The 57,671-nt window shown below is 56.6% G+C and carries 49 protein-coding genes and 2 tRNA genes (1 of these 51 cut by a window edge); 14 read left to right on the top strand and 37 right to left on the bottom strand.

All coding sequences use genetic code 11. The features are described from left to right. Positions 1–836: 836 nt before the first annotated feature. The 3 genes from LC093_RS17885 to fabV all read right to left on the bottom strand — a co-directional run bounded on the left by LC093_RS17885 (position 837) and on the right by fabV (position 3,850). A complete protein-coding gene (locus LC093_RS17885) occupies positions 837–1,142 on the bottom strand; it encodes a hypothetical protein (RefSeq protein ID WP_226668046.1) in 306 nt (101 codons plus the stop codon). A gap of 682 nt (positions 1,143–1,824) precedes the next feature. After that, entirely contained in the window at positions 1,825–2,166 is a 342-nt protein-coding gene (locus LC093_RS17880; RefSeq protein WP_226668044.1) for a hypothetical protein, read from the bottom strand. A gap of 505 nt (positions 2,167–2,671) precedes the next feature. After that, a complete protein-coding gene (gene fabV, locus LC093_RS17875; RefSeq protein WP_226668042.1) occupies positions 2,672–3,850 on the bottom strand; it encodes an enoyl-ACP reductase FabV in 1,179 nt (392 codons plus the stop codon). A gap of 391 nt (positions 3,851–4,241) precedes the next feature. Between fabV and LC093_RS17870 the strand changes: the two genes are divergently transcribed. Continuing rightward, entirely contained in the window at positions 4,242–4,655 is a 414-nt protein-coding gene (locus LC093_RS17870) for an acyl-CoA thioesterase (RefSeq protein WP_226668040.1), read from the top strand. A gap of 115 nt (positions 4,656–4,770) precedes the next feature. Here the strand turns inward: LC093_RS17870 and LC093_RS17865 are convergent, their stop codons facing one another. Together LC093_RS17865 and LC093_RS17860 are read right to left on the bottom strand one after the other, a co-directional pair. Then, a complete protein-coding gene (locus LC093_RS17865) occupies positions 4,771–5,628 on the bottom strand; it encodes a universal stress protein (RefSeq protein ID WP_226668038.1) in 858 nt (285 codons plus the stop codon). Between the two features lie 159 nt (positions 5,629–5,787). Then, positions 5,788–7,296: a SulP family inorganic anion transporter gene (locus LC093_RS17860; protein WP_413231514.1), complete on the bottom strand. Its 1,509-nt coding sequence runs from the start codon at positions 7,294–7,296 to the stop codon at positions 5,788–5,790. A gap of 492 nt (positions 7,297–7,788) precedes the next feature. On the opposite strand from LC093_RS17860, the gene LC093_RS17855 reads away from it, so the two are divergent. The 7 genes from LC093_RS17855 to LC093_RS17825 all read left to right on the top strand — a co-directional run bounded on the left by LC093_RS17855 (position 7,789) and on the right by LC093_RS17825 (position 18,030). Beyond that, positions 7,789–9,069, top strand: a complete 1,281-nt coding sequence (locus tag LC093_RS17855) for an efflux RND transporter periplasmic adaptor subunit (protein WP_226668036.1) — start codon at positions 7,789–7,791, stop codon at positions 9,067–9,069. Positions 9,070–9,280: 211 nt separating this feature from the next. Then, positions 9,281–9,982 (top strand): ABC transporter ATP-binding protein, encoded by a 702-nt coding sequence (locus tag LC093_RS17850; RefSeq protein WP_226668034.1) that lies wholly within the window; start codon positions 9,281–9,283, stop codon positions 9,980–9,982. Between the two features lie 24 nt (positions 9,983–10,006). Next, positions 10,007–11,335, top strand: a complete 1,329-nt coding sequence (locus LC093_RS17845) for an ABC transporter permease (protein ID WP_226668032.1) — start codon at positions 10,007–10,009, stop codon at positions 11,333–11,335. 18 nt (positions 11,336–11,353) lie between these two features. Continuing rightward, a complete protein-coding gene (locus tag LC093_RS17840) occupies positions 11,354–12,562 on the top strand; it encodes an ABC transporter permease (RefSeq protein ID WP_226668030.1) in 1,209 nt (402 codons plus the stop codon). Positions 12,563–12,737: 175 nt separating this feature from the next. Next, the gene (locus LC093_RS17835; protein WP_226668028.1) at positions 12,738–14,084 is read left to right on the top strand and encodes a sigma-54-dependent transcriptional regulator; all 1,347 of its coding nucleotides are present in this window, start codon (positions 12,738–12,740) and stop codon (positions 14,082–14,084) included. Further along, positions 14,084–15,400 (top strand): sensor histidine kinase, encoded by a 1,317-nt coding sequence (locus LC093_RS17830; protein ID WP_226668026.1) that lies wholly within the window; start codon positions 14,084–14,086, stop codon positions 15,398–15,400. The genes LC093_RS17835 and LC093_RS17830 overlap by 1 nt, the downstream gene beginning before the upstream one ends. A gap of 311 nt (positions 15,401–15,711) precedes the next feature. After that, entirely contained in the window at positions 15,712–18,030 is a 2,319-nt protein-coding gene (locus LC093_RS17825; protein ID WP_226668023.1) for an immune inhibitor A domain-containing protein, read from the top strand. A 90-nt stretch (positions 18,031–18,120) separates the two neighbouring features. On the opposite strand, the gene LC093_RS17820 is transcribed toward LC093_RS17825, so the two are convergent. The 10 genes from LC093_RS17820 to LC093_RS17775 all read right to left on the bottom strand — a co-directional run bounded on the left by LC093_RS17820 (position 18,121) and on the right by LC093_RS17775 (position 31,560). Further along, complete coding sequence (locus LC093_RS17820; RefSeq protein ID WP_226668020.1) at positions 18,121–18,471, bottom strand: hypothetical protein; 351 nt, start codon at positions 18,469–18,471, stop codon at positions 18,121–18,123. 18 nt (positions 18,472–18,489) lie between these two features. Continuing rightward, positions 18,490–18,867: a hypothetical protein gene (locus LC093_RS17815; protein ID WP_226668018.1), complete on the bottom strand. Its 378-nt coding sequence runs from the start codon at positions 18,865–18,867 to the stop codon at positions 18,490–18,492. Positions 18,868–18,961: 94 nt separating this feature from the next. Beyond that, the gene (locus LC093_RS17810; protein WP_226668017.1) at positions 18,962–19,219 is read right to left on the bottom strand and encodes a hypothetical protein; all 258 of its coding nucleotides are present in this window, start codon (positions 19,217–19,219) and stop codon (positions 18,962–18,964) included. 123 nt (positions 19,220–19,342) lie between these two features. Continuing rightward, positions 19,343–19,612, bottom strand: coding sequence for a hypothetical protein (locus LC093_RS17805; RefSeq protein ID WP_226668015.1), 270 nt, complete (start codon positions 19,610–19,612; stop codon positions 19,343–19,345). Between the two features lie 290 nt (positions 19,613–19,902). Continuing rightward, a complete protein-coding gene (gene aceF, locus LC093_RS17800; RefSeq protein ID WP_226668013.1) occupies positions 19,903–21,540 on the bottom strand; it encodes a dihydrolipoyllysine-residue acetyltransferase in 1,638 nt (545 codons plus the stop codon). 30 nt (positions 21,541–21,570) lie between these two features. Continuing rightward, positions 21,571–24,240 (bottom strand): pyruvate dehydrogenase (acetyl-transferring), homodimeric type, encoded by a 2,670-nt coding sequence (gene aceE, locus LC093_RS17795; RefSeq protein WP_226668011.1) that lies wholly within the window; start codon positions 24,238–24,240, stop codon positions 21,571–21,573. A gap of 605 nt (positions 24,241–24,845) precedes the next feature. Then, on the bottom strand, positions 24,846–26,189 hold the full coding sequence (locus LC093_RS17790; protein WP_226668009.1) for an MFS transporter: 1,344 nt from the start codon (positions 26,187–26,189) through the stop codon (positions 24,846–24,848). An 84-nt stretch (positions 26,190–26,273) separates the two neighbouring features. Further along, positions 26,274–28,424, bottom strand: a complete 2,151-nt coding sequence (locus LC093_RS17785) for a TonB-dependent receptor (protein WP_226668008.1) — start codon at positions 28,422–28,424, stop codon at positions 26,274–26,276. 203 nt (positions 28,425–28,627) lie between these two features. Beyond that, a complete protein-coding gene (locus tag LC093_RS17780) occupies positions 28,628–29,224 on the bottom strand; it encodes a class GN sortase (RefSeq protein ID WP_226668005.1) in 597 nt (198 codons plus the stop codon). After that, entirely contained in the window at positions 29,221–31,560 is a 2,340-nt protein-coding gene (locus tag LC093_RS17775) for a marine proteobacterial sortase target protein (RefSeq protein WP_226668003.1), read from the bottom strand. The genes LC093_RS17780 and LC093_RS17775 overlap by 4 nt, the downstream gene beginning before the upstream one ends. Before the next feature lie 220 nt (positions 31,561–31,780). Between LC093_RS17775 and LC093_RS17770 the strand changes: the two genes are divergently transcribed. Continuing rightward, positions 31,781–33,232, top strand: a complete 1,452-nt coding sequence (locus tag LC093_RS17770) for a DUF1254 domain-containing protein (RefSeq protein ID WP_226668001.1) — start codon at positions 31,781–31,783, stop codon at positions 33,230–33,232. A gap of 61 nt (positions 33,233–33,293) precedes the next feature. Here LC093_RS17770 and LC093_RS17765 read toward each other — a convergent pair whose 3' ends face one another. The 4 genes from LC093_RS17765 to LC093_RS17750 form a co-directional block, all read right to left on the bottom strand. Beyond that, a complete protein-coding gene (locus LC093_RS17765) occupies positions 33,294–34,397 on the bottom strand; it encodes a phosphoribosylaminoimidazolesuccinocarboxamide synthase (protein ID WP_226668000.1) in 1,104 nt (367 codons plus the stop codon). A 129-nt stretch (positions 34,398–34,526) separates the two neighbouring features. Then, on the bottom strand, positions 34,527–35,636 hold the full coding sequence (locus tag LC093_RS17760) for an AI-2E family transporter (protein WP_226667998.1): 1,110 nt from the start codon (positions 35,634–35,636) through the stop codon (positions 34,527–34,529). Positions 35,637–35,864: 228 nt separating this feature from the next. Then, a complete protein-coding gene (gene adhP / locus LC093_RS17755; protein WP_226667996.1) occupies positions 35,865–36,884 on the bottom strand; it encodes an alcohol dehydrogenase AdhP in 1,020 nt (339 codons plus the stop codon). Positions 36,885–37,092: 208 nt separating this feature from the next. After that, positions 37,093–37,365 (bottom strand): sulfurtransferase TusA family protein, encoded by a 273-nt coding sequence (locus LC093_RS17750; protein WP_226667993.1) that lies wholly within the window; start codon positions 37,363–37,365, stop codon positions 37,093–37,095. Between the two features lie 178 nt (positions 37,366–37,543). Between LC093_RS17750 and LC093_RS17745 the strand changes: the two genes are divergently transcribed. Beyond that, a complete protein-coding gene (locus LC093_RS17745) occupies positions 37,544–39,052 on the top strand; it encodes a M48 family metalloprotease (protein WP_226667991.1) in 1,509 nt (502 codons plus the stop codon). A 195-nt stretch (positions 39,053–39,247) separates the two neighbouring features. Here LC093_RS17745 and nadA read toward each other — a convergent pair whose 3' ends face one another. From nadA to LC093_RS17655, 18 genes are all read right to left on the bottom strand, one after another. Then, the gene (nadA, locus tag LC093_RS17740; RefSeq protein ID WP_226667989.1) at positions 39,248–40,324 is read right to left on the bottom strand and encodes a quinolinate synthase NadA; all 1,077 of its coding nucleotides are present in this window, start codon (positions 40,322–40,324) and stop codon (positions 39,248–39,250) included. Between the two features lie 146 nt (positions 40,325–40,470). Further along, positions 40,471–40,546 (bottom strand) — tRNA-Lys (locus LC093_RS17735). A 121-nt stretch (positions 40,547–40,667) separates the two neighbouring features. Further along, positions 40,668–40,743, bottom strand: a tRNA-Lys gene (locus LC093_RS17730). A gap of 113 nt (positions 40,744–40,856) precedes the next feature. Further along, positions 40,857–41,531, bottom strand: a complete 675-nt coding sequence (queC, locus tag LC093_RS17725; RefSeq protein ID WP_226667987.1) for a 7-cyano-7-deazaguanine synthase QueC — start codon at positions 41,529–41,531, stop codon at positions 40,857–40,859. A 29-nt stretch (positions 41,532–41,560) separates the two neighbouring features. Next, positions 41,561–42,220, bottom strand: coding sequence for a 7-carboxy-7-deazaguanine synthase QueE (gene queE, locus LC093_RS17720; protein WP_226667984.1), 660 nt, complete (start codon positions 42,218–42,220; stop codon positions 41,561–41,563). Positions 42,221–42,358: 138 nt separating this feature from the next. After that, positions 42,359–43,189: a tol-pal system protein YbgF gene (gene ybgF, locus LC093_RS17715; RefSeq protein ID WP_226667982.1), complete on the bottom strand. Its 831-nt coding sequence runs from the start codon at positions 43,187–43,189 to the stop codon at positions 42,359–42,361. A 15-nt stretch (positions 43,190–43,204) separates the two neighbouring features. Then, a complete protein-coding gene (locus LC093_RS17710; protein ID WP_226667980.1) occupies positions 43,205–43,684 on the bottom strand; it encodes an OmpA family protein in 480 nt (159 codons plus the stop codon). Positions 43,685–43,794: 110 nt separating this feature from the next. After that, positions 43,795–45,090 (bottom strand): Tol-Pal system beta propeller repeat protein TolB, encoded by a 1,296-nt coding sequence (gene tolB / locus LC093_RS17705; RefSeq protein WP_413231515.1) that lies wholly within the window; start codon positions 45,088–45,090, stop codon positions 43,795–43,797. After that, on the bottom strand, positions 45,090–45,863 hold the full coding sequence (gene tolA, locus LC093_RS17700) for a cell envelope integrity protein TolA (RefSeq protein ID WP_226667976.1): 774 nt from the start codon (positions 45,861–45,863) through the stop codon (positions 45,090–45,092). The genes tolB and tolA overlap by 1 nt, the downstream gene beginning before the upstream one ends. Before the next feature lie 19 nt (positions 45,864–45,882). Then, complete coding sequence (gene tolR / locus LC093_RS17695) at positions 45,883–46,314, bottom strand: protein TolR (RefSeq protein WP_226667974.1); 432 nt, start codon at positions 46,312–46,314, stop codon at positions 45,883–45,885. Positions 46,315–46,337: 23 nt separating this feature from the next. Beyond that, positions 46,338–47,027 carry a protein TolQ gene (tolQ, locus tag LC093_RS17690; RefSeq protein WP_226667971.1) on the bottom strand — a complete coding sequence of 230 codons (690 nt, stop codon included), beginning with the start codon at positions 47,025–47,027 and terminating at the stop codon, positions 46,338–46,340. Beyond that, positions 47,014–47,436, bottom strand: a complete 423-nt coding sequence (ybgC, locus tag LC093_RS17685; RefSeq protein ID WP_226667969.1) for a tol-pal system-associated acyl-CoA thioesterase — start codon at positions 47,434–47,436, stop codon at positions 47,014–47,016. Before ybgC ends, tolQ begins: the two co-directional genes overlap by 14 nt. A 109-nt stretch (positions 47,437–47,545) precedes the next feature. Continuing rightward, on the bottom strand, positions 47,546–48,565 hold the full coding sequence (gene ruvB, locus LC093_RS17680) for a Holliday junction branch migration DNA helicase RuvB (protein ID WP_226667967.1): 1,020 nt from the start codon (positions 48,563–48,565) through the stop codon (positions 47,546–47,548). An 18-nt stretch (positions 48,566–48,583) separates the two neighbouring features. After that, positions 48,584–49,195: a Holliday junction branch migration protein RuvA gene (gene ruvA / locus LC093_RS17675; protein WP_226667965.1), complete on the bottom strand. Its 612-nt coding sequence runs from the start codon at positions 49,193–49,195 to the stop codon at positions 48,584–48,586. A gap of 431 nt (positions 49,196–49,626) precedes the next feature. Further along, entirely contained in the window at positions 49,627–50,157 is a 531-nt protein-coding gene (ruvC, locus tag LC093_RS17670) for a crossover junction endodeoxyribonuclease RuvC (protein ID WP_226667963.1), read from the bottom strand. A 150-nt stretch (positions 50,158–50,307) separates the two neighbouring features. After that, a complete protein-coding gene (locus tag LC093_RS17665; RefSeq protein ID WP_226667961.1) occupies positions 50,308–51,051 on the bottom strand; it encodes a YebC/PmpR family DNA-binding transcriptional regulator in 744 nt (247 codons plus the stop codon). Between the two features lie 104 nt (positions 51,052–51,155). Continuing rightward, positions 51,156–52,934: an aspartate--tRNA ligase gene (gene aspS, locus LC093_RS17660; protein ID WP_226667958.1), complete on the bottom strand. Its 1,779-nt coding sequence runs from the start codon at positions 52,932–52,934 to the stop codon at positions 51,156–51,158. 32 nt (positions 52,935–52,966) lie between these two features. Next, positions 52,967–53,230: an FmdB family zinc ribbon protein gene (locus tag LC093_RS17655; RefSeq protein ID WP_226667956.1), complete on the bottom strand. Its 264-nt coding sequence runs from the start codon at positions 53,228–53,230 to the stop codon at positions 52,967–52,969. A 307-nt stretch (positions 53,231–53,537) separates the two neighbouring features. Between LC093_RS17655 and LC093_RS17650 the strand changes: the two genes are divergently transcribed. From LC093_RS17650 to LC093_RS17635, 4 genes are all read left to right on the top strand, one after another. Beyond that, positions 53,538–53,981, top strand: a complete 444-nt coding sequence (locus LC093_RS17650) for an HU family DNA-binding protein (protein WP_226667954.1) — start codon at positions 53,538–53,540, stop codon at positions 53,979–53,981. 200 nt (positions 53,982–54,181) lie between these two features. Beyond that, positions 54,182–55,912: a proline--tRNA ligase gene (locus LC093_RS17645; RefSeq protein WP_226667952.1), complete on the top strand. Its 1,731-nt coding sequence runs from the start codon at positions 54,182–54,184 to the stop codon at positions 55,910–55,912. Positions 55,913–56,318: 406 nt separating this feature from the next. After that, positions 56,319–56,879: a lytic transglycosylase domain-containing protein gene (locus LC093_RS17640; protein ID WP_226667950.1), complete on the top strand. Its 561-nt coding sequence runs from the start codon at positions 56,319–56,321 to the stop codon at positions 56,877–56,879. Between the two features lie 48 nt (positions 56,880–56,927). Beyond that, on the top strand, positions 56,928–57,671 hold the 5' portion of the coding sequence (locus LC093_RS17635; protein WP_226667946.1) for a helix-turn-helix transcriptional regulator. Its footprint extends 294 nt past the window's final position; only the first 744 of its 1,038 coding nucleotides appear in the window; its start codon is at positions 56,928–56,930; its stop codon lies beyond the right edge, outside the window.

The raw sequence follows: 57,671 nt of genomic DNA, 5'->3' as shown, positions 1-57,671 counted from the left end.
ACAAATAGGCCCGCCGCACATACCAACCACCAAAATACTAAGAAGAATGCCAGAAAAAAAGACGCACTGCTGTAAGGGCTACCTGGAGCAATTGCTAGTTTTGGCGATAACACCGGAAAGCCACTTTGTAGCAACCATAACGGCGGACCAATAAAGATGTCTCTGACATTGTGCCAACTCCCCCCAGCCCCATCCGTGAGAAAACCTATTGCTGCGAATAGCAATGCTAGGGCCAGCCCTAGTAAGAATGAAAAGCTTACTCGCCTCATGAGCTATTGCCACCTAACGCCGCGAGCAGCGGCAGCTTGCTTTGGGCGCTTTATGCGCGAAAAAGAGAGCGAAGCGACCTGCGCATAAAGTGCGCAAAGTAAGCTGTCCGGTGGAGGCCCGCAGGGCCGGAACGAAATGCCTCGCCTTGTTATAACTTGCGCTATGCATCGCGGATTGGTGCCGTGAGGTAGGATAATATTATGAACAAAGTCAACCCTAAAATAAACGAGAGTAATATAGCCTTAAGGCTAAAACCTCCCATAAATTTTCCCAGGAGATAACCGCCAGTCGATCCAATGGCTATAGACGGCCACATGCTGGCTCCGCCTCTTTTGGATATAACCGATGTACAGCTTGAGCAGACTAATGCTTTTGATGCAGAAAAAGTGAGCCGTTGCTTTATCAGATTGAAGAAAGGCAATGTATTTGTGCAATAAGGACAAGTTTTTATGGCTCACTCCCTCGAGTTATAACGCCCCGCACACGGGCAGACAAATAAGCGTAGCGTTTTGGCTGTCCCAGCGACCAACGGGAGCGATTGCTGCGGCTTGTTATGTGTCATGTTGCTAAGTGGCATTTAGAAATGCCCCACCATTAACGCCTGCCATAATAAAGCAAACAAAAAACAATAAAATGCTAACAAGTGAGCTTAGTGACTTTAGCCATTGCTTTTTGAACAGCCACACAGCCGCAGCCAAAAATAGAGCCAAGCTGCTTAGTAGCCCAAATATTACTACAGGCAACTCCCGGTTAAGCATGGTCCCGACTTCAATTGAGCCAGATTGAAACTGACTTAGATTGAAGAAAACCAAAGACACCAAGACAAAGCCCGATACTGCTGGAGCCGGAATTACAATATGAGATCTATCCATGTGATGACACATAACGCCGCGCTCAGCCGCAGCTTGCTTTGTGCGCATTTTGCGCGAAAATGGGAGCGTAGCGACCGCGCAAAAGGTGCGCAAAGTAAGCTGTCGGCCTGCAGCGCATTGTTAAGGTCTCTTTGCTTTTTTCTAGCTGAAATACACGAACAACCATCATGCGATGGGCCCAATTTTTCCATTTCAAAAAATTGCTAATTAATATTCTAGGATATTATCCACTCACGGCAGTGCCCAGCCTTGTCAGCGCATGCCTCGACGACCGCCACCGCAGAAAAAAGTAGAAGTATTGAAAACAAAGCAGTAAAAAAAACTATCACCCGAAAACTAACCTTACCAGATCGGTATACGCTGAAAGTTCCAAATAAACCTAGAGCAAATAAGGCAAGAGAAGCATATGTCATGAGGCCTTTAATAATAAGTTCTAAAAAACCACCCGGGCCATCACCACGAATTATGGTTCCATTCCTAAGAACTAGCGCAAAGAGCAAAAAATTGACAACGTTGTAAACGGAACATGCAATCGCTATACATACCCTATTCTTAATACTGGAGTCACTCATAGTTATCTACGATCTAGTACTGACCTTAACGCCCACAGCACGGGCGGCCTGAGCGAAGCGTAGGCCGTCCCGCGGAGGCCCGAAGGGCCGTAGCAACGTGCCTGTGATTGTTAGCTGTTTTTACGTAGTTGCTCATTATATATTTCCTGCACCTCAGCATGACCAACTACTCTTGGACCCTCTAGAATCTCTATATTGGCACCTACCTCTAGGCAATTTGGATATGCCTCCGGTGTGATGAATTTGACAAACGCTAGAGTAGGTCTTTTGGGTTCGGCAAACCCTTCATCAATAAACCAGTGAAGTGTAGTTGTGAGGTAGTCGTCTTTTACCTTGTAATGAGGACGATATCCATTCTTGACGCTGATATCTTTGCTAGAAAAACATACCCGCACAAGGGCATCTGGCTCCCAGTCTGGATTTTCATTTCTATCAAATTTATTAGATTTCACGTCCATCTCTTACAGCAGCTAACAGTTATATCGTGGGCGAAGCGCACTATTTTGTCCGCCCACTATCTTTCGTGTTTTTCTGCTTCAAGAATGGGCCCCAAAGCCCCACGACGTCAAGGTTTCCGGCCGTTCGCCAACCATACTTGCTGGAACATAATGTGTCACTTTGCCCACTATCACACCCTGAACACTACCTTTTAATCCATTGATTAAATTAGTATTTTTTCAGGTTTAGCCCTTTTAATGGCAGATAGTGGGCACTGTGACCGTTTTTCTGCAGTTTGATCCGCTCCATTGGAGCATTCGGCACCTCTAGTAGTAGTGGACCTTTGCGCCAGTGGGCCTCGCACTATGCAGCGCTACTGCGAATATCGACCGCCGGTAACGGAAGCAAGTAACCAAACGCTTTACCTGAGGCATAAAAAAAGCGAGCCTCACAAGAGGCTCGCTTTTTCGCTGATTAGCCTAGACGCTAACGCAGGCTTGTTCTGTTCACGAACAGTGATTACTGAAACTTGGCTTCTACCAGCGGGCTGGTATCTGCTTCGTAATCAACACCCGCTACACCAAAGCCGAACAGCTTGAGGAAGTCGTCGCTGTAGCCTTTGTAGTCGGTCAGCTCGAACAGGTTGGCTTCGGTTACTTCCGGCCAGAGTTTTTCAATCTTGGCCTGGGTTTCCGGGCGCAGTTCCTTGTCGTCCATGCGGAAGCGGTTGACGCCGTCCAGGCGCGGGGTGTCGGTGTACAGACCTTCGGTGTAGAGGCGGTACAGCTGTTCGATACAGCCTTCGTGGGTGCCCTCTTCCTTCATCACTTTGTAGACAAGGGAGATATACAGGGGCATGACCGGGATCGCAGAGCTGGACTGGGTAACCAGTGCTTTCAGCACGGCCACGTTGGCGTCGGCGTTGCCGCTGTCGCTGATCGCCTTGGCGGCGCGGTCCAGGTCTTCCTTGGCTTTGCCGATGGTGGCATGTCCGTAGATCGGCCAGGTGAGTTTTTCACCGATATAGGTGTAGGCAACGGTTTTGCAGTTGTCGGCCAGTACACCCGCTTCGCCCAGGGCCTGCATCCACAGTTCCCAGTCTTCGCCACCCATGACCTTCACGGTTGCGGCGATCTCTTCTTCATTGGCCGGATCAACACTGATATCGGAGATTTCCAGCTTGTCGGTATTCAGGTTTTTCGCGGTGTAGGACTCGCCGATGGGCTTGAGTACAGAAGAGTACAGTTCACCGGTTTTCGGATCGGTACGGCGCGGAGAAGCGAGGCTGTAAATCACCAGGTCGATTTTGCCGAGGTCCTGCTTGATGGCTTCCACAGCCTTGGCTTTCACTTCATCGGAGAAGGCGTCGCCATTGATGCTCTTGGCATAGAGGCCGGCTTTCGCGGCTTCTTCTTCAAACGCAGCGGCGTTGTAGTAACCGGCGGATGCGGTGCGCTTCTCTGTCGGCGGCTTTTCGAAAAATACGCCCAGGGTATTGGCGCCACAGCCAAAAGCAGCGGTGATGCGGGAGGCGAGTCCATAACCGGTAGAGGCACCCACTACGAGAACGTTTTTGGGGCCACCCTCAATCGCAGGCTGGGATTTGATGTAGTCGATCTGTTCGCGCACGTTGGCCGCACAGCCCTGTGGGTGGGCGTTGGTACAGATAAATCCGCGTACTTTCGGCTGGATGATCATGCCGGACACTCTCCGTTAAATGATTCTTCTTACCGGACCGGCCGACTGGCCAGCCACTAAAGCGCCACATTCTACTGGCAGTTTCCGGCAAGTCCCAGAGTTGCAGTTCACGGCAAGGGAATTTAACGGCCAGAATATCCCGCATTGCGGCCAAATTAGCCAAACTTCGACCGTAACGACCGATCCATTCAGGTGCGCATTGCACAAATAGAGACCACCCGTGACCAGAGGGCGGCCAGCAGTTCTGCGTATCCCTAATCAACCGGCGATTTTCGCGATGCCCACCACGAAATTTTCATTGGCACGCTTAATGCAGAACCCCTGTTGGGGCCGCAACGGAAAGCGGCGTAATTTGAACCCGATCCAGGGGTAACCAGCGAGGTAAACACTCATGAAGTACTACTCACGTCATTTTGTAAAACCCGGCGACCTGAATCCAGCCCAACGTCTGTTCGGCGGCCAGGCACTGGCGTGGATAGATGAGGAAGCAGCAATTTTCGCGGGATGCCAGATGGGCACCGCCAACATCGTGACCAAGCTGATGTCAGAAATCGACTTTGTCAGTTCGGCCGTTTGCGGAGATATTGTGGAGTTCGGGTTTGAATTGGTGGAGATCGGCCGTACATCACTCACCGTACACTGTGAAATGCGCAACAAGCAGACCCGCGAGCTGATTGTGCGGGTGGAACGCATCGTGTTTGTGGCATTGGATGCCGATGGCAAGCCGACTCCACACAAGAAAGCGGGCATGACGCTGGAAGAAGCCGCCAATACGCCGGCGGCAGAGAGCAGACTGGCCAGCTGACGTATTCACGCAACGATTAAGCTTCGAGCAACCAAGTTTATTTGGTTGCTCGGGATATTGCGCCGACGGTACCCTGCCGCCGGCGCATTTTTTTACGCCCCAAGCGGTATTGTGCTTAACGCAACAGCAATAGCGGCTGGTTGGTAGCCAATAGCATTTTCGCGGTAATGCTGCCCAGCAGCAGGTCCCGCAGGCGGCTGTGGCTGAACGCGCCCATTACCGTCAGGTCGATGCTGTGTTCCTGCTGGTACGCAATCAATGCCTCCACAGTTTTGCCCTCCAGGTTAGCGCTGGTGACCGTAAGACCGGCCTGCTGCAGCGCTTCGACGCCCTCCGCAAGCACAGCATCCGCTCTATCTCCCACGTGTACCAAGTGACAATTGATACCTTTGAAGACCGGGCTGGTGGCCACCATATCCAGCGCCTTACGCGCCGCTTCGCTACCGTCATAGGCCAGCATGATCGCCTGCGGCGCCTTGAACTCGCGATTGACCACCAGGATCGGCTTGTGCAGCGCGCGCACGACACTCTCCAACTGGGCTCCCAGTCCGCGATTCGACTCACCATGTTCCTCACCGCGAATTCCCAGCACCAGTACCCGAATGTGGTCTTCCAGTTCGATCAGCGATTCCGCCAGGCTGCCATGGCGCTGGCAGGTCACTACCCTGCCAGCGCCCGCGTTCTCTGCGCGAGTACGGGCTTCGTCCAGCATCAGGCGCCCCTGCTCCAGTTGCAGCTTGGAGCGCTGCTGCTCAAGTAACGTCAGTTCTTCCAGAAGTTCTTCCTGGCTGCCGAGACCAATACTGCCGGAGAGGTCGGCCACCGCGGGCGTCGATGCCCGTTCGATGTTGTGCAGGAGTTTGATGGGGGCACCGGTACGGTGGGCAATCCAGGCGGCGTAATCACAAACCGCGCCACTGTAGCGGGAGCCGTCGATGCAGGAGAGGACAATAGGATCTTTTTGTTCGGTCATTATTATTTTCTCTTCATCACATGCTAAACACTTCGAGTCCCGTACCCAATGGTAGCTGGGCCCAGGACTCAAAATAGAAAGCCGGGTGACGGGGCCGGAAGCTCACAAATGATGTCCCCCCGGCCGCGGCGCACTGGCGCTGCGAAAATTTGACGCCCGTCAGTGCCCGCCCAGCACCTTCTCAATTTCTTCCGGCTTATCGTGGATACCAAAGCGATCAACAATGGTCGCGCTGGCCTCATTCAGGCCGATCAATTCCACTTCTGCACCTTCACGGCGGAATTTCACCACCACCTTGTCCAGCGAGTACACCGCGGAAACGTCCCAGAAGTGCGCGCGGCTCAGGTCGATTACCACCTTGTCCAGCGCCTCTTTGAAATCGAACTCTGCCACAAACTTGTCAGCAGAATTGAAGAACACCTGGCCCACCACCTTGTAGGTACGGCAATTGTTCTCCTCATCCAGCTCTTTGCTTACGTACATGAAGTGGCTCACCTTGTTGGCAAAGAACAACGAAGCCAACAGCACTCCCACAAACACGCCGAACGCGAGGTTATGGGTAAACACTACCACAATCACAGTAGACAGCATCACCAGATTCGTCGACAGCGGCAGATGCTTGAGATCGCGGATGGAACCCCAGTTAAAGGTACCGATGGATACCATGATCATTACCGCCACCAGTGCCGCCATCGGGATCACTGCCACCCAATCGCTCAGGAACACCACCAGGGTCAACAGGCCCACACCGGCCACCAGCGTGGACAGACGACCGCGGCCGCCGGATTTCACGTTGATCACAGACTGGCCGATCATCGCACAGCCCGCCATACCACCGAGCAGGCCGGCACCGATATTGGCAATGCCCTGGCCCTTGCATTCGCGGTTCTTGTCACTGCTGGTATCGGTCAGGTCGTCGACGATGGTCGCCGTCATCAGGGACTCCAACAGGCCCACCACCGCGAGACCCGCAGAATACGGGAAGATGATCTTCAGGGTTTCCAGGTTCAGGGGCACTTCCGGCCACAGGAATACCGGCAAGGTATCCGGCAGGTCACCCATATCGCCGACAGTGCGGATATCCAGACCCAGGGCAACCGCGACTGCGGTCAGGGTGAGAATGCACACCAGCGGCGACGGCAGAATCTTGCCCACCACCGGCACATAGGGGAACAGGTAAATGATGCCCAGGCCCGCCGCGGTCATCGCGTACACGTGCCAGGTCACATCGATCAGCTCCGGCAGCTGCGCCATAAAGATCAGGATGGCCAGGGCGTTCACAAACCCCGTCACCACGGCCCGCGAGACAAAGCTCATCAGGCTGCCGAGCTTGAGATATCCGGCGATGATCTGCAGCACCCCCGTGAGCAGCGTGGCCGCCAACAGATATTGCAGCCCGTGCTCTTTTACCAGCGTCACCATCAACAGGGCCATCGCGCCGGTAGCGGCCGAGATCATGCCGGGGCGGCCACCGACAAAGGCGATAACGACGGCAATACAGAAGGAGGCGTAAAGGCCTACCCGGGGATCAACGCCGGCGATAATAGAGAAAGCAATGGCCTCAGGGATGAGGGCCAGGGCCACTACAAGGCCGGCAAGCACGTCGCGGCGGATGTTGCCAAACCAGTCGTTTCTGGTGGATGACAACAAGGTGTTGGAGAACTGCATAATCAGAGGAGCCTGTCTGGGGAGTCTTTTTCTAAGCCCTGAATCGGGGGCGCGGATTCTAGCACCTTGGGGGGGCTGGCTAAAGAACAGCCAGGATTCCCGGAGTCTCTCCCCTTGCACTTTGCAATACATCACCCGCGACTTTACGGGTTTGGTAGGAGCCTGCTTGCAGGCGAATGAATGGAGCACCAGGGGTTCGCCTGCAAGCAGGCTCCTACAAACCCGCACGCCGCTGGCGCCAAATCGCACTCCTGTCCGGCATTGCGGACACCACTTGTCCGGACACTTTTTCCGGACACCCTACGGACTCTCCCAAAACTTTTCGATAAAACAATTTCCTTAATTTTCAACAACTTAACCCCAATATCCGGCTTGGCACGGCAATTGCGATAAGCCCGCTGCATCCGAAAAAAACGCACTGCATCCGGGCACCAAATCACCCGCGTCACAGTGGCAGAACAAGACAAACTGAATTGAAGCACTGGGAACAACATGATCAGAGATACCTCCGGGCAGGACGTCCAACTTACCTCGCAGAGCCCGTGGAAAAACCCGCGTGTGCTGAAACGCGCAGGCCTAGGCCTTGGCGCGGCGGCGTTTGTGGTTTGGGGACTGATGAGCTGGCAGAGCACCAACGCGGTGGATGCGAGCCTGTCGCTGTCGCGGATCAATATTGCCGAAGTCGAACGCGGCGACCTGATTCGGGATCTGGTGGTTCAGGGCAAGGTGGTTGCGGCCAACAGCCCAACTCTGTTCAGTCCGGCTCAGGGCATTGTCAAATTTGCAGTCAAAGCCGGTGACACTGTTGCCCAGGGCCAACTCCTGGCGGAAGTAGACAGTCCCCAGCTGCAAAACCAGCTCGCTCAGGAGAGTGCGCTCTACAACAAGCTGAGCGTGGAGCTCGCACGCCAGAAAATCCAGGCCAAGCGCCAGCGTTTAGAAAACACCCAGAAAGCCGATCTCGCCAAAGTCGACCTCTCCGCAGCACAGCGGGAGCTGAAGCGCGCGGAGCTGTCCATGGAGAAACAGATCATTTCCCAGCTGGATTTCGAAAAAGCCAGCGATGACCTCGCGCGCGCAGAACTGGAATACAAACAGGCCGTACAGAATTCCCAGCTGGAAAATGAAGCCCTTACCTTCGAAACCCAGACTCTGCAATTGCAGGTAGACCAACAGCAGCTTCAAGTAGAAGAACTGCAGCGTAAGGTCAACGAACTGCAAATCGTCTCCCCCGTCGACGGCACCATCGGCAGCCTCGCAGCTACCCAGCGCTCCGCTGTGGCGGCGAATGCGCCCCTGCTCACGGTCGTCGACCTCACCAGCTTCGAACTGGAAGCCGCGGTGCCGGAAAACTATGCCGATGACTTGGGCCTCGCCATGGACGTGGTGATCAATATGGGGGGAAACAAGCTCCCCGGCGAGATCACCGCCATCGCTCCGGAAGTCATCGACAACCAGGTCGTTGCCCGCGTGCGCTTTACCGAAGGTCAGCCGACTAACCTGCGCCAGAACCTGCGACTCACCGCGCGCATCCTGCTGGAAAACCGCGCGGACGTGATGCTGGTGAAACGCGGCGCGTTCCTGGATCAGACCGGGGGTCGTTTTGCCTGGAAGCTGAACGACCAGCAGCAGGCCGTCAAAGTACCGATCACCATTGGCGCACTGGGATTGAATCAGGTGGAAATTGTTTCTGGCCTGAATGAAGGCGACCGGATTATTACTTCTTCCGCGGAAGAGCTAAACAAGGCGCAGCTGGTGGCGCTGAAAGACTAACCAAACATCCAGAAATTTGATGCGAAGGTGCTGATACCGATCATTGTTTGCGAGACCGTCTGCGGCCAGGACGGCCGTAGCCGAGCCCCCAGGGATGGGTTAACGGGGGGGGGCGCCTAGCTCGTTTCTCGCAAACAACGATCGGTATCAGCACCGCCACAAGACTTAACAGTACCAACGAACAAAAACTGCGAAGACAAGGAAATCCACCATGCTGAAAATGCAGAACATCCGTAAAAGCTACCGCACCGACACCATCGAAACCCACGCGCTTCGGGATTTCAGCCTTGAGGTGAACGAAGGAGAGTTCGTATCCGTCACCGGCCCCAGTGGTTCCGGTAAAACCACCTTCCTGAATATTGCTGGCCTGCTGGAAACCCCGACCGGAGGCGAGTATCTACTTGATGGGCAGGAAATCGGCGGCCTCTCTGACCGTGATCGCTCGCGCATGCGCAATGAAAAAATCGGCTTTATTTTCCAGGGCTTCAATCTGATTCCCGACCTCAACCTGTTCGACAATATCGACGTCCCCCTGCGCTATCGCGGCTTCAATACCAAGGAGCGCCGTCGTCGTATCGAAAAATCCCTCGAGCAGGTCGGCCTTTCCGCCCGCGCCAAACACCTGCCCGCGCAACTGTCCGGCGGTCAGCAACAGCGCGTCGCCATCGCCCGCGCCCTCGCCGGTGAACCCCGTTTCCTGCTCGCGGACGAACCCACTGGTAACCTCGACTCCCTCATGGCACGCCAGGTAATGGAACTGCTCGAATTTATCAACGAATGGGGCACCACCATCATCATGGTTACCCACGACCCGGACCTCGCGCGCCGCGCCCAGCGCAATATCCAGATTGTCGACGGCCAGGTGTCTGACCTGCGTCAGAGCATCGCACAAGAAGAAATCGCCACCGTATAAGCTGGAAAAGAAAAGGACACCGCAATGATCGGCTACTACATCAGCCTCGCCATGCGCAGCCTGCGGGGCACCCCAATACTGAGCGCTCTCATGATTGCCGCAATCGCCGTGGGCGTCGGCGCATCCATGACTGTACTCACGCTCAACTACATGATGTCCCAGAACGCACTGGCCCATAAGGACGACGTGCTCTACGCAGTACAGCTGGACAGCTGGGACCCGAACGGTGCATACAACCGCGGCGGCCGCGGAAATGAAATGCCCTGGCAGCTCACCTACCGGGATGCAGAAGCACTGCTGCGCTCGGATATTCCCACCCGACAGGTGGCCATGCACCGCTTCGGCTTCACCGTTACCCTGGAAGACTCCGAAGTACGGCCGTTTGTCGCCGAAACACGGGTCACCACCCGCGACTTCTTCTCCATGTTCGACGTGCCCATGCTGTACGGCAACATCTGGAACGAAGATGCAGATACCTCACCGGTACAAACCGTTGTCCTGAACAAGGCCCTCAACGAAAAACTGTTCGGTGGTGAAGACAGTGTCGGCAAAACCGTAGAGCTCAACGGCGAGCCCTTCACCGTCGCAGGCGTTATCGATTACTGGAACCCCTCTCCCAAGGTGTACGACCTGAACAACAACCCGTTCAGCGATTCGGAAGAGATTTACATTCCGTTCGGCCTGCACCGTAAATTCCAAATTTACAGCTGGGGTAACACCAACGGCTGGAACAGCCCGGATCCAGAGGTCGAAGGCTACGAAGGACACCTGCTCAGCGAAAGCGTGTGGATACAGTTCTGGGTAGAGCTCGACAACGATACGCGAAAAAAAGAATACGAAAATTTACTTACCGGCTATATCCAGCAACAGAAAGAACAGGGACGCTTCCAACGCCCACTCAAGTTCGGCCTCACCCGTCCCTCGGAATGGCTGGTACTAAATGAAGTACTGCACGACGACAACCGCGTGCTGGGGTGGGCGTCCCTCGCCTTCCTGCTGGTGTGTGTGGTAAACGCTGTGGCACTGCTGCTGGCCAAATTCCTGCGCAAAGCGCCCGAAGCCGGGGTTCGCCGTGCACTGGGCGCCAACCGCAATGCCATTTTTATTCAGCACCTGATCGAAAGTAGCTGTATCGGTGTGCTGGGCGGATTGATCGGCATCTGCTTCGCGCTGTTGGGCCTGTCCGGTATCCGCATGCTATCCATGGGCCAAATCGACCAGATCGCCTCCATGGACTGGCTGATGATGCTCGCCGCCATCGGCCTCGCCATTCTCGCCAGCCTGCTCGCCGGCCTGTATCCCGCCTGGCGTATCAGCCGTACCAACCCATCTATCTATCTGAAAACCCAGTGAGCCGGAGAGGAAACAACCATGTTTGAACTGAAACCCATGTTGTCTGCCCTCTGGCGCAACAAAGTCTCGGCAATGCTGATCGCACTGCAGCTGGCCCTCACCCTGGCCATCGTCAGCAATGCCACTGCTATCGTACAAGACCGCCTCACCAGTATGGCGCGCCCGACCGGCATGGATGTGGATAACATCATTGCCATCACCTTTATGCCCGTGCCCAAAGATTACGATATGGCGGGCGCCGTGCGCGCCGACCTGGACATGATGCGCTCGATGCCCGGAGTGGTCGATGCCTCGGTAACAAACCACATCCCGGTATCCGGCTCTGGTTCCGCCAGTAGTTTCTATCTGGAACCCAACGCCCAGATCGGCGACTTAGACGGCAACTACTACCAGACCGATCCGCACTTCATCAACACACTGGGATTGAACCTTATCGCCGGACGCAACTTCAGCGACGACGAAATGCATGTGATCGGATCCAACGAAAGCTTCATCGGCAGTGTCATTATTGTGACCCAGCAATTCGCCGATGCAGCCTTCCCAGAGGGTGACGCTCTGGGTAAATTCCTGTACCACGGCAGTAAAGACAATCCCATGGAAATCATCGGTATTGTCGAGCGCCACCTGGGCGCATGGCCCAGCTGGGCATTGGCTGGCAATGTGGTATTCCATCCATTGCTGGTAGAAGGCAATCACAAACGCTATCTGGTTCGCACGGAACCCGGCCAGCGCGATGCCATTTTCAAACAGCTGGAAGACAAGCTCGCGGAACGCGACCCTCAGCGCGTCATTCACCTGGAAACCCTGTCCGAAAAGCTTGCCTCGACTCATGTAAGCGACAACATTATGGTCAAGGTATTGTCCGCGGTAATGACCCTGCTGACGTTTATCGTTGCACTGGGCATCGTCGGTCTCACCATTTTCTGGATCAACCAGCGTGCCAAGCAGATCGGTATCCGCCGCGCACTGGGCGCGACCCGAGCCAATATCAGTCGTTACTTCCTGGTAGAAAACTCACTGATCGCGGGGACCGGGCTGGTATTGGGTACCGCCGGTGCACTGATCATCAACCAGCTGATGGTGAGCGAGTTTTCACAGCCCGTACTGTCACTAACGATACTTGCCGTGTGTGCGATACTATTGTTCGCAGTTAGCCTTGCGGCGGCCCTGATGCCCGCCATGCGCGCAGCGAATATTTCGCCGGCGATGGCAACACGAAGCATTTAAAGGCCGATTGCTCAAAGCGAAGGTCCTGCACCCGATAGGGGTTTGTGGGACTGTCGAAAAGAGGGACCTTTTCGACAGTCCCCCTTGGATGGGTTCACGGTGTGTCCCGCAAGCCCCTATCGGGTGCAGGACCGCCACAGAGCATGTTAAAGACAACCGCAACAGGAAACGCGAGTTGGACAAAGTACTGATCATCGACGACAACACCGGTATTATCTCAGCCCTCTCCCTGTTGTTGTCCCTGCACGATATACATACCCTGAGCGCTATCACGCCCCAGGCTGGCCTGCAGTTGCTACGCGAGAATCCCGATACCGGTCTCGTCATTCAGGATATGAACTTCACCGCCGACACCACCTCTGGAGAAGAGGGCCGCGCACTGTTTTTTGCCCTGCGCGAATTGCAGCCGGATATTCCCGTCATCCTGCTCACAGCCTGGACCCAGCTGGAAATGGCCGTAGAACTGGTCAAAGCGGGAGCCGCCGATTACGTCGGCAAGCCGTGGGACGACAACAAGCTCATCGCCACCATTAATAACCTGCTGGAACTGCACGACCTGCAGCAGCAACAGCGCCTGGCCAAAAGCCGCGAACAGCAGGCTCGCCACCAACTGCAAAAACAGTACGACCTGCAAGGTATCGTCTACCGTAGCAACAGCATGCAAAAACTGCTGGAAATGGCCACCCAGGTCGCGCACGCCGACGTACCGGTATTGATTACTGGTCCCAACGGTGCCGGTAAGGAAAAGATCGCGGATATTGTACAGGCCAACTCCAGCGTCAAAGATGGCCCCTTTATCAAGGTCAACGTCGGCGCCCTGCCGGAAGATCTGATGGAAGCGGAACTGTTCGGCGCCGAAGCTGGCGCCTATACCGGTGCCGGCAATAAAGCCCGTCAGGGTCGCTTCGAAGTGGCGGATGGCGGCACCCTGTTTCTCGACGAGATTGGCGAGCTCTCCGCCAGCGGCCAGGTCAAATTACTAAGGGTACTGCAGACCGGTGAATTCCAGCGACTAGGCAGCAGCCAGACCCGCAAGGTAAACGTACGCGTTATCAGTGCCACCAACAGCAACCTGCCGCAAATGATCAGCAATGGCAGTTTTCGCCAGGACCTGTTCTACCGCCTCAATGTCATTGAGCTGAAGCTGCCACCACTCAATGAGCGGCCGGAGGATATACTGCCCCTGGCACGCGCATTTCTCGCCAGCAGCGGCAAGCAGCTCGGTCCACAAACCCAGCAGCGTATGTTGCGCTACTCCTGGCCGGGCAACGTGCGTGAGCTGCAGAATGTCATGCAGCGGGCCGCGGTGCTGACCCGTGGCGACAGTATTAATGAAGAAACTCTGGCGTTGCCAGATGAACAGGTGCAGAAAACCCCGGAACACAGCTTCGAGCCAAGCAGGGAACTGCTCGAACAAACCCTCGCCAACTGCAATGGCATCATCGCCCAGGCCGCACGAGAACTCGGACTCAGCCGTCAGGCGCTGTACCGTCGGCTGGAAAAATTCGGAATCCCCTACTGATGCCGCGAACCTCCATTGAGGGAAAAATTTTTGCCACTACCCTGGCTTCCATTGCACTCGGTAGCGGGATACCGCTTCTACTTCAGCACACCGGCGTTTCTCCCCTACTTGCATGGAGCGGCGGCCTGCTGCTAGCTCTAGCGCTGGGTTTGCTGCTACTGAGACCCCTGACCCGAAACCTGAATCGAGCCCTCGAAAGCTTCCGCGGCGGTCTGCTGAACTTTCGCGACGGCGATTTTTCCATATCTCTGGCCCTCAACCGCAATGACCAGCTCGGAGAGCTCGCCGAGCTCTACAACGAAGTTGGGGAAATTCTGCGGCGCGAGCGCGCCCATATCCATCAGCGGGAATTGCTGCTCGATACGGTTATCCAAAGCTCGCCCCTGGCCCTGCTTTTGATAGACCAGCGCGAGCACATCATTTATGCCAATACCAGTGCCCGCCATATGCTTCATGGCGGCAGACCATTACAGGGGCATCCACTAAAGCAGATACTGCCCGAGTGTCCGCCAGAATTAGCGCAAGCCATTCAGTCCCGACAGGACGGTCTGATCTCCTATCTCGACGGGGAACACAGCCAAAGCCTGCATATCAGCAACAGTACCTTCGTACTCAATGCGCAGAAACACCGCTTGATACTACTGAGGGAAATGACCCGGGAATTAACCCGAGCAGAAGTACAGGTATGGAAAAAAGTCATACGGCTGATCAGCCACGAGCTCAATAACTCCCTCGCCCCGATTTCCTCCATGGCCCACAGCGGCAAAATGCTGTCGGAAAAAATCGAATCGCAGCAGCTCGCCGGTGTCTTCGATGTCATCGCCGAACGCTGCCACCATCTCACCGAATTTACCCAGGGTTATGCCCGCTTCGCCAAACTGCCGCCGCCGGCTTGCGAGGAAGTATCCTGGTCAGCACTCATTGCCAGAATAAAGCCTCTGCACTCCTTCCGGCAGCTGGGAACACTTCCCTCTCGACCAGGCTACTTTGATCCAACACAAATCGAACAGGCGCTGCTCAACCTGCTAAAAAATGCCGCCGAATCCGGCAGTACTCCAGAGGAAATCACTTTGGGAATCGAGACCGACGTCCACGGCCAGCTGTTGTCCGTCAGTGATCGCGGTGCGGGGATGAGTGACCGGGTTTTACAGCAGGCCTTGCTACCGTTTTACTCCACCAAACCCCAGGGCGTAGGGTTGGGACTGGCACTGTGTCGGGAAATCGCCGACGCTCACGGCGGCCAGATACAGTTGCACAACCGGGAAAACGGCGGTTTACAAGTACGGCTCTGGCTACCCTGGCCGCGGAAAGACTAACCTTGGTCTCCGGGGCTTTACTTCAAGCCTGATAGGTTTATTTACCTGGAAGGTAAATACCCCAGGAAGTGGTACGTTTATAACGCTTAGCTTCACCTTATAAAGCAAATCGCGCCAAACAAATAAATATCACGCCGAACCCTTCAATATAGGCACGTAATTCATTACACCTTTTTCCTTCTTACTCGTTATAACTAGCGGCAACTAAGCAAGTTGACCCATGCGGGCCAAGGATGGCTCACGGCTGCATTTCTTACCGTTGAGTCCGCTCTGCCTGATTTTGACCATCAGAAGAAATAACGAGGATAACAATGATAAATCCCTATCGGCTGTTAACAGCCGGCGCCCTTACACTCGGTATTGCGCTCTCAAACGCGCAGGCGGCAGACAGGCCGCAACAGGGGGGACCTCTGGACCTCGCCATTGCGAACGAAGACAAGCTTATTGAAATGCTGAAGCGTTCCGGACGCATTGCCGAAGACGCCACCATTCCTGAAGCAGAAGTTGCGCTGCGCAGTTTTTTGAAAGAGCGCGCAGTGCAAGCCGAACAGCGTGGCGGAAATCTGGCAAGTACCGATTCCCGACTGCTGGCCAATGCCAAGAGCAATAAGCTGCAAGGCTCCCTGCAGAATGGAAATGGTAACAAACTGGGACAAGGTAAAAGTCAGGTTCCGGCGCCTCTATCGCCGGAAAGCTACGCCGGAGTAAATAAAACTGCTCGGGTACTGGCAATCCTGATGGAGTTCCCCGATTTCCCTCACAACAGTATTGAGCCGGGTGAATCCGATATGTACTACCCGGATTACACCCCCGAGCACTATCAGGACCTCCTGTTTTCCTCAAGCGGCTTTGCCGGCCCCGGCGGGGATTCCCTGCTGTCCATGCAGCAGTTTTACTGGCAACAGTCCGGTAACAGTTACAACCTGGAAGGCGGTGTTGCCGGCTGGTACATGGCCAGCCAGCCGGCAGCCTTTTACGGCAACAATGCCGACGGTGACGCCCGCGCATTGGTGCGTGAGGCCCTGTTGGCCGCAGCCGCAGACCCCGAAGTGAACTTGTCGGACTATGACCTGGAAGACCGTTACGACCTCGATGGTGACGGTGACCTTTGGGAAGCGGACGGCCTGGTTGACCACATCATGATTTTTCACTCCTCCGTCGGTGAAGAGGCCGGTGGTGGCCAGCTCGGCGAGGATGCCATCTGGGCCCACCGCTGGAACCTGGGCAACCCGTTCCCCATTCCTGGTACCGAGGCCACAGTGGACTACTGGGGACCGGATATGCCAATGGCGGCCTATGACTACACCATTCAGCCTGCCGACGCTGCCGCTGGCGTAGTCAGCCATGAATTTGGCCACGATCTGGGGCTGCCCGACGAGTATGACACCCAGTACACCGGACGTGGAGAACCTGTTTCCTCCTGGTCTGTCATGTCGAACGGGAGCTGGGCTGGTGTTATCCCGGGCTCTGAACCCACAGGGTTTTCCGCCTGGGCCAAGGAGTTCCTTCAGTACAACATGGGAGGCAACTGGCTGCACGGTGCCACGATCGCGCTGGAAGACATTCCCGCAGAAGGTGTAGAGGCACTCCTCGACCAGGCTGTCAGCAAGGGCGCCAACAATGATGCGGTTCGCATCGACCTGCCGCAAAAGAAAAAGGTGGTTACCATCCCGACCAGCGGCGAATACGCCTACTTCAGTGGAAGTGGCGATGCCCTCAACAACGTTATGCTGACACCGGTTAATCTCACCGGCGCAAGCAGTGCGACGGTCAAATTCAAGGCCTGGTACGATATCGAAAAAGATTGGGATTACGCGTTTATTGCAGTGTACAACGCAGACGGCCTTACCCCGATCGCCGGCAATATAACCACCACCAGCAGCCCCTACGGGCAGAACCCCGGCCATGGCATTACCGGTACTTCAGGCGGCTGGGTTGACGCCGAGTTTGATCTGAGCGCCTATGCCGGTCAGCAGTTTTACCTGGTGTTCTATTACTGGACCGACGGCTATGTGTCCAACCCGGGTTTCTTTGCCGACGACATCGAAATTTCTGTCGACGATACGGTTGTGCTCACGGATAACGCAGAAACGGTAGGCAAATTCACCCTTGATGGCTTCAGCCTGAGCAAAGGCTTTTCTCTGCACGATCACTATTACCTGCTGGAGTGGCGTACACACCAGGGCGTCGACCTGGGCCTGTCCCACGTCAACGTGGCGGGTGAAATGCTCGAGTTCAATGAGGGACTGGTTATCTGGTATGCCGACACCAGCTATAGCGACAACTGGGTGGGCATACACCCAGGCAACGGCTTCCTCGGCGTAGTGGACGCAGACCAGCATGCCAACAAGTGGAATGACAATTCAGTTGCATCGACTCGCTACCAGGTGCACGACGCAGCATTCAGTATCGACAAAGCCAACAAGGCAACCCTGGACTTGCTCAACGGCTACAACCTGCTTCTGCGCGATAATTACACCAAGCGCAACCCGTTGTTCGATGACAGCAACGATTTCAGCAACGGTGCTATTCCCGACGCAGGCCGGGCGATTTCGACATACGGACTTAAAGTCCGGGTCGTATCCCAAAGCGATGACAAGTCCGTCGGCAAGGTATTGATTTACCGATAACCATCGGAGCTCTCACACAAAGTAAAGGGCGGCATTTTGCCGCCCTTTTTTGTATCAATGCGTAAAACAGAACCGGAAATCGACGCCCTATCATGACACCACGCGCGGAAAAATGAGTACGTAAACGCGCGTCAGTATCGAGAGTGGTATACAGCAGGTAAGGATTATGAGGCCGAGCAATCCCCGCATCAGATCACTGCCTTCCTGATGCTCTTCAAACTGGTCGGCAAGATAAGCTTTGAAACAGTGGTTGGGGCCATCAATGGGATAAAAAGTAAAGTCGATCACCTTCTCCATCAGCTGCCAATAGGGCTTGAACGGCGTATCGACAACTCGGGCGAAATACCCGGTGCGCGCTGAGATGGTCGCATCCGGATTACCGCCGGCAATCGCGTTTCCCAGTTGGTCAATAGCAACCAGGACGCCCCGCATCCAGTTCATCGGGAACGCTCACTCGGCCTATACCGAATAGCAGCGCAATCCTTCGCTATACATCCAGCACTTGCCGCCATCGGGGCAAGGAGCATCCGCGTCCAGAGGTGCGGCGCCTTCCGGGCACTGGGGCATACGACCCGCGGTGCACCAGCCGCCGGTATCCAGTTGGTAGCAGACAGCGTCGTCTACCAAGCAGGAAGTCGCGGTGGGTACCTCCATGTCTCCCTGGAAACAATCGCGCGGGTATGCCGGAGTGAGATACTCAGGTAGCGGTGGCCGCACGAAAGTGGCAGGAGTACCGGTAAGGTCACACCAGAATCCATCGAGATTCGACACAGTGGCCGTACTCGCACAGCCGAGGGAAAACATGATGGCAAAGAGCGGAAACCAGCGCAGTTTCATAGTATTTCTTCCATGAGTCTTAGGGTTGAAGATCCCTGTCCCCACACCTTCTGGCACTCAAACAGCCGGTAGTGACTGCACACGAACTACAAGATTATTTCTCGTAAACGATACAGCGACGACCACCGGAAATTTCATAGCACTGCGCAGTAGCAGGACAAATAGAGCCCGGCGCCAATTCTTCTGCGTCGCCAGGACAGCCATCGTAATTGGTTTTCTGCTCCGCGACAGGCTGGCGGGGAATCGGTGCACTGTTAGGGTAGACCACCTGATCGCGTACACTGCTGGTTCCGCAGGCAGAAAGGAATGTGGCGGCTGCCAGCAGGGATAAAAGTGTCACTCGTTTGCGCATGTGGCCTCCCTAATCTCTCAACGTGGGTATCTCAACCTGGGCATCTAACCCAGGTTTATGGCGTCGGCTTTCCGACGCCCAGACTCTTTCAGTAATGCATTGAAAAGGCATTTCGCACCTGAATCAATACATCCGCATGATCGGAAAAAACCAGCAAGGCGCATTCATCCCATTGCTGCCAGCGGCGCTCGAACAATGATTTTGCACCATAGGTGGTGCAGCTGCGCTGGGCAGGTAATTACCCACTTCAACAAACTCCGCGGCGCGAACCTGGTCATCCGGATTGAAGAAAAACGGGTCATTTCCATTTTCGTTTTCAAATGGTACGAAAATACAACCTTGTACACACAATGTGGCACCTACAGCCACCGCTACAATCCCTGAGCGATACATGACACGACTACCTCGCTACTTTGCGGACATCCCATCGAGAGATTCATCTGCCCGCTTTTTTCAGTTTAGCTCTCGCGAGGTGTTCGACGACGCTGTACACATTTTGTTCAGAAATATAAGCACTGAATTCAACCGGAACCCGCTTTTGGCGTGAGAGGGATTTAATTGGCGAGGAAAAGAGTACTGATTGGCCAAAGGTCAGGCAATTGCTGGAGATAGCGGTTAGAAGTTACGGGCATAAAAAAACGCCGGTGAGGTTACCCCCGCCGGCGTTTTTCCTGCCAGACCTGTTACAGCAACAGGCGGCGTACGTCGCTCAACATATTGACCAGATAAGTCATGAAGCGACCGGCATCACCACCGTTTACCGCACGGTGATCGTAGGACAGTGCCAGCGGCAGCATCTGCCGCGGTACAAACTCCTTGCCGTTCCACTCCGGGCGAACGGCAAGCTTGGACACGCCAAGAATACCGACTTCCGGCGAATTTACGATCGGGGTAAAGCCGGTACCACCGATGGCACCCAGACTGGAGATCGTGAAGCAGGCACCCTGCATATCGCGGGGCTTCAGTTTGCCGTCGCGAGCAGCAAGCGCCATGGTGGTAGCTTCTTCCGCCAGTTCGTACAGGCCCTTTTTATCCACATCGCGGATTACCGGTACCATCAGACCTTTCGGAGTATCCACCGCCATACCAATGTGCACGTAATCCTTGCGCACGATGTGCTCGCCATCGTTATGCAGGGAAACATTGAAGCTCGGCACTTCACGCAGCGCAGCCGCAGCCGCTTTCAGCAGGAAAGGTACCGGGGTGAGCTTCACGCCGCGCTTCTCGGCTTCGGCCTTCATTGACTTGCGGAAGTCTTCCAGCTCAGTGATATCCGCGTCGTCAAACTGGGTAACGTGCGGTACGTTCAGCCAGTTGCGGGACATATTGGCCGCGGTGATCTTGTGGATCTTGCTCATCGGCTCGACATTGACCGGGCCGAACTGGCTGAAATCGATCTCAGGCATCGGCGCGATACCGATACCGCCACTTACGCCAACCGCACCACTTTCAGCCTTCTTCACCTGCTCCTTGATGTAGGCGTGCAGGTCGTCTTTGGTCACACGGTTGCGCGGACCGGTCGCCTTCACCTTGTTCAGGGTCACACCCAGCTCGCGCGCCAGCTTGCGCACTGCGGGGCCGGCATACACTTCTGCTGACGGCGTGTGGTCCCGCTCCAGGTGAGGATCCCGTTTCGGCGCGGCGGCCGGCTCCGGGCTTGCCACTGCAGGTGCAGCTGCCGGGGCTGGTGCTGCCGCAGGCTCGGCTGCAACAGGAGCAGGCGCTGCACCAGCGGCAACGGATTTCATCACACCGATAACATCGCCGGTGGATACCTTGTCGCCTTCTTTCACGCTGATGGACACAATCGTGCCCGCAGTCGGAGAAGGGACATCCATGGAGGCCTTGTCGCCTTCGACCACGATCAGCGAATCGCCTTCGCCCACTTCGTCGCCAGCAGCAACAGATATTTCAATGACATCCACCGCATCGGCACCGCCGAGGTCGGGTACCACAATATCCTGCTCGGTCGCTTCACCAGCGGGTGCCGGCGCGGCGGCTGGTTCCGCCGCAGGCGCCGGGGCAGAAGCTTCAGCCGGCGCTTCGGCTTTGGCTTCGGCGGGCGCTTCTGCGCTGTCACCGGCGTCAGTCTCGATCTCGCCGAGCACATCGCCTTCGGAAACCTTGTCACCTTCCTTCACGGAAATGCTCAGGATCTTGCCTGCGAAAGGCGCGGGAATGTCCATGGAGGCCTTGTCGCCCTCCACTACAATCAGCGCATCCTCTTCCGCTACGGTGTCCCCCACGGCAACGGAAATTTCAATGACATCTACCTGATCGGCGCCGCCGAGATCGGGCACTTTAATGACTTGTTTTGCCATGTTTCTTTGCCTTATTCCTTATCAGCGGGTTTAAACCAGACGCGGATTAACTTTTTCCGGGTCGATATTGAGCTTCTTGATGGCGTCAGCCACTTCACTCGCTTCGATCACACCCTGCTTCACCAGGCCAGACAGTGCGGCGATGACGACATAGTTGCGATTCACTTCGAAGAAGCGACGCAGCTGCTCACGACTGTCGGAGCGACCGAAACCGTCGGTACCCAGGGCAATCACGTCGCCATCGATGAACTCGCGCAGAGGCTCGACGTAGGCGCGGATGTAATCGGTGGAGATCACTACCGGCGCTTCATTGCCTTCAAACTGCTCGCTGATCCACGCTTTGCGCGGCGCTTCGGTCGGGTGCAGCATGTTCCAGCGCGCCACGTCCTGACCTTCGCGAGAGGCTTCGGTGGCGGAAGTCAGGTTCCACACGTCGGAAGTCACACCGAACTCGTCGGCGAGAATATCCGCTGCGGCCATCACTTCGCGCAGGATGGAACCGGCGCCCACCAACTGTACGTGCTTCTTCGCCGCCTTGCCCTTGCCGGGCTTGCGGGAGTTGCTGTCCAGCTTGTAGATACCGCGGATGATGCCTTCTTCCACGCCCTGCGGCATTTCCGGCTGCAGGAAGTTCTCGTTCTCGACGGTGACGTAGTAGAAGAGGTTCTTCTGCTCTTCGTACATCTCGATCAGGCCCTGACGAACGATAACTGCCAGGTCGTAACCGAAGGCCGGGTCGTAGCTCTTACAGTTCGGGATAGTACCGGACAGTACCAGGCTGTGACCGTCCTGGTGCTGCAGGCCTTCACCGTTCAGGGTGGTACGGCCGGCGGTGGCGCCTACCAGGAAACCACGCGCCTGCATGTCACCCGCTGCCCAGGCCAGATCGCCGATGCGCTGGAAGCCGAACATGGAGTAGTAGATGTAGAAAGGCACCATCGGCACGCCGTGGTTGGAATAGGCCGTGGCCAGAGCCATCCACGCAGACATGGCGCCGGCTTCGTTGATGCCCTCTTCCAGCACCTGGCCTTTCTTGTCTTCTTTGTAATACATGATCTGGCCGTGGTCGACCGGAGTGTATTTCTGCCCCTGGGAGGAGTAGATACCCAGCTGGCGGAACAGGCCTTCCATACCGAAGGTACGGGCTTCGTCCGGCACGATCGGCGCGACGTTCTTGCCCATTTTCTTGTCTTTCACCAGCACCGACAGCAGGCGTACGAAGGCCATGGTGGTGGAGATTTCACGATCACCAGAGCCTTTGGTTACGGCACTGAAGGCATCCAGTTCAGGAATCTCCAGTTTCGCCACCTCGGTAGTACGGGACGGTACCGGGCCGCCCAGCGCCTTGCGACGCTCGGCCATGTACTTCATTTCCGGGCTGTCTGGAGACGGACGGTAATAAGGAACCTCTTCGATTTCCTTGTCGGTCAACGGAATCGCAAAGCGGTCGCGGAAGCGCTTCAGCGCTTCGGTGTCCATCTTCTTGACGTTGTGGGTATCCATCGCCGCTTCACCAGCAGCACCCAGGCCGTAGCCTTTTACGGTCTGTGCCAGGATTACGGTGGGCTTGCCTTTGCTGGCCATGGCTTCGGCATAAGCCGCGTAGACCTTATAGGGGTCGTGGCCACCGCGGTTGAGCTTCATGATCTCGTCGTCGGACATGTCCTTGACCATTTCCTGCAGCTCGGGATATTTGCCGAAGAAATGCTCGCGGGTGTAGGCACCGCCGTTGGCCTTGAAGTTCTGCATCTCGCCATCGACCACTTCGTCCATGACTTTCTGCAGCAGGCCCTTGTCGTCTTTTTCCAGCAGCGGATCCCACAGGCGGCCCCACAGGACCTTGATCACGTTCCAGCCGGCACCGCGGAATACACCTTCCAGTTCCTGCACGATCTTGCCGTTGCCGCGCACCGGGCCATCCAGGCGCTGCAGGTTACAGTTAACCACGAATACCAGGTTTTCCAGGTTCTCGCGGCCCGCCATGGAGATGGCGCCCAGGGTTTCCGGCTCATCACACTCACCGTCACCCAGGAATGCCCACACCTTGCGGTCACCGCGCGGTGACAGGTCACGTGCAGACAGGTAACGCATGATGTGCGCCTGGTAAATCGCCTGGATCGGGCCCAGGCCCATGGATACGGTGGGGAACTGCCAGTAGTCCGGCATCAGCCACGGGTGCGGGTAGGAAGACAGGCCGTTGCCGTTCACTTCGCGGCGGAAGTTGTCCAGCTTGTCTTCGTCAAAGCGGCCTTCCAGGTAGGAACGGGCGTAGATGCCCGGCGCGCTGTGGCCCTGGAAGAAAATCAGGTCGCCGCGCTCTTCACCTTCGTTGCCGCGGAAGAAATAGTTGAAGGCAACATCGTACAGGGTGGCAGCCGAGGAGAAGCTGGCAATGTGGCCACCCAGGCTGTCACTGTTGGAGTTGGCGCGTACAACCATGGCCAGCGCGTTCCAACGGATCAGGGAACGGATACGGCGCTCCATGAACAGATCGCCCGGCATGCGCTTTTCGGCCTGGGGCGGAATCGTATTGCGATAGGGAGTTGTGATGGCCGCCGGCAGCTGAACGCCAATATTGGTGGCGCGATCAGACAGCTGCTTCAGCAGGAACGCAGCGCGCTCTTTACCGCTGTGGCGGATGACCGCCTGCAGCGCGTCCAGCCATTCCTGCGTTTCCTGAATGTCAGTTTCTTCGTGCATTAAATGCTCCTCGGCGAATATGCGACGTCGAGTCGGTTTTTTTATGGTCAGAATTTTGCGCGCAACAGTACCTTATTGGCGGAAATTTACCCCGCCCTACCTACTCCACTTCGCCAATTCGCCACCCTAAGTGGCGGAAAAGCAACGCTCACTGCTCAGCGATTCACCACTGGAGAGTAAATAAGGGACTGTGCGACCTGAATACCGCCGGTTAGGGTCTCTGGATCCAGAGGTTCCGTTTACCGGCTCGACTTTGAATTCGGCGTTGAATCCAAGACCTGAACATTAGGGCTAACACTCGCGCTCGCCCACAATTCAGGTTCCAAGTGCTCAAGCGGAGGGGATTGTAGTATTACTACAAACGTTTTTCCAGATAGGACATTTAGTAACAAATAAAACCAAATTGCAAAACAATTTGTTTTTCAAACCGGGGTTTCACGGATGATTTTGTCGCGAAACCGGGAAATTAAATTACAAAATAGAGTCTGAAATTTGATTCTCGGTCACGAACATACCACTAATACGCCCTGAGTGCGGACAACCGAGCCTGTTGGCCTGACCAATGGCAAGGCCCTACCTGTCCGTTTTTAACCGGAAGTTCTCCCTCACGGAGTATTCAACGCTGAGGCGGTTTGCCCTCTCTCCCGGGACGCCAGACGCAACTGTATCCCGCCGAGGCGACGCTGGGTAAGCGGAAAGCGCCAAATCACAACCGCCGCCACCAGCAAGATTAGCGCTGGCACCCAGCTGACCAGTCCATGCATGACAGTCCAGGCCAGAGCACTGTTGCTTCCCCCTTCCTCAAACCCCGCCCAGTCCAGTAGAGGAAAGGTCACACCAATCGCCATGGCGAGGGCGGATTTATTGATCAGCTGCAGGATAGCCATATAGAGACCCGTGTCAGCGTTACCGGTTTTCCAGCGGCCGTAATCAATGGTGTCGGCGACAATCGCGGGAGGGAAAACCAGTATCGGCGCGGTCACAATGCCGAGGAAGACAAACAGCACCAAAGCCTGCACAAAATTGCCGGGATCGATGGAGCTGAAAGCAACCAGCGCAACAGCGGTTAACAAAAGGCAAATACCGTAGGCAATGTGCTTGCCCAGCCGGCGGGAGACCCGCACCCAGAACCCGACACACAATATGGCAATGATGTGTTTGATGAATACCAGCAGCAGAAAATCTTTACCAAGACCGAGTGCTGAAATAATAAACAGCTGAATGACAGACAGGTACATGCCATAAGCGAACTGCACAATAAAGTAAGCACCGGCGATGGAAACGAACGGGGCGTTTGACCACAGCACCTGAAGTAGCTCCCGCAAGTTCACCCGGGGCGATACGCGACTCCCGCTTTTGTCCGGAGTTTTCCACAGGGCCAGCATCACCGCCACGGGAAAGAATACAAGAAACATCCCACACATCAGCCCCAGTACTTCCCGCTTGGTAGCGCCGCCAGCATCAAGCAAAAACATCGGCACACCGAGTACCGCAGTGGTTCCGATCATCGAGGCAATTTCGCGGAAACCGGCGATGCGGGTGCGTTGCTGGTAGTTCTGGCTGAGCTCTATTCCCCACGATTGGTACGGGATCATGACCATGGTCCAGACCGGATAAAAAAGCAGGATCATGCACAAAAGATACACGGCCGAGACGCCCGCCGGAGGCTGGAAAAACAGCCAGGCCATCAACATCAATAATGGTGCAGTACACAGGATCCAGACCTTGCGGCGCCCGAAAGAGAATTGCCACCGATCACACAGGCGGCCAACGATCGGATCCGTCACCGCATCCCAAAATCGCGCCAGCAGGAAAAGTAACCCCACCGTAGTCAGGCTGAGCCCGACCTCGGTGGCATACATGGGAGGCAGGAAGAGAATCAGCGGGGTAAACACGATACTCAACGGTGCGGCCAGACTCCCATAGGCAGCCAGAGACCAGATCCCCATTTTATTTTCCGCCTTCTCATGCATGTGCGTGTACTTTTCCGGTTATTGGGAGTTCAGCAAACGGGAGCTGTATGAGGGCCGGCTTTAGAAACGGTAATCCACCACCGCCTTGATCAGCCTTGGCGATGCCGCGTAAACCGCTTCAAAACTGCTAAAAGTAAACCCGGTGTAGTGGTAGGCCTTGTCACCCAGATTGGTACCAAAGAGCCCCACGCTCCAGCGCTCCCCCGCATCGGTGAATTTGACAAAGCCGTTGAACAAATCGAGTCGCGGTACTTCCACCAGAGGACTGGTCGATGCCCCCGGCTGAACTTCCGAGGTGTGCTGGTAATCCAGCCCCCACAGCAGTTCACCGGCGCTGAAACTGGTGCTGTGCTCTACGCCGATCGAAGCGTTAACCCGCGGCGTGCCCGGCAATTCAGAGTCGAGCGTGACACCGCTTACATTGGCCGCCAGCTCTTCATAGTCTCCCCAGGCAGTGGCATAGTTGGCGACAACGAAGAGGCGATCACTCGCCATATAGGTCAACTCCATCTCTATGCCATCCACTTCCGCTTCCGCGGCATTCTGGATCACAGTGCCGCCGCCAGCCTGGATATTGAGGGAGTTCAGCTGCAGGTCCTTGAACTGATTCAGGAAGTAATTGGCATTGAAGCGCAGACGGTTCTGCAGCCACTCGGACTTGATCCCCGCTTCATAGGTCCAGACCTGCTCCGCATCATAGGGCACCAGCTGATCATCCGCGTTCAGCGCGCGCCCCTGGAATCCTCCGGCTTTGAACCCTTTGGCGACCGATGCATACATCATCATTTCATCCGTCGCCTGGATATCTACCCCGAATTTCGGGGTCACGTCGTCAAACGATTTCCGCAGTCGGTTGGCGCCGTTCTGGAAGATGATATTGCTCTCGGTACTGCCATCGAAGGTTTTGTCGTCGCGGGTGTAACGCAGCCCCAGAGTAAGGTCGATGATGTCCGATGCGTGCCAGGTTGCCTGCCCAAACAGCGCCTGGGAGTCTGTTTCAACGGTGTAATCCTGGGTACTCTGAATAAACTGGCTGATAGTATTGGTCGTCAGCGAGTCACTCTGCTCACTCAGGTAGTACAGGCCGGCGAGCCAGTCGAGCCGCTGCTCGAACGCACTGCCCAACAGCTGGATTTCCTGCGAGAACTGGGCGCTATCCACCTGGGTATCGATATACCAGCTGTCGCGCCCTGAAATATCGATCAGATTGTCGTTCTCGACATTCCGGTAAGCGGTAATCGAGCGCAACGTAAACTCGCCAAATTCACGTGCCAAATTGGCACTGAAGCCAAACTGGTCGGCGGTTGCGAACTGCGGCGCGCTGGTGCCGGTCGCGTAGAGATCGCCGTCAAACAGGGGGGCGCCAGTGGCCGCATCCATGGGTGTGATATAAGAGGCATCCCCGTCATCGGTGAAATAGTAAACGCTCAGGTCTGCACTGAAGTCGTCCTGTACCAACCGACTCAACGTTGCACGCACACCACCGTACTCGCGCGCATTCAACCCGGTTTCCTGCTGTTCACCGGAAGTACTGTCGATACGGGAAATATACCCACCCTGTTCGAAATACATCGCGCTGACCCCGGCAGCCCAGTCACTGCCAACCGCCACAGAGCCAGACAGTTTGCCACCGATGTTGTCCAACTCCCCGGTGCTCAGGCGCAGGGAAAAATCCGGTTCTGCCGTGGGTTTACGGGTAACCACCTTGATCGCGCCGGTGGTGGAGTTACGCCCGTAAAGTGAGCCCTGGGGTCCGCGCAATACCTCGATACGCTCGATATCGTAGAGTCCGATATTGGCACCGTTGGAGCGCGCTACATACACGTCATCGATATACAGGCCAACGGCGGACTCGGCGGTAGGCTGGCTGCTCTCTCCCTGGCCAAGCCCGCGCATGAAAATACGCGTATTGGTCGGGCTGCCGGAAGCGGGGGTTGTCAGGAGATTGGGCACTGCCCGGCCAAGGTCTTCCACCGCACCGATCTGCCGGGCTTCCAGGGTAGCGGCATCCAGTGCAGTAACCGCAATGGGAACGGATTGCATACTCTCTTCGCGCTTGCGGGCGGTCACCACAACTTCTTCCAGCGCTCTCTGCCCGGCCCCGCTACCTTCCTGTGAGTCCTGCGCGAATACCGGTACACCAACAACACCCAGCTGTGCCGCGGCGATGGCCAATACGAGTTTATGTTTGATATTGGAGCGATAACCCATGTCTGCCTCGATAATCTATTCAGGTGGATGACAACGAGTGAAAAGCACCAATGGCTACTACCGCGAAAGCCAACCAGGGCTTACCACTGTCTACTCTGTCCCGAGATTACCAAAGCATTTGACCTAATGTATATACTTTATAATTTTTGAGAGATCCCTCCCCTCCCTGAAGCACCGTGGCGAAACGCCAAGTAAGACGCGAATTAGAGCTGCACACTCGCAGCGCCGGGCTCATAGCTCGCGTGTACCACATACCTGAGCGGCCCACCGGCGTCGACCGCATCGAAGGGATAGCAGGTAACCAGGACCAGGTCCCGTTCCGCGTACACCGGGAGCGACTCCCGAAGACTGTTTACCACACGCGTATGATTGACTCGAAAGAGATGCCAGCTACCGTCCGCCCCCTGCAATCGCACCGGGTTGCCAACCTGCAACTGCGCGAGTCCGCGAAAATGCGTATCCCTATGAGCTGCAATAACCGTGGTGCGCGCTTCCTGCACGCTGTCATTCGGCAGGGCTGAGGACTCCAGTAGCCCCGGGCCAAACGCGAGCGCCTGGCCGCTGGTACCGCTCAGTACCATCAGGGGTTTCTGCTGCGCAAGCTGCAACTTTGCGACCGGCCAGGTATCCGCCCAGGGCCAGGGTTTGTGGGGGGTACCGCTTGCGAGCTGCCGGTCCCACGCATTGGCGATCAGGTATTGCGCCAGTTCTGCTTTGGCCAACAACCAGGCGGAACCACCCAGCTGCCATAATCCCGCTACCACCAATATCAGGGAGCCAAATCGCACTATCGATTTCATTTTCCCTTCCCTGTATTGGCCAGTAACAGGCGGGCCTCCAGCCGGTTGCGACGTCGGCGCACGTCCGGCACGGATCTGCGCAAGTACCTGCGCAGGCCGTTAGCCCAATGGACACGCAGGGCTCCCAGTTTTCCGCTTATCCGGTGAGCAATACGCAACAGTGCGCCCATTCCAATCAGCAACATGGCCCACAATAACTGTCCGTATACGCCAACGGCGGTCTGTGGATAAGTCTGCTGCTGTAGCATCTGACCGCGCGCCACCGCATTGGGCACCGGGCTCGATTTCAATTTTTCCGTGGTCGGTCGCACCGGTGTTTCTTCCACGGCGACAAAGCTGGTGTACGGACTGGCCAGCTGGTAGGCCAGTGCCAGTTGCAGTATTTCTTTCCGCAGTGAATCCTCGGCGCCGTCAGTCCCACTGAGGCGTCCCTGTTGCTGCTGTTCATCCCGCAGCACGGCAATTTTCGCCCGCGCCCACAAACTGCCGATGCCGTTCCCTTCGTTATCGACCCGGAGCGAATCCAATGCGATTTCGCGGGTAAAACGTTTACCCGCCAGCCGGCCGCTGACGATCACCTGCCCGCTGCCTGCGCGCCCCAGCATCTTTCCATCTACCCGGGCAACCAGTCGCACCGGTTCGCCACGGTACAGGTCGGGCATTCGCTTGGGATAGGCCTCCACTTTCATTCCAGCCGGCCAACGCACTTCGAGATCGGTTACCAGCGGGTTTTCCAGTTTTTCAAACAGTGTGCGCATTTTGCTTTGCACTTCGTTCAGGTCACCAATCTGGATAAAACTGCCGCGCCCAAATTCAGCGGCCTTGCGCATAAAGAAACTGTTTGGCGCCGAGCCAATACCTACGGTAAACAAGCGTGTTTCGCCCAGCCGCTGGCGGATCAGTTCAAACAGGGCGCGTTCATTACCTACAGCGCCATCGGTAATGAAAATGACCTGCCGTACCAGTTCACCGGCTTCGTCATTCAATTGCTGGGAAAGCGCCTCCCTGAGCGCCGGCGCCATCTCGGTCCCGCCTGTTGCCTGTAGCGACTCAACCCAATCCCTGGCTGCGCGAATATTATCCCCAGTAGCAACAACAGGCCGCGGATAGAAAGTGCGGTAATTGCTGTTGAATTCAATTACGTTGAAACGATCTTGCGGCGAAAGCCGGGCCAGCGCGAGCAACAGGCTTTCCTTGGCCTGGCGAATGGAAGTTCCACTCATCGAGCCGGATGTGTCGACCACATAAACCACTTCCCGTGGCAGTTTGTTAGGCGAGGCATCCCCACTTACCGGCGGCAATAGCAGTAGCTGCACGTATTCGGCGTCTTCACCCTGCTTCACCGCCTGCTCGGCAAACAGTGCCGCCGATGGCATTGCCGAAGCCTGTGGCCGCCAGTGCAGGGCAAAGTCACGATCCATCGCGGCGCTGCCCTCCTTCAGCTCAACCTGGTAACGATGGCCCGTCTCACGGCGAAAGCTGACTTCGTGGTAAGGACTGAATATATCCACCAGCGGCAATCCCATTCCCAGCTGGATATCCAGCGTCATCTTGTGGCTGCCATTCCTGGCAAGTTCGGCCATTGGCATCATCGCCGGGGTAATTTTGTCTGCGTCAGCAACCTGGTCCGTGGGCAATGCCCAGCCGTGTGCGTTCACTGCCACTTCGCTATCCTGGGGCAATGGGTTGCCCGGGATATAACGCGGTGTCAGGGTACTGGGAATCCGCAGGCTGAATTGACCACTGTCGAATCGCAGGGTCTGTAAATAGCGCACTTCTACCGCGATTTTTTCGCCGGGCGCTATATTGGCAACGCGGCTGGTGAAAAGATTCGGACGCTGCTGTTCCAGAAGGGCGGCGCGCTTCCCTGCCGCCTTGGCCTCCCGATACACCTTCTGTGCTTCTTCCCGTTCACGCACCTTGCCCACAATGCGCCGCTCGCCAACAACAATTTCCATTCCGTTGACGGCCGCATTTTCCGGCAGCGGTAGAACGTATACCGCCTCCTGCCAGTCCTGGCTGGTATTGGAAAATTCCTGCTGGATGTTCACCTCAGCCACCAGGCCCCGAACTTTCACCGCCACCTTTGTGCCCAGGTGGATCGCGGGGATATAGCGGCCGGGTTCCCCGCCGCGAAACAGCAGGTCTCCGCTGCCGGTGTCATTGATGCTGACACCGTCCGCTCCGTTAGCGTTTGGGGTCATATCCGATTCTGTCGCACGCGCACCCACGGCGGCCAGCAGTACTGCGGCGGCCGTCACCACCAGCAACAGCCAGCTGCCGCCGCGACGCTTGCGGTAACGGCGCCGGTAATATTCGTCATTGGGCAGGATCATAAGGTCACGCGAAATGCGCGCTGGTTGAAAGAAAGATCGGTTCACGTTTGCCTCCAGCAATCTCGTTTCTGAAGGTATTTAACCGCTGCAACTTGGCGAAGCTGGGGCTCAACCCGGGCACAGCCGGGATCAATTGTGGCGAATTGTGGCAAACGGGGTTCGTGGGAGGTCCATCCGCCAAACTACACTACTCCTACTTTGACAACAGAGGGCTTTCGCGATGATGTTGCGAACCCACATTTTGGAAGAGGATACGGGTCTGCGATTACTGTTCGCGCTGACTCTATTGTTGGCCGGCCTTTTGAGTAACCCGATTTCCGCCCAATCCTGGCCAACCAGCGAGGAAACCCAGAAAATTGCCGAGGAAGGCTTTATCTACGGACTGCCACTCGTCATGGACTATGCCGTCATGTACGAATTCACGATCGATAAGGATTCCGGCCAGTACAAAGCCCCATTCAATACACTCAGCAATTCCGCCAATGTGTTCACCTACAAGGATACGGCCGTGGTCACTCCCAACAGCGACACGCCCTACTCCATGCTGTGGATGGATTTACGAACCGAACCCATGGTCATCTCGGTGCCGGCAATCGACAAGAAGCGCTACTACTCGATCCAGCTGGTGGACGGAAACACATTCAATTACGGCTACATCGGCAGCCGCGCCACCGGTAATGGAGCCGGCAACTATATGATCGCGGGCCCAGGGTGGCAGGGAGAAAAACCGCCGGGCATCAATCAGGTATTTGTCGCCGGCTCGGATTTTTCACAAGCCATATTCCGTACCCAACTGTTCAACCCGGAAGATATCCAGAACGTGCGGGATATCCAGGCCCAATATAAGGCACAACCACTTTCGTCCTTTCTGGGCAAGCCGGCGCCCCCAGCCGCCGAAAAAATTGATTTTCCGAAAATCGACAAACAATCCATGCAGTCCGATTTTTTCACCTATCTCGATTTTGTGCTTAAGCTGATACCAGCTAATCCTGATGACAAGGAAATTCTTGAAAAACTCGCGCGTATCGGCGTCGGTCCAGGCAAAAAGGTTTCAATCACGGATTTGCCTGAGGAGCAACGCAAAGCTATCGCACAAGGTATGAGTCAAGCCCAACAGAAAATCGCCAGGGCGGTGGATAGTCTTGGCTCGAAAGTAAACGGCTGGAATATCGCCGCGGCTTTTGGCGATCGCGCCTTTTACAATGGCAACTGGCTGCTGCGCGCGGCAGCTGCCAGCGCGGGAATTTATGGCAATGATGCCGAGGAAGCCACTTACCCGATGACGCGGAGCGATGGCAAAGGCACACCACTCGATGGCAGCAAGCACAAGTATACGCTCACCTTTGCCAAAGGAGAGCTGCCGCCGGTTAATGCCTTCTGGTCTGTAACCATGTATGACGGCAAAACCCAGTTGCTGATCAAAAACCCCATCAATCGATATCTGATCAATTCGCCAATGCTGCCTGACATGAAGAAAAACGATGATGGCTCGGTAACCATCTACATTCAGAAGGACTCGCCCGGTGCGGACCTTAAATCCAACTGGTTACCCGCACCGGACGGACCAATCTATCTGGCCATGCGTTTGTACTGGCCAAAAACGGACCCGCCTTCCGTACTCCCCCCTGGCGATGGCACCTGGAAACCTCCAGCAATCGAAGTGGCCGATTAGGACGGATGTCCCAGGCATAAAAAAACCGGCGCAAGCGCCGGTTTTTTTATGCCGTTGAGAATCAGTCAACCAGGCCGTACTCGTCGCGCAGTACCTGGATGATTTCTGCTTTGGGGTTGTCGGAAATCACCAGTTGTTCGCCGATGATTTTCTCGGCGATACCCACGTAGGTTGCAGACAGGTCCATCAGCATGGATTCTGGCAGGGCATTGTCGCGCGCCAGCGCTTCGCGCTCATCCATACGGTCTTTGTTCAACAGGATGTCCGGATCCGGGAAGTAGTTCAGCAATGCCTGACGGAAACCCTCTTTGGAGTTTTCCACAACCTTGCCACTGCGATAGGCCTCGCCATCCCAGATGCGGGACGAATCCGGTGTGCCCACCTCGTCCATATAGATCAGTTTTTCGTTACCTTGCGCATCGGTGACATAGCCGAACTCGAACTTGGTATCGACAAAAATCTGGTCGAGCTTCTCCAGCTCCGCGGAGATTACCTCAAAGCCTTCTTTCAGCAATTTCTCATACAGGTCGATATCACTCTCACTGCGGAAATTGAACGCCTCGAAGTTGTCTTCGATATTCTTGCGGGTGATGTTCACATCGTCCGCTTCCGGAACACCGGGAATTCCCTTGAGAATACCCTTGGTGGAAGGAGTCACCAGCAGTTCCGGCAGCTTCTGGTCTTTCTTCAGGCCGTCTGCAATCTCGATGCCACAGAACTCCCGTTCGCCCTTGCTGTAGGCACGCCACATGGAGCCGGTAATGTACTGGCGCACAATGGCTTCAATTTTCACCGGGCTGGCTTTCTGTACGATCCACACGCCCGGGTGCGGGATATCCAGAATATGGCTGTCGGCCAGCCCCTGCTCCTTGAACAGTTTGAACCAGTGATTGGAAATGGCGTTCAGCGCCGCGCCCTTACCGGGTACGCCCAACAAACCGCCTTCACCGGTCCAGATACAGTCGAACGCCGATATACGGTCGGAGATAACCATCACCGCCAGCGGTGCATCGGCAGCCACCGGATAGCCTTTCTCTTCAATCAGTCGGCGGCTGTCAGCCTCGGTCAACCAGTAAACGGAGCGGACTTTTCCGCTGTGGACAGGCTTGTCTGTACGGATCGGCAAATCGTTGTTGACCGCCAGTACTTTGTCAGCAAGGCTCATTAAGGCTTTCCTATGACTAATCGCCGCCCGCGGAGCGCGGACGGGTTCTGAAATGAAGCGCGGAATACTAGTGCTCCGCTCGCTAGAAATCCACAGGGGACAGGGCAAGCGGCCGACTTTTATGCCGTTTTACGCCCCATTCTGCTCTTCGGCTGCTCTCGCCGCTTCACGTGCCTGCCACTCCGCCTGGTGGTCCGCTGTGGGCCAGGCATTCAGGATGGCTTTGGTCAGGGTAGCCAGGGGAATGGCAAAGAACACCCCCCAAAAACCCCAGATGCCACCAAACACCAGTACCGCCATAATTATGGCCACGGGGTGCAGGTTTACGGCTTCCGAAAACAGGATTGGCACCAGTACATTGCCGTCCAGCAGCTGGATAACACCATAGGCGAACATCAGCCAGAAAAACTCACTGCTCCAGCCCCACTGGAAAAGCCCAATGGCCGCCACCGGGATAGTCACAACTGCCGCGCCGATATAGGGAATCAGTACCGACAGGCCCACCGCGACCGCCAGCAGTAGCGCGTAATTGACCCCCAGAACCAGAAAGGCGGCATAACTGACCACCGCTACGATAGCAATCTCGATCACCTTGCCGCGAACATAGTTGGCTACCTGGTCATTCATCTCGTACCAGATCTGTCGCAGCATGGGCCGTTGATGGGGCAGGAACGCCGCACACCAGCGCAGTAGTTTTTCGGAATCTTTGAGAAAGAAAAACACCAGGATTGGTACCACTACGGCATAAATAAGTACCCCAGCCAGGATCGGCAAGTTGGCCAGGGAGAAGGTCACCACCGTCTGCCCCATACTGCCAAGCTCACTCCCCAGGGTATTGAAAATCTCGTCAATCTGGGCGGCCGAGATCAGCCGCGGATAGCGATCCGGCAATAGCAGTAGCAATTCCTGCCCGCGGTCGATCATATTCGGCAGTTCGGCAAACAGCCGCACGAGCTGGCGCCAGATAATCGGCATCACCACCAGCAGCAGCGCGACAATGGTCCCGACAAGTACCAGACAGGCAATGGAAACCGCCAGCCAGTGGGGTACCTTCCACGATACCAGGCGCTGCACCATGCCCTGCATCAGAAACGCAATCACCAGCGCCGAGAGCACCGGTGCCAGCACACCGCCGAGCGTAGCCAGTACCACCATCGCCACCAGCAGCAACAGTGACAGGAGAACAACCTCTTCCTGGCTGAAATAGCGATTTACCCAACCCCTGACGATCGCAAACATAAAACGGCGTTACCTGATTATTGATATTTAAAATTGAACAGGCAGCAGCGCGGCAAATTCTGCCTCGGCGCAGCCAACTCAGAGGGCAGCGAGCCAGTAATGGAACTCGATACGCTGCAAAGGTACACCACTCAGGCGGTAAAATCTGCGGATATGCTCGCGGAGCTCGAGTTCAAAGGTTGCCAGGTACAGCCGGTGATCGGGCAATTGAGGTTGGGCCGGGTAAGCTCACTTCCCGCCGGAGATATCCATGACGATTCGCCCCTCAATCTGCCCCTTCCTCATTCGGTCGAAGATACTATTTACGTCTTCCAGCGTTTCGATAGTGTAATGTGCAGCCACCTTGCCCTCGGCTGCGAACTGCAGCGCTTCGGCCAGATCATTGCGTGTGCCGACGATAGAACCCCGGATTGTCTTACGATTCAGCACGGTGTCGAAGATCTGCAGTGGAAAACTCTCGGGCGGCAGGCCAACCAGGCTCATGGTACCGCCTCGCGCCAGCATCCCAACGCCCTGCTCGAAGGACTTACCCGCGACCGCAGTGACCAGCACTCCCTCCGCTCCCCCCCCGGCCTGGACTTCGGCAACCGGATCAGTATCGAGTGCATTTATCGTCACGTCGGCACCGAGCTCCCGCGCGAGTTCCAGCTTGTCGCTCGCGATATCGACCGCGATCACGTGCAGCCCCATCGCCTTGGCATATTGCACAGCCATATGCCCCAATCCACCGATGCCCGATATCACCACCGTCTGCCCGGGTCGCGTATCGGTTTCTTTCAGGCCCTTATAGACCGTGACCCCTGCACACAGCACAGGGGCAGCGGGTGCGAAATCTAGCGCTGGCGGCAAGTGTCCCACATAGTTCGGGTCCGCCAGTACGTATTCGGCAAAACCACCGTTGACGCTGTAACCTGTATTCTGCTGCTCGGTGCAAAGAGTTTCCCACCCCCCCATGCAGTGGCGGCAGTGGCCGCAGGCCGTGTAGAGCCAGGGTACCCCAACCCGGTCACCCTCCTTGACGCCCTTCACATTGCACCCGACTTCGACAACTGTACCAACACCTTCGTGGCCGGGAATGAATGGCGGGCTCGGTTTCACAGGCCAATCACCTTCAGCGGCGTGAAGGTCCGTATGACACACACCACTGGCCGCGACCTTAACGATGACGCCTGAGTCGGTGAGCGAGGGACGCTCAACCTCGCAAATGTCCAGGGGCTTGCCAAATGCTCGAACGACTGCTGCCTTCATCTTTGGATTCATCTCTACCGGAAACCTGGGGATTCGGAAACCTGGGATCGCAGTCATTAACTACGGTGAAGCAAAAGTGTAGTGACCCACTGAACCCAATGACCATTCAATTTAGGTGGCAGAGTTGCCACCTACTCCCGGCGATCGCGCGTATGAGCGTCATTGGCTATAGCGGTGGGCATGAAAAAAAAATTGCGGCAGGGCAACTTCAGATAGCAGACAGCCAGTAGTGGAATTCATCCCCACGGCACTCGGCGCGCAACAACGACACACCAGTCAAGCGACAAAAGCTGCGAATATCCTCACGGGATGCGGGGTCCGTGGCGATCAGGTGCAACTGTGAACCCGGCGAGAGCGTTTTCAACCCTCGGCGCATGGCCAACAATGGCTGCGGGCACGGCAGCCCCCGAGCATCTACCCTGAGAGCAGGCTCCCGGAATAACTCGTCAGCAGGCGTGGCTTGATAGTCAGACTCGGTCATCCTGTTTGAGGATCCCTGCGTAGTAAAGTTTGGTTAAGTCGCGGATTATAGCGGTCGGCCGCGGTCAAAGTGCAGAACCTTTTGCCGTGAAATTGATCAAAACCTCGACAGTCTAATAGGGATACATGTAGTGTTAGCCGTAGGTACACCCGCAGGCAGCAGCAGGAATATGACCAGAATGCAGCACCAATTCATCTCTTCTGCCACAACTCGCTGGCGCCTGCTCGGCCGGCGCGCGACCAGTATCGTGCGCGGTCTGAGTCTCGGGCTTGCGCTGGGCGCAAGCCCGCTCGTCGCAACAGCCCAGGATGACCACCACATTCGCCTACCTGAACTCGGCGACTCCAGCAGCGGGCTGGTTTCCCGCGCGCGGGAAAATGAACTGGGGCAGATGTGGCTGCGCATGTTCCGCAGCCAGGTTCGCACTTCCAGCGATGCCCTGCTGCAACAGTACGTGGAAAACTCCCTCAAGTCTCTGGCCGAACACAGCCCGCTGGAAGACAAATCCCTCGATGTCGTCGTGGTAAAGAACGATACGATGAATGCCTTCGCGGTACCGGGAGGAGTAGTGGGCGTTCACACAGGACTGTTCCTGTTTGCGGAAAATGAAGACCAGTTCTCATCCGTTCTGGCGCACGAACTCGCGCACTTGAGCCAGCGACACTATGCCCGCTCCCTGGAAGCCCAGCGCAACAGCACCCTGCCGACGCTGGCAGGCATGCTGGGTGCACTGGTGCTCGCCGCAACCGCTGGTGGCGACGCGGGTATCGCCGCGATGACCGCCACCCAGGCGGCAGCTCTCGACAACCAGCTGCGTTTCTCACGCCAGAATGAGCAGGAAGCGGATCGCGTTGGTATCGAGACCCTGGCCAAATCCGGAATGGATCCGCAAGCGGCGGGCGAGATGTTCGAACAGATGCTCAAGGCCACCCGCTACTACCGCCGTCCACCGGAGTTCCTGCTGACGCACCCGGTAACGGAGAAGCGGATTGCCGACGCCAAGCTGCGCGCCAACCGCATGGACAAAGTGCCGCTGCGCGACAGCCGTGAATACCATTTGATGCGCGCCCGTATCCGGGTAGCAGCCGAAGCCACCCCCCAGCAGGCGGTGAAGCGTTTCCAGGCGGAACTGCGCGGGATCAACGACAATGAGGATGCCGCCCGTTACGGCCTGGTACTGGCCCAGACCGGTGCCGGCAAACCGGATACCGCACTGGAGACCCTGCAACCCCTCCTCGACAAAGAGCCCGACAAAGATGCCTTTGTACTCGCGCGCGCAGATATTGATCTGGCCCGCCACGATTACACCAGTGCTACCAGGCGCCTGCAAAAGGCGGTAGACCAGAACCCGAAAAACCACGCCCTGATCATGGGGCTGGCGAATGCACACTTTAAGGCGGGAAATTACCTCGCCGCGGAACGTATCCTCTCCAAACACAGCCGGGTGCGCCGCAAGGACCCGGCCGTGTGGTACCTGCTGGCAGAAACCCATGGCCTGGCCGGCGATATCGTTGGCGTGCATGAAGCGCGCGCCGAGTACTACATTCTCAACGGCGTGTTCGACAAGGCGTTGCAGCACCTGCGCCACGGGGTGCGCCTGGCGAAGGATGATTACCAGACTCATGCGATTCTGGAGCAGCGCATGAAGGATGTGATCAAGATGCAGGAGAAGGCAAAGGAGCTTTAACCTGTATTTTTGAAAGACAGATCACGAAGTAAATCAGGTTGAGCTGAAGGTAAAGTGGCGGGGATCTGTTTTTGAAAGCGTCGGCGACAGGGAAGTCGCCGACGCAGCGTACAGGGATGTATTCACAGCGGTTTCAAAAACAGATACCCGGTGCTTTGCCGCCACCGCGCCCACTCAATAACCACCAAAACAAGCTCAGTCCAGTGGTTTGCGGAAGTCCAGCATCCGCTGCAGCGGCATCATCGCCCGCTTGCCGAGTTCCGGATCTACGAGAATCTCGTTATCGCCCCGCTCCAGAACCCCACACAGGTTTTCCAGCGAGTTCATCGCCATCCAGGGACAGTTGGCGCAACTGCGGCAGGTGGCGCCAGAGCCGGCAGTAGGAGCAATAATCAATTCCTTATCCGGACACTGCTGCTGCATTTTGTAAAAAATGCCCTGATCCGTGGCCACGATAAACTGCTTGTTCGGGCGGGTTTTCGCTGCGTTGATGATTTGCGACGTAGAACCCACTACATCGGCCAGCTCAACCACCGCAGCCGGCGACTCCGGGTGCACCAGCACGAGTGCTTCCGGGTACATCGCCTTCAGATCAGCAACGCCTTTGGCCTTGAACTCTTCGTGCACGATACAGGCGCCATCCCACAACAGCACATCGGCACCGGTCTGCTTCTGCACATAACTGCCCAGGTGCTTATCTGGCGCCCACAGAATTTTTTCCCCCTGGGAATCGAGATAATCAACGACATCCAGCGCAATACTGGATGTGACCACCCAATCGGCACGGGCTTTCACCGCAGCGGAAGTATTGGCATAAACAACAACAGTGCGGTCAGGGTGCTGGTCACAGAAAGCTGAAAACTCATCGATGGGGCAACCGAGGTCCAGAGAGCAGGTTGCCTCCAGGGTTGGCATCAGCACCCGCTTGTGCGGGGTAAGGATTTTGGCGGTTTCGCCCATGAATTTCACACCGGCGACGATCAGCGTATCGGCCTGGTGCTGGGCGCCGAAACGGGCCATTTCCAGAGAGTCGGAGACACAGCCGCCAGTCTCTTCCGCGAGCTGCTGGATCAGCGGGTCGGTGTAGTAATGCGCAACCAGCACCGCGTTTTGCTCTTTCAGCAAACGCTTGATGCGCTCTCGCCACAGCTCCAACTCTTCCTCGGAATACTGGTGCACTCCCGGATGGGCCAGGTGATCCTGCACAAAATCCCGCGCATCAATGCTGCTTACAGGGCTGGAAGTGGCAATCTTTTCGCTGTTGTCAGTCATGCGATCCTGTATCTCTGTACTGCCGTAAAAAAGCGGGCATTATAACGCCCCGGAGAAATTTCGCCGGTTAATGAAATACTAATGTCACCAAACGGGTGGTACGACAAGAGATATGCAAGCGGGTAAGAGAAAACTAGAAGGGGAGATGGTGGGTCGTGCTGGATTCGAACCAGCGACCAATTGGTTAAAAGCCAACTGCTCTACCAACTGAGCTAACGACCCTCAGGAAGCTTGCTGTCTTTTGAAAAGATCAGCAGTAGCTTGGACTCTGATTCAGGCTGCTGCCTGCTTCAGAAAAACCGACTTTAACCTGGTAGAAACGTTAAAGCCGATAGCGGTTGAATGGTGGGTCGTGCTGGATTCGAACCAGCGACCAATTGGTTAAAAGCCAACTGCTCTACCAACTGAGCTAACGACCCTTGACCACCTCAACCGAGGAGCTGCGTATCTTACGGATCTAAATCGAAAACACAAGCCTTGATTACAAAAAAATTTCTAATAATTTGAAGGGCTTAGGATCCAACAAGAAATTTCACGCATACACCGTTGGGTCAGCCAGCCCAGCCTCGGCGAAGCCCGCTGCCCGCAAGCGGCAACTGTCACAACGGCCGCAGGCGGCGCCATTGGATAAAGCCTGGTAACAGCTCACGGTCAGGCTGTAATCCACGCCGAGTTCGGTGCCCCGCTTTACGATGTCCGCCTTGGTCATCTCCATAAGCGGCGCGCGGATATTGAGCTTGTTGCCCTCCACGCCCGCTTTGGTCGCGAGGTTTGCCATCTTCTCGAACGCCTCGATGTACTCCGGGCGACAATCCGGGTACCCAGAATAGTCAACGGCGTTAACACCTACAAAAATATCTTGTGCGCCCAGAACCTCCGCCCAACCCAGGGCGATGGACAGGAACACCGTGTTGCGCGCCGGCACGTAGGTTACCGGGATACCGGTGCTCTCTTCCTCCGGTACATCAATCGCATCATCCGTCAGCGCGGACCCACCGATGACCCGCAGGTCAAGCTTGACCACTTTGTGCTCTTTCGCATCCAGGTCGGCAGCAACACGCTGCGCCGCCAGTAGTTCGGCACTGTGACGCTGACCGTAGTCGAATCCCAGGGCGTAACACGTGTAGCCCTCAGCACGGGCCATGGCCAGCACGGTGGCGGAGTCCAGGCCACCGGATAACAAAACTACGGCTTTCTTTTCTGTCATGTTCGGTTCCATCGGTCGTATTCAGTACGTCAGACGCCGGGAATATCGCCCCACAGGAGCTTGTGCAACTGCAGCTGCATCCTTACCGGCAGACCATCTTCAATTATCCACTCAGCCAACTGTCGCGCCGGCAACTGCTCATAGCTTGGGGAGAACAGGACCTCCCCAACTTTCTCACTCAAGTGATACTGGTCCAGAGTAAACCGGGCCCACTCGTAGTCACCGCGATCGCAGATCACGAACTTGACCTGATCCTGCTGGTTGAGCAACGGGATATTCTCCATGCAGTTGCGGGACTGTTCGCCCGAGGCCGGCGTCTTCAGGTCCACCACCCGGGATACGCGGTTATCCACTTTACCCACGGGCATGGCGCCACTGGTTTCCAGCGAAACCTGATAGCCGGCATCACACAGTGCGGTCAACAACGGCAAGCAGTTGGGCTGCGCCAGTGGCTCGCCACCGGTCACACATACGTGGCGCGCCGGGTAGCTACTGACCTTCTGCAAGATTTCAGCCAGCGGCAGTCGCTCACCGCCATAAAATGCATACTCTGAGTCGCAGTAGGTACAGCGCAACGGGCAACCAGTCAGGCGCACGAAGACAGTCGGTCGCCCGGAATCCCGCGCTTCGCCCTGTAGAGAATAGAAAATTTCGCTAATGCGGAGAGACTCCGCGGTCAGATCGGTCATGATTCCACTGCCTGTGCCAGCCACTTGGCCGGCCGACACATATAAAAATGCCCGGGAGGCGGATGCCACCCGGGCGCGGGATCATAGAGTTTTTTTGATCACAAAACCAGCACCGACAGGCTCAGCTGCCACTACTGATTATTGAAAGTTCTCTTTCAGGTACTGCTTGGCAAGCCCTGAAGCGCGAGCGTCACTCTGGGCGACCTGCTCGAGTAACTCTTTCGCTTTGGTGTTATCACCCAGCTGGTGGTACACGGTACCCAGCTTGTAGCGACCATCCCAGACCTTGGAGGAATTGGGGTAGCCGTCGAGCAGCGCCACAAACCACTGACGTGCTTCTTCTACATTCCCCTGTACCAGTGCGATTTCTCCCAGCCAGTAATTGGCATTGGGGGCGTACTGGCCATTCGGGTAATCGTCCAGCAGGCTTTTGAAGGCCTTGCTGGCACCATCGTAATCCCCTTTCCGAGCGAGGCCGAAGCTGGACTGATAGCGCTCTTTCTCCTCCGCATTATCACCATTACCGTTACCACCATTGGTGGCTCCTGGCATGGTCGGAGAAGTAGCGTTATCCGCGGCAGCGTCACCCTCGGGTGCGCCACTGGCAGGAGTCTCGCCCGACAGACGGGCAATCCTGCGATCCAGATCCATGTAGTCTTCGGTGCGCTGCTGACGCAGACGCTTGACTTCATGTCTCAACTCTTCCACGGCACCACGAAGCTCCTGCACTTCCTGCTGAAGCACCTGCATCTGGTAGTACGCATCGGCCTGCGGGTTGGCTTGAGCCATTCCCCCAGAAGTGTCGGCGCGACTGGCCAGCTGTGGATAACTGGGCGGGGGCGGAGTTTGGGTACCCCGACTCGACTGACTGCCACTGGACAGGTCAACGATCGGAGCCTGTGAGAATGCGGACGAAGCCGCAGCCATAGTGGCTGCGGCTACCGCGATACTTCTAATCAGAAAAGTCAATTGCATGCTTTTAGATTAGTTGATCACCACGCGACGGTTCATAGCACGAGCGCTCTCGCTGGAACCTTCCTGCGCCGGACGCTCTTCACCGTAGCTGATTACTTCCAGGCTGGCAGCGTCTACGCCTTGCAGTACCAGGAAATCGCGAACGGCGTTGGCACGACGCTCACCCAGGGCCAGGTTGTACTCACGAGTACCCAGCTCATCAGCGTGGCCTTCCAGACGTACGGAACCGGTTACGCCACTGCGCATACGGTCAGCGTGCTTGATCAGCAGCTCACGAGTGGACGGCTTCAGCAGAGACTGGTCGAAGTCGAAGTAAACGACGTTGTCCAGCGGTACTACGGTTTCAGCCGGGGTAGTGTCTTCTACTACCGGAGGAGGGGTTTGCTCAACCATTTGGTTGGCGCTGTCATCGGTGTCGGTGCTGGAACAACCGGCCATTACTGCCAGTACGCAAGCCAGACCCAGACCAGTTTTTACTGATTTAAACATAAACAACTCCGCTTTAGTGTTATCGAAAAATCCTGTAAGACTTTCATCTCTTCTTATTTGTTTGATCTCACACCTGTTGCCGGCACATAAGGCTGACAACAGGTACTTCATCAATCAAAGTAAGGCGACCACGCCGGCTCGCGGACATTCCCCTGCTGAGAGGGCAGGTTATACTTGACCCCGGCATCCAGCGATACCGCAGCTAGAATACCCTTGCTCCCCCGCTTCGTGGCGTACATCAGCATCGCGCCATTGGGCGCAATGCTCGGGGATTCGTCCAAGCTCGTCTCCGTAAGGACTCGCATTCTGCCGGATACGATATCCATCGTAGCAATAGTGAAAACCCCCCTGCTACGGTGCACCATAACCAGCGTTTTGCCATCGGGAGAAACCCGCGGGCGCGCGTTGTAGTCGCCATCGAAGGTTAAGCGGTCGACTTGACCCGTGGCAAGAGTCAATTGATAAATTTGTGGCTTACCTCCCCTATCAGAGGTAAAAACCAGCGATTTTCCGTCCGGCATCCAGTTCGGTTCGGTATCAATTGAGAAGTGCCGTGTCATCCGGGTGAACCTGCCACTGTTCAGGTCGAGCACGTAGATCTCAGGATTGCCGTCCTTCGAGAGGACCATGGCTAATTTAGTTCCATCTGGCGACCAAGTCGGTGAACTGTTTAACCCTTTGAAGTTTGTAAGCTGCTGACGCGCACCGGTACGCAGGTTTTCGCGGAAAATCGCCGGGCGGCCGGTTTCAAAAGAAACGTAAGCCAGCTCTTGCCCATTCGGGGACCACATCGGGGACATCACAGGCTGACTAAAGCGACGAACCTGCCGGGCGCGTGCGCCATCAATGTCAGAGAGCATCAGTGCATAACTGGGTTTGCCGCCGCGCTGGGTTTCCTGCACATAGACCATCTGGGTACCGAAGGCACCGCGGATACCGGTAATCGCTTCGTAGATTTCGTCCGCCGCGCGGTGCGCGATATCCCGCAACTGCTGAGCACCGCCAGTAACCTGCTTGGTAAACATTTTGCTCTGCCCAAAAATGTTTACCAGGTCAAAGCTGAGGAGATAGCCCCCGGCCTGCGGCTGAATGCGCCCGGTAACCACATACTCGGTACCCAGAATCCGCCAGTCGCGAAAACTGACCTCTTCGGGCGTTTTCGGAAATGACAGCATGTCCGCCCGCGGTACCGGTGCAAACAGGCCGCTTCGGCGCAGGTCTGCGGAGACGATCTCGGCGACGTCTTCCGCCAGAACGCCGCTACCGGTCCAGTCAAAGGGCGATACCGCGATGGGGGTCGGATTGTCGTTACCCCGGGAAATTTCAACCACCAGCTGCGCCTGGGCCGACAGGGCCAATACGCAACTGATCAGGGTGGCAAAGAGTAAAGAAACAGATTTTTTCATCATTGGCGCAGGCCTTCGACTCGGAATATCAGTTTGGTGGTTCGTATCTGGCGCTCAAACAGCGACGGTTCCTCTCGGGCCACATCGGCCACTTCCGGAAATACTTCTACTTTCTTGATTGCAGTCAAAACGGATCTATCGACAGCTGCATTCCCACTCCCCTTGGTTATGGTTGAGGCAACAACCCGGCCGGTAGGCACAAAGTTGATCTGCACTTCCACGACCATGCCGTTTCGGGCACTGGGGGGGCGACTCCACACATCTTCGATGCGCTGCTGAATCGCCTGGGCGACGGACATGACGGCCTCTGAGTCGTCACTGGCCTCCCTCAGCTCATCTTCCTCTTCCAGGGCTTCCTCGAAGGCACTTTTACGCTCCTTCTCAATCTCCTCCTGGCGTTCCTTTTCTTTGCGTTCCTTTTCCTTGCGGGCTTTCTCTTCGGCTTCGCGCTTCTTGCGCGCCGCTTCCGCTTTCCGCTTTTTTTCCGCTTCCTGCTTTTTCTTGCGATCGGCAGCCGCCTTGCGTTTCTTTTCTTCCTCAGCCTTGCGCTGGCGCTCCTGCTGCAGCTGGCGCTGCTTGATCAGGTCGACTTTTGGCGGAGCTTTCTTCTTGTCCGCCTTCGACTCCATCGTAACCAGCTTTGCCTGCACGAATTTCGGCATCGGCTTGAGTTCACGCTTGTGTTCGGCCTCCCAGCCAAACGTAAGCACCGCAATCAGCAGCGCGTGCAGGGCAACACTAATAACAATAGCGGGGCCGTAAGAGCCGTTCATAACAGTCTCGCTATGCCATTCATTCTGACGGAGGCTCGGTAACGAGCCCCACACTGGGAGCACCGGCCTGCTGCAGGTGCGTCATGGCACTGACAATCAGGCCGTACTTGGCATCGGTATCACCCCATACCAGTACCGGTGTCTTGGGCTTCTGGCGCAGGACCTTCGCTACCGTTTCCTTAATTTCACTCAGTGGCTTCTCTACCTTTTCATCCTCGCCGAGGTTCAGGTAGTAAGTGCCGTCTGCGCGCACGGAAACGATAAGCGGCTCATCATCGGTATCGTCGATGGGAGCCGAAGGGGCATCCGGCAGATCAACCTTGACCCCCTGCATCAGCAGCGGCGCGGTCACCATAAAGACAATCAGCAGTACCAACATCACGTCGATGTAGGGCACTACGTTGATCTCGGAGACCAGCTTGCGCTTGGGGGATTTGCGAAAATTGCTCATGGCTTCGCTCTTTTGGGAACCCTTTAGCTGGCGTGCACTTTGCGGTGCAGGATGGAGGAGAACTCTTCAGCGAAGGTCTCGTAGCTGGACAGCAACCACTCCGCGCGCGCGGAGTAACGGTTGTACGCCATCACCGCCGGGATTGCGGCAAACAGGCCCATCGCGGTAGCTACCAGGGCCTCACTGATGCCCGGGGCCACCGTGGCAATCGTGGCCTGGTGCATGGTGGCCAGGCCACGGAACGAGTTCATGATTCCCCACACGGTACCAAACAGGCCAATGTATGGGCTTACAGAACCCACGGTTGCGAGGAACGGCAGGTTCATTTCGACCTTTTCCTGCTCCCGCGACATCGCCACGCGCATGGCACGCTCGGTGCCTTCCATAACGGCTTCAGGACTGCTCTTGCCCTGCTGGCGCAGGCGGCTGAATTCAGTGAACCCCGCGCGGAAGATCGACTCCACTCCATCCATCTTGCCTTTTTCCGCACGGGCATTGCCATCACGGAACAGCTGATTGAGGTCGGAACCGGACCAGAAGCGGCGCTCGAAGTTAACCAGCGATTTCCTGGCCTTGGACAGGTAACTGCCGCGCTGAATGATCATCACCCAGGAAATGACAGAGGCCAGCAGGAGCAGCAACATCACCAGCTGCACCAGCAGACTGGCGCTGGAAATCAGCCCCCACAGAGAAAGTTGTTCACCGGCATTCATGTTTTTGACTCGCTGCCTTCAATGCTTGATAAATAGATTCGGGGAGAGCGCAGGGTTTGCGGCTGGCGTCATCCACGCAGGCCACTTTGACAACACCTTCGCAAATAATTTCATTACCGCGCCAGATTTTCTGTTCAAAGGTGATCGCGGCACGCCCCAGTTTGCCAATCGCTGCGCTGGCCTGCAATGCGTCGTCGAGTATTGCAGAACGGCGATACTGAACCTCCGCTGAATGCACAACGAGCAATAGCCCCTGTTCGGGAATGGCCGGCTTATCATATCCGAGCGAGCGGACCAATTCTGTGCGCGCGCGCTCCATATACTTTAAATAATTGACGTAATAGACGATTCCGCCAGCGTCGGTATCTTCGATATAAACGCGAATGGGAATACTGAAGGGGTCTGACACGCACGATCCTTATTGTTATCGATCACAGCCTGTGGTGCTGGGCCTGCTGGCAGCCAACACCACAGAGATCTGTGATGCTACAGGATCGCGACGCCTTAGTCAGCGTTGATCAGGTGCGGTCGGGCTTGGGAATGCCGAAATGTTCGTAGGCGAGTGCGGTAACGACCCTGCCCCGCGGGGTGCGAGTCAGGTACCCCTGCTGGATCAGGTAGGGTTCGAGCACATCCTCGATGGTATCGCGCTCTTCGCTGACTGCAGCCGCGAGGCTGTCGACGCCCACTGGGCCACCGTCGAACTTTTCGATCATGGTCAGCAGCATACGTCGGTCCAGCTGATCGAAGCCCCGAACATCCACGTTCAGCATATTCAGCGCCCGGTCGGCAGTTTCCGCACAAGCCTTGCCATTGTTTTTCACGTCGGCAAAGTCCCGCACCCGGCGCAGCAGGCGGTTGGCGATACGCGGGGTACCCCGGGCACGACGCGCCACTTCCAGCGCACCGCCTTCATCCATATCGACGCCCATGAGACTCGCTGAGCGGGCCACGATGCTGGTCAGGTCCTCGACGTTGTAGAACTCGAGCCGCTGCACGATACCGAAACGATCCCGCAGCGGTGAGGTCAGCAGGCCGGCGCGCGTAGTCGCACCAACGAGGGTAAACGGCGGCAGGTCGAGTTTGATGGAGCGGGCAGCCGGTCCCTCACCAATCATGATGTCGAGCTGGTAGTCCTCCATGGCGGGATACAGCACTTCTTCCACGTGCGGGCTGAGGCGATGGATTTCGTCAATAAAGAGTACGTCGCCAGGCTCGAGGTTGGTCATGATCGCGGCCAGGTCACCGGCTTTTTCCAATACCGGGCCGGAAGTGGTCTTGATCGCTACGCCCATTTCGGCGGCGATGATATTGGCGAGGGTGGTCTTGCCCAGGCCGGGCGGGCCGAATACAAGGGTGTGATCCAGTGCTTCTCCGCGCAGTTTCGCGGCCTGGATGAAGATTTCCATCTGCTCGCGCACCACCGGCTGGCCGACGTAGTCGGCGAGGCTCTTGGGGCGTACGGCGCGGTCGTATTGTTCTTCCTGGCCGGAAGGGCCGATGGGTTCGGGGGCAATGAGACGGTCAGCTTCGATCACGGGTATTTCTCAGTCAGGTCAGGCTGGCGCCATGCTTTTTAAGGCAAGGCGGATCAGTGTGGCGCTGTCGGCGTCGGGCTGCTCTTTGCTGGCGCGGGCAACCATTTTGCTGGCATCGGTGGGTTTGTAGCCCAGTGCAGCGAGTGCACTCTCGGCTTCGCCGGCGTGATCCACTTTGGGCTCTGCGCTCGCGGCCATCAGGGGCAGGTCGCCGAGGTCACCTGTCTGTGGCGCGAGCTTGCCGCGCAGTTCGATGATCAGTCGCTCGGCGGTTTTCTTGCCGACACCGGGCACTTTGACCAGTGCGCCGACGTTGTCATCTGCAACACAGCGCGCCAGAGCGGCACCGTCGAGGCCGGACAGAATAGCGAGGGCCATCTTCGGGCCAACGCCGTTCACTTTGATCAGGGTACGGAACAGCTGGCGGTCGTTCTCGCGGATAAATCCGAACAGCTGCTGCGAGGTTTCCGATACCGCCAGGTGGGTATGCAATTGCACACTGCCACCGAGCTGCGGGAGCTCGAAAATTGTGGTCATGGGGGCCAGCACTTCATAGCCCACGCCCTGAACGTCTACCAATAGTTGTGGTGGCTGGATGGCAGCTAGGGTGCCGGTCAGTCTTCCGATCATTGTTATTCCAGTTTTTCCCGGCTTGGAGCCCGGTGGTACCTACTTACATGTTTTCGTGGCGGCGCTGCTGCCGGTAACGCTTTGCGAGACACGAGCTAGGCGCCCCCCCGATAACCCATCCCTGGGGGCTCTTCTAAAACATCCCTGTTTTAGAAGGTCTCGCAAAGCGTTACCGGCAGCAGCACCTTCGCATCTAACATTGCACAAATTTTGAGACCACTTGGAACACCCAGAGGCTTCGAAAAAGCAACACACTTGAAGCGAAGGATTTGATAGCGGGTACCCCTTTGCTGGACCGTATGCGGCCAGGACGGCCGCATCCGAGCCCCCATGGATGGGTTCACGGCGGGTCCAGCAAAGGGGTACCCGCTAGCAAAGCCGCCACCGAGCCAGGCCTACAGCGGACCACCCAAGTCCCCATAGGAAGGCGGTCAAGTAACGCTCAATCGCCCACGGCGGAAACGTGCCCGGGAACCCGCCGAAGACTGAATCAAAGTCTGCATGGTATGCATGTGACAAAGCGCCACAGCGAGTGCATCCGCGGCATCTTCCTGCGGTGATGCAGGCAGTTTCAGCAGGGTTTTGACCATATGCTGCACCTGCAGCTTGTCCGCCCCACCGTTGCCCACCACCGCCTGTTTGACCTTACGCGCCTCGTATTCGGCCACCGGCAGATCCGCATGGGTCGCGGCCACAATGGCTGCGCCCCGCGCCTGCCCCAGCTTCAGGGCAGATCCGGCGCTCTTCGACATAAATACGTTTTCGATCGCCATTTCCTGCGGCAGGTACTGCTGGGCAATCTGGCTGACCGCGTCAAAAATCAGCTTGAGGCGCTCGGGCAAAGGCCCGTCAGGGAGGCGGATAACGCCGCTGGCGACGTAGCGAGCATTGGATCGATCCACATCGATCAGGCCATAACCCGTTTTACGCGAGCCGGGATCGATGCCCAGAATTCGGGTCACGGCAGACAGTCCCCTGTACATTTATACAATTAATGTGGAAGTGTCCCAAGGCCACGCCCGAGCGTCAAGGAGGACCGTGGAGTTCTTTCCGGTAGAAACAAAAATGCCCCGGCAAGCGGGGCAATTTTTGAAGGTAACTGAAGCGGGGGATCAACCCAGCTCTGCCATCACCTCTTCCGGGATATCCGCGTTGGTGTATACGTTCTGGACATCGTCCAGGTCTTCCAGCATGTCCACCAGTGCCAACACCTTCTCTGCCCCGTCTTTATCCATCGGCACGGTCGTGGAAGGGATCATCGCAATCTCGGCATTGCTCGGGGCAAACCCGGCTTCAGTCAGTGCGTCTTTCACCGACATGTAATCGGTGAATTCCGTGGTCACCTCGACACTGCCGTCATCATTGCTTTCAATGTCTTCGGCACCGGCTTCCATCGCCGCTTCCATCAAGGCATCTTCGTCCGCACCCGGCTCGTAGTACATCTGACCTTTGCGGGAGAACAGGTAGGCAACGGAACCGTCGGTACCCAGATTACCACCGCGCTTGGTGAAGGCATGGCGCACATCCGCCACGGTGCGATTGCGGTTATCGGTCAGACACTCGACCAATACGGCTACGCCGCCGACACCGTAACCCTCATAGGTTACCGCCTCGTAGTTGTCACCATCCGCATTGCCGGCACCACGGGCAATCGCCTTGTCGATGGTGTCGCGCTTCATATTGGCGCCGAGGGCCTTGTCGATGGTGGTGCGCAAAGTGGGGTTGTCATCCGGATTGGCGCCACCTTTCGCGGCAACGGTCAGCTCGCGAATGATCTTGGTGAAAACCTTGCCCCGCTTGGCATCCTGGGCGGCTTTGCGGTGCTTGATGTTGGCCCATTTACTATGTCCCGCCATCAATATCTCCTCCGTCTACTCGCCGTAGGAGCCTGCTCGCAGGCGAACATTCTTCGCCCTGCGAGATTCGCCTGCAAGCAGGCTCCTACAGCAGCTTTTCCAACTTAACTGATCTGGTCTTCTTTGCTGCGCAGGCGAATGCTCAACTCGCGCAGCTGCTTGGTATCCACGGCACCAGGAGCATCGGTCATTACACACGCTGCGCTCTGGGTTTTCGGGAAGGCGATAACGTCGCGAATGGAATCGCTGTCAGTCATCAGCATCACCAGGCGGTCGAGACCGAATGCCAGGCCGCCGTGGGGCGGAGCACCGTACTTCAGCGCGTCGAGCAGGAAGCCGAACTTCTCGCGCTGCTCTTCTTCCTCAATGCCCAGCACACGGAATACCGTCTGCTGCATAGCCTGATTGTGAATACGAATGGAGCCGCCGCCCAGCTCGGTACCGTTCAGTACCATGTCGTAGGCACGTGACAGGGCTTCCAGCGGTGACTTTGCCAGTTCTTCCGGCGAACAGGATGGTGCGGTAAACGGGTGGTGCAGCGCAGTCAGGCTACCATCGTCGTTCTCTTCGAACATCGGGAAGTCCACCACCCACAGCGGTGCCCATTCGGCCACGTACAGGTCGAGATCTTCACCCAGCTTGCAACGCAGGGCACCGAGGGCTTCGGAAACGATCTTGCCCTTGTCAGCACCAAAGAAGATCAGGTCGCCGGTTTCCGCCTGCAGGCGATCCAGGATTGCACCACGCACTTCATTCGGCAGGAATTTGACGATCGGCGACTGCAGACCGTTTTCCAGGTCCGCGCGATCGTTGACCTTGATGTAAGCCAGGCCTTTCGCACCATAAATGCTGACGAACTTGGTGTAATCGTCGATCTGCTTGCGAGTGAGCTTGTCGTTGCCACCAGTCACTTTCAGCGCGGTAACACGTCCGTTTGGATCGTTGGCCGGACCGGAGAACACCTTGAAGTCTACTTCGGTCATCAGGTCCTTGATGTCCACCAGCTCCAGCGGGATACGCAGGTCCGGCTTGTCGGAACCGAATTTGGCCATCGCTTCGCTGTATGGCATGCGCGGGAACTCGCCCAGCTCCACGCCTTTCAGCTCTTTAAACATCTTGCGGATCATGCCCTCGGTAATGGACATGATGGCGTTTTCATCCAGAAACGCGGTCTCGATATCGATCTGGGTGAATTCCGGCTGGCGGTCTGCACGCAGGTCTTCATCCCGGAAGCACTTGGCAATCTGGTAGTAGCGGTCGAAACCGGACACCATCAGCAACTGTTTGAACAGCTGTGGTGACTGCGGCAAGGCAAAGAACTTGCCACCGTGGGTGCGGCTAGGCACCAGGTAATCGCGGGCACCTTCCGGGGTCGCGCGGGTCAGGATCGGGGTCTCGATATCCAGGAAACCCTCGCCATCCAGGTAGTTGCGGATGGCGTTGGTGATCTGGGAGCGGAATCGCAGGTTGCGCTGCATCTCGTTGCGACGCAGGTCCAGATAGCGGTATTTGAGACGAACATCTTCGCCTACCGCCGTGTGCTCATCCAGCTGGAAAGGAACCGTTTCAGCGGTGTTGAGGATTTCCAGCTGCAGACCATAGACCTCGATCTCACCGGTTACCATATTCGGATTTACCGCTTCAGGGGCGCGGGCGCGCACACGTCCGGTAACCTTCAGGACATATTCACTGCGCACCCGGTCGGCAAGCTCAAAGTGCTCTGCGGCATCCGGGTCAAACACGACCTGGGCTATGCCATCCCGGTCACGCAGGTCGATGAAGATCACTCCACCGTGGTCGCGGCGGCGGTCTACCCAGCCACACAGGGTTACTTCGCGGTCTATATCAGCGGATCGCAGGGCGCCACAGTAGTCGGTGCGCATGGAGTCTCATTCCCTTAGTCAGTAGTGTTGAATCAGCTTGCTTTGACAGTGCCGGCGGCTGCCGGTTTGTCCTTATTCGATTTGCCGGCGTCTCCGGCCAGGTTCTTCTTGCTGCCGGTTTTAAAGTCGGTCTCGTACCAACCGCCGCCCTTGAGGCGAAACCCGGCCGCAGAGATTTTCTTGCTCAGTTCAGCCTGCTCACAGGCGGGGCAGTCTGTCAGCGGAGCGTCGCTCATACGCTGCAGCGCTTCCATCTGGTGGCCACAGGCCTTGCACTGGTATTCGTAGATAGGCATTGCTGTTACCCGAAATCGCACGGAATCCAAAGGGGCGCAGATTATACATGAGCCCCGGGGAGGGAAGAAGTTACCGGTACGCAGAGGGTATCTTCGGCCCCCGGCGGGGGTATACAAGGCTAAAATCCAGCCAAACCCCTGTAAAAAAGCACTTTTTTTCCAATTTTTCCCCGTGCGCGCGGATAAAAACTGGATATACTCAGTCCAGTACTTGGGAACACCCTGTTGTACTGGGGATTTCGGGCGATCTCCGAACCTCCCGAACCACTCTCAATTGGAAAAACACTTATACAGAAGGAAGCTAACGATGGCCGCAAGCAAGAAAGCAGCAGCTAAGAAAGCCCCCGCCAAGAAGACTGCAGCCAAGAAGGCTCCAGCCAAGAAAGCAGCAGCCAAGAAAACAGCAGCCAAGGCCGCTCCGGCCAAGAAAGTGACTGCTGTCAAAGAGAAGTACACCAAGACCCAGATCCTGAACCAGATCGCCGAGAAAACCGAGCTGTCCCGCAAGCAGGTACAGGCTGTTCTGGACGAGCTGACCGATGTGATCGAAGGTCACGTGAAGAAACGCGCAGTGGGTGAATTCGCCCTGCCGGGTCTGCTGAAAATCACCACCGTGAAGAAGCCGGCCAAGAAAGCCCGCAAAGGTATCAACCCCTTCACCGGTGAAGAGACCGTATTCAAGGCCAAGCCGGCCAGCATCCAGGTGAAAATTCGCCCGCTGAAGAAGCTGAAAGAGATGGCCGAGTCCTGATACTCGCCGCTTTCCGCCGCGAAAACCCCGCTTTTGCGGGGTTTTCTGTTTTGGGCTTACTGTTTAAGCAGTGGGTGCCCGGTGCTCCGCCTTCGCGTCGGAGCAAATGCCTCGATCACCCAACCGCCCCTACCAAAACCCACCCCCGCCAGCGTAAAATGGCCGCCCTCTAATTTTCACTGATATATAAAGAAAGCAATATGCGCGCATCCCGCTATCTGATCGGCACCCAGAAAGAAACCCCCAATGACGCAGTGGTCATCAGCCACCAGCTGATGCTCCGCGCCGGCATGATCCGCCGCCTCGCATCCGGCTTGTATACCTGGATGCCAACCGGTCTGCGCGTACTGCGCAAGGTTGAAGCGATTGTGCGCGAAGAAATGAACAGTGCCGGCTCTCTGGAAGTGTTGATGCCGGTCGTGCAGCCTTCAGAACTGTGGGAAGAATCCGGCCGCTGGCAGCAATACGGCCCCGAGCTGCTGCGCATCGAGGATCGCCACAATAATTCTTTCTGCCTGGGCCCGACCCACGAGGAAGTGATCACAGATCTGATCCGCACCGAAGTAAACAGCTACAAGCAGCTGCCGGCCAATTTCTATCAGATCCAGACCAAGTTCCGCGACGAGATCCGTCCGCGCTTTGGAGTAATGCGCGCGCGGGAGTTCACCATGAAGGACGCCTACTCCTTCCACCTGAACGCGGATTCATTGCAGGAAACCTACGACATCATGCATGGCGCCTACTGCCGTATCTTTGATCGCATCGGTCTCGATTACCGTCCGGTTCTGGCAGACACCGGCTCCATCGGTGGCTCCAGCTCCCATGAGTTCCACGTTCTGGCCCAGAGCGGCGAAGACGATATCGCGTTCTCCACCGGCAGCCGCTACGCGGCCAACGTCGAGCTTGCAGAAGCGGTCGCACCGGCTGGCGAGCGCCCGGCTGCCAGCAAAGAAATGGCAGAGGTGCACACTCCGAACCAGAAAACCATTGCTGCCGTCAGTGAATTCCTGGCCACCGACCCGGCGCACTCCGTGAAGACCCTGATCGTTCTCGGCGAAACCGAAGAAGAAGGTGAAACCGCGCCGCTGGTAGCCCTGGTGCTGCGTGGTGATCACGACCTGAATGAACTGAAAGCCGAAAAACTGCCTGGCATTGCCAGCCCGCTGCAATTTGCCCCGGAAGCGCGCATTGCTGCGGAGCTGGGTTGTGGCATCGGCTCGCTGGGTCCTGTAGGCCTGGAAATCGAGGTGCTGGTGGACCGCGCTGCGGCACATCTGGCGGACTTCATCTGCGGCGCCAACAAAGATGACTATCACCTGACCGGGGTGAACTGGGAGCGTGACGTTGCGCTGAAACGCGTTGAAGATCTGCGCAATGTGGTACCGGGCGATGCCAGCCCCTGCGGCCAGGGCACCCTGGAAATCAAGCGCGGTATCGAGGTTGGCCACATTTTCCAGCTGGGCGACAAGTACAGCCGCGCAATGAATGCGACGGTGCTGGACGAGAACGGCAAGGAGCAGGTGATGACCATGGGTTGCTATGGCATCGGTGTTTCCCGTGTGGTGGCGGCGGCTATCGAGCAGAACCACGACGACGCCGGCATCATCTGGCCGGAAGCCATCGCGCCGTTCCAGCTGGCGATCGTGCCGATCAATATGCAGAAGAGCGAAGTGGTTCAGCAGAAGTGCGAGCATATCTACGAGACTCTCACTGCCAAGGGCATTGATGTCCTGTTGATGGATGAGCCCAAGGCGCGCCTGGGTGCAATGCTGGCGGACGTCGAGCTGATGGGTATCCCGCACCGCATCGTGATCGGCGACCGCGGTCTCGAAAAAGGCCACATCGAGTACAAGGGACGTCGCGACAGCGAGAACCAGGAGTTCTCTGCGGATCAGATCATCGACACCTTGCTAGAAATGATTCCACACTAAACCCCTTAATAGGACTTCGTAAGAAGCTCCGGTGGCGGTCAAGCACTGGGTGGAGGGTTTCAGGACCGCGGTGAATACATCCCTGTACGCTTCGTCGCAAACGTCCCTGTTTGCGACGATCCTGAAACCCTCCACCCAGCACTAGACCTTCGCCCTTTGCTCTTGAGCTCTACTCATTGCAAACGAACTCCGAGACTTAAACGCGAAGGCCCTGATACCGGGTATCCCCTTGCGAGACCTTCTGCGAGAGGGACCTCGCAGAAGAGCCCCCATGGATGGGTTCACGGCGTGTCTCGCAAGGGGATACCCGGAAGCTGGGCCGCCACCACAGCTAATTCAGGGCTTTCATCCCACCGCGCCTCACTCGCAGTACCGCAACCCAATAGCTTCCCGTAAAATCCCCCTCATGATAAGAACAGTCTTTACCTCACTACTGCTATGCCTGATCAGCACCACCGTATCCGCCCAGGTAAAAAAGGTGGACCCGGAGCTGCTGCTCGCATTGAAAGGTGCAGTGACTGAAGCGGACTCGTTTGCGGACCGCTTTGATGCCGAGGTTTGGCTGATGTCAAAATCCCAGCCCCTGGCCCGCTATATCAAGGCGCCAGAGGAGCGCATGCGGGTGCTGAAGGCCATCCACAGGGAAGCAACTCGAGCGGGTCTGCAGCCTGAAATTGTCCTCGCCGTGATCCAGATCGAAAGCGCCTTCAATCCCTATGCGATTTCCCGGGTGGGCGCCCAGGGTATGATGCAGGTGATGCCGTTCTGGAAGAACGAAATCGGCCGCCCCGAAGACAACCTCATCGATATGGACACCAACCTCCGTTACGGCTGTACCATCCTCAAACACTATATCGGCAAGGCCAAAGGTAATATGGCCAACGCGCTGGCCTACTACAACGGCAGCTACGGCCGCCATACGTACAGCAGTAAAGTACTGGACGCCTGGGCCGATCGCTGGCGCTAAACAGGCAAATGAACAAGCGCGTAAAAGAAATAAAATAAGAGGCACGCCGTGAATTACGATTTTTTTACCGGGGCATCCTGCAGCCTGCTACTGCTGGCCGCGGCTAGGATCGGCATAAGTCGCTACCGGCACAGCGGCAGTACCTGGCTTCTAGTTGTAATCTGCGGTGCCCTGTTTTACCTGCTGCGGCCGTTATTTGGCAGCTCTCATCCCCTGCTCGACCTGCTACTCGCGCTGCCCGTAATCGTGGTGCCGGCCGCGTTCTGGCTGTTCGCCCACGCGCTGTGTAGCGATAGTCAGGACTTTCCCCGTTGGGGCTGGTGGCTCATCGCCACAGACTTTGCCATTGATCTCGCCAGCCACCTGAACCTGCATCCCGCATTTTATGTGATCGCCCAGCCCTTCAAACTGGCCCTGATTGGCGCCGGACTCAACACCCTCCTGCAACAGCTGCACTCTGACCTGGTGGCGGAGCGGCGCCAGCTAAGGGTTGCCCTGCTGATTGCCATTGGCGGCTATATGCTCATCGTGGTTTTCGCAGAGTTCGCATTCAGCTACCACCAGGTGCCCCGCGGTGTGCCGACCCTGCACGTTGTGCTGGTATCGATCCTCACGTTTGCCTCCAGCCTGTGGCTGCTCGCACTGTCTCCGCGGGCTCTGGAGGAATCGCTCCCTCCGGCGATCGAACCCGTAGCCGAATCACTGGCTACGCAGGCAGAACCTGCAACACTCGATCAACCCCAGCGCCAACTACTGGAAAAGTTGCAGACACATATGAGCAGTGGCGGTTAC

Source organism: Microbulbifer aggregans (assembly GCF_020524005.1).
GTDB lineage: Bacteria > Pseudomonadota > Gammaproteobacteria > Pseudomonadales > Cellvibrionaceae > Microbulbifer > Microbulbifer aggregans_A.
Note: the sequence above shows the minus strand (reverse complement) of the source record. Positions and strands in the feature narration are given on the sequence as shown.

What these genes read in the sequence shown, in the direction of transcription:
- LC093_RS17885 (WP_226668046.1), bottom strand. Translation starts at nt 1,142, where the DNA reads ATGGATAGATCTCATATTGTAATTCCGGCTCCAGCAGTATCGGGCTTT.
- fabV (WP_226668042.1), bottom strand. Translation starts at nt 3,850, where the DNA reads ATGATCATCCAGCCGAAAGTACGCGGATTTATCTGTACCAACGCCCAC.
- LC093_RS17870 (WP_226668040.1), top strand. Translation starts at nt 4,242, where the DNA reads ATGAAGTACTACTCACGTCATTTTGTAAAACCCGGCGACCTGAATCCA.
- LC093_RS17865 (WP_226668038.1), bottom strand. Translation starts at nt 5,628, where the DNA reads ATGACCGAACAAAAAGATCCTATTGTCCTCTCCTGCATCGACGGCTCC.
- LC093_RS17860 (WP_413231514.1), bottom strand. Translation starts at nt 7,296, where the DNA reads ATGCAGTTCTCCAACACCTTGTTGTCATCCACCAGAAACGACTGGTTT.
- LC093_RS17855 (WP_226668036.1), top strand. Translation starts at nt 7,789, where the DNA reads ATGATCAGAGATACCTCCGGGCAGGACGTCCAACTTACCTCGCAGAGC.
- LC093_RS17850 (WP_226668034.1), top strand. Translation starts at nt 9,281, where the DNA reads ATGCTGAAAATGCAGAACATCCGTAAAAGCTACCGCACCGACACCATC.
- LC093_RS17845 (WP_226668032.1), top strand. Translation starts at nt 10,007, where the DNA reads ATGATCGGCTACTACATCAGCCTCGCCATGCGCAGCCTGCGGGGCACC.
- LC093_RS17840 (WP_226668030.1), top strand. Translation starts at nt 11,354, where the DNA reads ATGTTTGAACTGAAACCCATGTTGTCTGCCCTCTGGCGCAACAAAGTC.
- LC093_RS17830 (WP_226668026.1), top strand. Translation starts at nt 14,084, where the DNA reads ATGCCGCGAACCTCCATTGAGGGAAAAATTTTTGCCACTACCCTGGCT.
- LC093_RS17825 (WP_226668023.1), top strand. Translation starts at nt 15,712, where the DNA reads ATGATAAATCCCTATCGGCTGTTAACAGCCGGCGCCCTTACACTCGGT.
- LC093_RS17820 (WP_226668020.1), bottom strand. Translation starts at nt 18,471, where the DNA reads ATGAACTGGATGCGGGGCGTCCTGGTTGCTATTGACCAACTGGGAAAC.
- LC093_RS17815 (WP_226668018.1), bottom strand. Translation starts at nt 18,867, where the DNA reads ATGAAACTGCGCTGGTTTCCGCTCTTTGCCATCATGTTTTCCCTCGGC.
- LC093_RS17810 (WP_226668017.1), bottom strand. Translation starts at nt 19,219, where the DNA reads ATGCGCAAACGAGTGACACTTTTATCCCTGCTGGCAGCCGCCACATTC.
- LC093_RS17805 (WP_226668015.1), bottom strand. Translation starts at nt 19,612, where the DNA reads ATGTATCGCTCAGGGATTGTAGCGGTGGCTGTAGGTGCCACATTGTGT.
- aceF (WP_226668013.1), bottom strand. Translation starts at nt 21,540, where the DNA reads ATGGCAAAACAAGTCATTAAAGTGCCCGATCTCGGCGGCGCCGATCAG.
- aceE (WP_226668011.1), bottom strand. Translation starts at nt 24,240, where the DNA reads ATGCACGAAGAAACTGACATTCAGGAAACGCAGGAATGGCTGGACGCG.
- LC093_RS17790 (WP_226668009.1), bottom strand. Translation starts at nt 26,189, where the DNA reads ATGGGGATCTGGTCTCTGGCTGCCTATGGGAGTCTGGCCGCACCGTTG.
- LC093_RS17785 (WP_226668008.1), bottom strand. Translation starts at nt 28,424, where the DNA reads ATGGGTTATCGCTCCAATATCAAACATAAACTCGTATTGGCCATCGCC.
- LC093_RS17780 (WP_226668005.1), bottom strand. Translation starts at nt 29,224, where the DNA reads ATGAAATCGATAGTGCGATTTGGCTCCCTGATATTGGTGGTAGCGGGA.
- LC093_RS17775 (WP_226668003.1), bottom strand. Translation starts at nt 31,560, where the DNA reads ATGATCCTGCCCAATGACGAATATTACCGGCGCCGTTACCGCAAGCGT.
- LC093_RS17770 (WP_226668001.1), top strand. Translation starts at nt 31,781, where the DNA reads ATGATGTTGCGAACCCACATTTTGGAAGAGGATACGGGTCTGCGATTA.
- LC093_RS17765 (WP_226668000.1), bottom strand. Translation starts at nt 34,397, where the DNA reads ATGAGCCTTGCTGACAAAGTACTGGCGGTCAACAACGATTTGCCGATC.
- LC093_RS17760 (WP_226667998.1), bottom strand. Translation starts at nt 35,636, where the DNA reads ATGTTTGCGATCGTCAGGGGTTGGGTAAATCGCTATTTCAGCCAGGAA.
- adhP (WP_226667996.1), bottom strand. Translation starts at nt 36,884, where the DNA reads ATGAAGGCAGCAGTCGTTCGAGCATTTGGCAAGCCCCTGGACATTTGC.
- LC093_RS17750 (WP_226667993.1), bottom strand. Translation starts at nt 37,365, where the DNA reads ATGACCGAGTCTGACTATCAAGCCACGCCTGCTGACGAGTTATTCCGG.
- LC093_RS17745 (WP_226667991.1), top strand. Translation starts at nt 37,544, where the DNA reads ATGCAGCACCAATTCATCTCTTCTGCCACAACTCGCTGGCGCCTGCTC.
- nadA (WP_226667989.1), bottom strand. Translation starts at nt 40,324, where the DNA reads ATGACTGACAACAGCGAAAAGATTGCCACTTCCAGCCCTGTAAGCAGC.
- queC (WP_226667987.1), bottom strand. Translation starts at nt 41,531, where the DNA reads ATGACAGAAAAGAAAGCCGTAGTTTTGTTATCCGGTGGCCTGGACTCC.
- queE (WP_226667984.1), bottom strand. Translation starts at nt 42,220, where the DNA reads ATGACCGATCTGACCGCGGAGTCTCTCCGCATTAGCGAAATTTTCTAT.
- LC093_RS17710 (WP_226667980.1), bottom strand. Translation starts at nt 43,684, where the DNA reads ATGTTTAAATCAGTAAAAACTGGTCTGGGTCTGGCTTGCGTACTGGCA.
- tolB (WP_413231515.1), bottom strand. Translation starts at nt 45,090, where the DNA reads ATGAAAAAATCTGTTTCTTTACTCTTTGCCACCCTGATCAGTTGCGTA.
- tolA (WP_226667976.1), bottom strand. Translation starts at nt 45,863, where the DNA reads ATGAACGGCTCTTACGGCCCCGCTATTGTTATTAGTGTTGCCCTGCAC.
- tolR (WP_226667974.1), bottom strand. Translation starts at nt 46,314, where the DNA reads ATGAGCAATTTTCGCAAATCCCCCAAGCGCAAGCTGGTCTCCGAGATC.
- tolQ (WP_226667971.1), bottom strand. Translation starts at nt 47,027, where the DNA reads ATGAATGCCGGTGAACAACTTTCTCTGTGGGGGCTGATTTCCAGCGCC.
- ruvA (WP_226667965.1), bottom strand. Translation starts at nt 49,195, where the DNA reads ATGATCGGAAGACTGACCGGCACCCTAGCTGCCATCCAGCCACCACAA.
- LC093_RS17665 (WP_226667961.1), bottom strand. Translation starts at nt 51,051, where the DNA reads ATGGCGGGACATAGTAAATGGGCCAACATCAAGCACCGCAAAGCCGCC.
- aspS (WP_226667958.1), bottom strand. Translation starts at nt 52,934, where the DNA reads ATGCGCACCGACTACTGTGGCGCCCTGCGATCCGCTGATATAGACCGC.
- LC093_RS17655 (WP_226667956.1), bottom strand. Translation starts at nt 53,230, where the DNA reads ATGCCTATCTACGAATACCAGTGCAAGGCCTGTGGCCACCAGATGGAA.
- LC093_RS17650 (WP_226667954.1), top strand. Translation starts at nt 53,538, where the DNA reads ATGGCCGCAAGCAAGAAAGCAGCAGCTAAGAAAGCCCCCGCCAAGAAG.
- LC093_RS17645 (WP_226667952.1), top strand. Translation starts at nt 54,182, where the DNA reads ATGCGCGCATCCCGCTATCTGATCGGCACCCAGAAAGAAACCCCCAAT.
- LC093_RS17640 (WP_226667950.1), top strand. Translation starts at nt 56,319, where the DNA reads ATGATAAGAACAGTCTTTACCTCACTACTGCTATGCCTGATCAGCACC.